Source organism: Candidatus Polarisedimenticolia bacterium (assembly GCA_036004685.1).
Lineage (GTDB): Bacteria > Acidobacteriota > Polarisedimenticolia > Gp22-AA2 > AA152 > DASYRE01.
The window spans coordinates 1-57,671 of the sequence record DASYRE010000051.1; the positions used below are offsets into that span (position 1 = coordinate 1).

48 protein-coding genes and 1 pseudogene (1 of these 49 running past the window's edge) are annotated in these 57,671 nt (G+C 67.4%); 19 read left to right on the forward strand and 30 right to left on the reverse strand.

All coding sequences use genetic code 11. The features are described 5' to 3' along the window. Positions 1–493 precede the first annotated feature (493 nt). A complete protein-coding gene (locus tag VGR67_14015) occupies positions 494–1,693 on the reverse strand; it encodes a 6-phosphofructokinase (protein HEV8337525.1) in 1,200 nt (399 codons plus the stop codon). A gap of 322 nt (positions 1,694–2,015) precedes the next feature. On the opposite strand from VGR67_14015, the gene glgP reads away from it, so the two are divergent. The 4 genes from glgP (at position 2,016) to VGR67_14035 (ending at position 8,173) form a co-directional block, all read left to right on the forward strand. Continuing rightward, positions 2,016–4,529 (forward strand): alpha-glucan family phosphorylase, encoded by a 2,514-nt coding sequence (gene glgP / locus VGR67_14020; protein HEV8337526.1) that lies wholly within the window; start codon positions 2,016–2,018, stop codon positions 4,527–4,529. A 213-nt stretch (positions 4,530–4,742) separates the two neighbouring features. Next, positions 4,743–6,959 carry an MASE1 domain-containing protein gene (locus VGR67_14025; GenBank protein ID HEV8337527.1) on the forward strand — a complete coding sequence of 739 codons (2,217 nt, stop codon included), beginning with the start codon at positions 4,743–4,745 and terminating at the stop codon, positions 6,957–6,959. Further along, positions 6,956–7,609, forward strand: coding sequence for a response regulator transcription factor (locus tag VGR67_14030; GenBank protein ID HEV8337528.1), 654 nt, complete (start codon positions 6,956–6,958; stop codon positions 7,607–7,609). The genes VGR67_14025 and VGR67_14030 overlap by 4 nt, the downstream gene beginning before the upstream one ends. Before the next feature lie 117 nt (positions 7,610–7,726). Beyond that, positions 7,727–8,173, forward strand: a complete 447-nt coding sequence (locus tag VGR67_14035) for a hypothetical protein (GenBank protein ID HEV8337529.1) — start codon at positions 7,727–7,729, stop codon at positions 8,171–8,173. A gap of 25 nt (positions 8,174–8,198) precedes the next feature. Here the strand turns inward: VGR67_14035 and VGR67_14040 are convergent, their stop codons facing one another. Beyond that, positions 8,199–8,924 (reverse strand): YceI family protein, encoded by a 726-nt coding sequence (locus tag VGR67_14040; protein HEV8337530.1) that lies wholly within the window; start codon positions 8,922–8,924, stop codon positions 8,199–8,201. A gap of 327 nt (positions 8,925–9,251) precedes the next feature. Between VGR67_14040 and VGR67_14045 the strand changes: the two genes are divergently transcribed. Beyond that, entirely contained in the window at positions 9,252–9,593 is a 342-nt protein-coding gene (locus tag VGR67_14045; protein ID HEV8337531.1) for a response regulator transcription factor, read from the forward strand. A gap of 6 nt (positions 9,594–9,599) precedes the next feature. Here the strand turns inward: VGR67_14045 and VGR67_14050 are convergent, their stop codons facing one another. Together VGR67_14050 and VGR67_14055 are read right to left on the reverse strand one after the other, a co-directional pair. Then, positions 9,600–12,071: a transglycosylase domain-containing protein gene (locus VGR67_14050; protein HEV8337532.1), complete on the reverse strand. Its 2,472-nt coding sequence runs from the start codon at positions 12,069–12,071 to the stop codon at positions 9,600–9,602. A 236-nt stretch (positions 12,072–12,307) separates the two neighbouring features. Further along, positions 12,308–12,844, reverse strand: coding sequence for an outer membrane beta-barrel protein (locus VGR67_14055; GenBank protein HEV8337533.1), 537 nt, complete (start codon positions 12,842–12,844; stop codon positions 12,308–12,310). A 650-nt stretch (positions 12,845–13,494) separates the two neighbouring features. On the opposite strand from VGR67_14055, the gene VGR67_14060 reads away from it, so the two are divergent. The 3 genes from VGR67_14060 to VGR67_14070 are packed head-to-tail and all read left to right on the forward strand — an operon-like array spanning position 13,495 to position 14,471. Further along, positions 13,495–13,728, forward strand: a complete 234-nt coding sequence (locus VGR67_14060) for a hypothetical protein (protein ID HEV8337534.1) — start codon at positions 13,495–13,497, stop codon at positions 13,726–13,728. Then, on the forward strand, positions 13,728–14,111 hold the full coding sequence (locus tag VGR67_14065; GenBank protein HEV8337535.1) for a phage holin family protein: 384 nt from the start codon (positions 13,728–13,730) through the stop codon (positions 14,109–14,111). The genes VGR67_14060 and VGR67_14065 overlap by 1 nt, the downstream gene beginning before the upstream one ends. A gap of 12 nt (positions 14,112–14,123) precedes the next feature. Beyond that, positions 14,124–14,471 (forward strand): hypothetical protein, encoded by a 348-nt coding sequence (locus VGR67_14070; GenBank protein HEV8337536.1) that lies wholly within the window; start codon positions 14,124–14,126, stop codon positions 14,469–14,471. A gap of 86 nt (positions 14,472–14,557) precedes the next feature. Here VGR67_14070 and VGR67_14075 read toward each other — a convergent pair whose 3' ends face one another. From VGR67_14075 to VGR67_14090, 4 genes are all read right to left on the reverse strand, one after another. Beyond that, positions 14,558–15,259, reverse strand: a complete 702-nt coding sequence (locus tag VGR67_14075; GenBank protein HEV8337537.1) for a class D sortase — start codon at positions 15,257–15,259, stop codon at positions 14,558–14,560. 38 nt (positions 15,260–15,297) lie between these two features. Continuing rightward, a complete protein-coding gene (locus tag VGR67_14080; GenBank protein HEV8337538.1) occupies positions 15,298–15,897 on the reverse strand; it encodes an LPXTG cell wall anchor domain-containing protein in 600 nt (199 codons plus the stop codon). A gap of 200 nt (positions 15,898–16,097) precedes the next feature. After that, positions 16,098–24,650, reverse strand: coding sequence for a glucoamylase family protein (locus tag VGR67_14085; GenBank protein HEV8337539.1), 8,553 nt, complete (start codon positions 24,648–24,650; stop codon positions 16,098–16,100). Positions 24,651–24,786: 136 nt separating this feature from the next. Continuing rightward, the gene (locus VGR67_14090; GenBank protein ID HEV8337540.1) at positions 24,787–25,008 is read right to left on the reverse strand and encodes a hypothetical protein; all 222 of its coding nucleotides are present in this window, start codon (positions 25,006–25,008) and stop codon (positions 24,787–24,789) included. A gap of 206 nt (positions 25,009–25,214) precedes the next feature. On the opposite strand from VGR67_14090, the gene VGR67_14095 reads away from it, so the two are divergent. From VGR67_14095 to VGR67_14105, 3 genes are all read left to right on the forward strand, one after another. After that, entirely contained in the window at positions 25,215–26,375 is a 1,161-nt protein-coding gene (locus tag VGR67_14095) for a PAS domain-containing sensor histidine kinase (GenBank protein HEV8337541.1), read from the forward strand. A 177-nt stretch (positions 26,376–26,552) separates the two neighbouring features. Then, positions 26,553–27,884 (forward strand): sigma-54 dependent transcriptional regulator, encoded by a 1,332-nt coding sequence (locus VGR67_14100; protein ID HEV8337542.1) that lies wholly within the window; start codon positions 26,553–26,555, stop codon positions 27,882–27,884. A 368-nt stretch (positions 27,885–28,252) separates the two neighbouring features. Next, the gene (locus tag VGR67_14105) at positions 28,253–28,984 is read left to right on the forward strand and encodes an HAD family hydrolase (GenBank protein HEV8337543.1); all 732 of its coding nucleotides are present in this window, start codon (positions 28,253–28,255) and stop codon (positions 28,982–28,984) included. Here VGR67_14105 and VGR67_14110 read toward each other — a convergent pair. The 4 genes from VGR67_14110 to VGR67_14125 form a co-directional block, all read right to left on the reverse strand. Beyond that, positions 28,973–32,275, reverse strand: coding sequence for an MASE1 domain-containing protein (locus VGR67_14110; GenBank protein ID HEV8337544.1), 3,303 nt, complete (start codon positions 32,273–32,275; stop codon positions 28,973–28,975). The genes VGR67_14105 and VGR67_14110 overlap by 12 nt on opposite strands. 115 nt (positions 32,276–32,390) lie before the next feature. Further along, positions 32,391–35,054, reverse strand: coding sequence for a DNA ligase D (gene ligD, locus VGR67_14115; GenBank protein HEV8337545.1), 2,664 nt, complete (start codon positions 35,052–35,054; stop codon positions 32,391–32,393). A gap of 2 nt (positions 35,055–35,056) precedes the next feature. Continuing rightward, the gene (locus tag VGR67_14120) at positions 35,057–35,920 is read right to left on the reverse strand and encodes a Ku protein (protein ID HEV8337546.1); all 864 of its coding nucleotides are present in this window, start codon (positions 35,918–35,920) and stop codon (positions 35,057–35,059) included. A gap of 138 nt (positions 35,921–36,058) precedes the next feature. Then, positions 36,059–36,601, reverse strand: a complete 543-nt coding sequence (locus VGR67_14125; protein HEV8337547.1) for a BON domain-containing protein — start codon at positions 36,599–36,601, stop codon at positions 36,059–36,061. Positions 36,602–36,786: 185 nt separating this feature from the next. Here VGR67_14125 and VGR67_14130 point away from each other — a divergent pair, with 185 nt between their 5' ends. From VGR67_14130 to VGR67_14150, 5 genes are all read left to right on the forward strand, one after another. After that, positions 36,787–36,939, forward strand: coding sequence for a lmo0937 family membrane protein (locus VGR67_14130; protein ID HEV8337548.1), 153 nt, complete (start codon positions 36,787–36,789; stop codon positions 36,937–36,939). 31 nt (positions 36,940–36,970) lie between these two features. After that, entirely contained in the window at positions 36,971–37,435 is a 465-nt protein-coding gene (locus tag VGR67_14135) for a CBS domain-containing protein (GenBank protein HEV8337549.1), read from the forward strand. A 287-nt stretch (positions 37,436–37,722) separates the two neighbouring features. Continuing rightward, positions 37,723–38,388: an OmpA family protein gene (locus tag VGR67_14140; protein ID HEV8337550.1), complete on the forward strand. Its 666-nt coding sequence runs from the start codon at positions 37,723–37,725 to the stop codon at positions 38,386–38,388. Between the two features lie 143 nt (positions 38,389–38,531). Then, positions 38,532–38,726 carry a hypothetical protein gene (locus tag VGR67_14145; protein ID HEV8337551.1) on the forward strand — a complete coding sequence of 65 codons (195 nt, stop codon included), beginning with the start codon at positions 38,532–38,534 and terminating at the stop codon, positions 38,724–38,726. 195 nt (positions 38,727–38,921) lie between these two features. After that, complete coding sequence (locus VGR67_14150) at positions 38,922–39,236, forward strand: DUF6496 domain-containing protein (GenBank protein ID HEV8337552.1); 315 nt, start codon at positions 38,922–38,924, stop codon at positions 39,234–39,236. A gap of 60 nt (positions 39,237–39,296) precedes the next feature. On the opposite strand, the gene VGR67_14155 is transcribed toward VGR67_14150, so the two are convergent. Next, positions 39,297–40,016 carry a DUF4383 domain-containing protein gene (locus tag VGR67_14155; GenBank protein ID HEV8337553.1) on the reverse strand — a complete coding sequence of 240 codons (720 nt, stop codon included), beginning with the start codon at positions 40,014–40,016 and terminating at the stop codon, positions 39,297–39,299. A gap of 49 nt (positions 40,017–40,065) precedes the next feature. Here VGR67_14155 and VGR67_14160 point away from each other — a divergent pair, with 49 nt between their 5' ends. Beyond that, positions 40,066–43,035, forward strand: coding sequence for a PAS domain S-box protein (locus tag VGR67_14160; GenBank protein HEV8337554.1), 2,970 nt, complete (start codon positions 40,066–40,068; stop codon positions 43,033–43,035). A gap of 43 nt (positions 43,036–43,078) precedes the next feature. Here VGR67_14160 and VGR67_14165 read toward each other — a convergent pair whose 3' ends face one another. Genes VGR67_14165 through tmk form a run of 7 tightly spaced genes read right to left on the reverse strand, consistent with a single transcriptional unit; the run spans position 43,079 to position 49,475 of the window. After that, the gene (locus VGR67_14165; GenBank protein ID HEV8337555.1) at positions 43,079–43,999 is read right to left on the reverse strand and encodes a phospholipase D-like domain-containing protein; all 921 of its coding nucleotides are present in this window, start codon (positions 43,997–43,999) and stop codon (positions 43,079–43,081) included. A 15-nt stretch (positions 44,000–44,014) separates the two neighbouring features. After that, positions 44,015–44,800, reverse strand: coding sequence for a DUF4956 domain-containing protein (locus VGR67_14170; protein HEV8337556.1), 786 nt, complete (start codon positions 44,798–44,800; stop codon positions 44,015–44,017). Next, on the reverse strand, positions 44,797–45,798 hold the full coding sequence (locus VGR67_14175) for a hypothetical protein (GenBank protein HEV8337557.1): 1,002 nt from the start codon (positions 45,796–45,798) through the stop codon (positions 44,797–44,799). Before VGR67_14175 ends, VGR67_14170 begins: the two co-directional genes overlap by 4 nt. Positions 45,799–45,835: 37 nt before the next feature. Continuing rightward, complete coding sequence (locus VGR67_14180) at positions 45,836–47,389, reverse strand: metallophosphoesterase (GenBank protein ID HEV8337558.1); 1,554 nt, start codon at positions 47,387–47,389, stop codon at positions 45,836–45,838. Positions 47,390–47,434: 45 nt separating this feature from the next. Beyond that, positions 47,435–47,947, reverse strand: a complete 513-nt coding sequence (gene sixA / locus VGR67_14185) for a phosphohistidine phosphatase SixA (GenBank protein HEV8337559.1) — start codon at positions 47,945–47,947, stop codon at positions 47,435–47,437. After that, positions 47,944–48,786 carry a thymidylate kinase gene (locus tag VGR67_14190; protein ID HEV8337560.1) on the reverse strand — a complete coding sequence of 281 codons (843 nt, stop codon included), beginning with the start codon at positions 48,784–48,786 and terminating at the stop codon, positions 47,944–47,946. Before VGR67_14190 ends, sixA begins: the two co-directional genes overlap by 4 nt. After that, positions 48,783–49,475, reverse strand: a complete 693-nt coding sequence (gene tmk, locus VGR67_14195; GenBank protein ID HEV8337561.1) for a dTMP kinase — start codon at positions 49,473–49,475, stop codon at positions 48,783–48,785. Before tmk ends, VGR67_14190 begins: the two co-directional genes overlap by 4 nt. A 433-nt stretch (positions 49,476–49,908) precedes the next feature. Between tmk and VGR67_14200 the strand changes: the two genes are divergently transcribed. Then, positions 49,909–50,124: a CsbD family protein gene (locus tag VGR67_14200; protein ID HEV8337562.1), complete on the forward strand. Its 216-nt coding sequence runs from the start codon at positions 49,909–49,911 to the stop codon at positions 50,122–50,124. Between the two features lie 6 nt (positions 50,125–50,130). Continuing rightward, positions 50,131–51,369: an AI-2E family transporter gene (locus VGR67_14205; GenBank protein ID HEV8337563.1), complete on the forward strand. Its 1,239-nt coding sequence runs from the start codon at positions 50,131–50,133 to the stop codon at positions 51,367–51,369. A gap of 145 nt (positions 51,370–51,514) precedes the next feature. Here VGR67_14205 and VGR67_14210 read toward each other — a convergent pair. From VGR67_14210 to VGR67_14255, 10 genes and pseudogenes are all read right to left on the reverse strand, one after another. Beyond that, positions 51,515–53,056: pseudogene (locus VGR67_14210) on the reverse strand (ATP-binding protein). 190 nt (positions 53,057–53,246) lie between these two features. After that, positions 53,247–53,480: a hypothetical protein gene (locus VGR67_14215; GenBank protein ID HEV8337564.1), complete on the reverse strand. Its 234-nt coding sequence runs from the start codon at positions 53,478–53,480 to the stop codon at positions 53,247–53,249. A gap of 390 nt (positions 53,481–53,870) precedes the next feature. Continuing rightward, positions 53,871–54,740: a hypothetical protein gene (locus tag VGR67_14220; GenBank protein ID HEV8337565.1), complete on the reverse strand. Its 870-nt coding sequence runs from the start codon at positions 54,738–54,740 to the stop codon at positions 53,871–53,873. Next, positions 54,730–55,215 carry a DUF5946 family protein gene (locus VGR67_14225; protein ID HEV8337566.1) on the reverse strand — a complete coding sequence of 162 codons (486 nt, stop codon included), beginning with the start codon at positions 55,213–55,215 and terminating at the stop codon, positions 54,730–54,732. The genes VGR67_14220 and VGR67_14225 overlap by 11 nt, the downstream gene beginning before the upstream one ends. 132 nt (positions 55,216–55,347) lie before the next feature. Continuing rightward, positions 55,348–55,530, reverse strand: coding sequence for a hypothetical protein (locus VGR67_14230; protein ID HEV8337567.1), 183 nt, complete (start codon positions 55,528–55,530; stop codon positions 55,348–55,350). 252 nt (positions 55,531–55,782) lie between these two features. After that, positions 55,783–56,181, reverse strand: coding sequence for a hypothetical protein (locus VGR67_14235; protein HEV8337568.1), 399 nt, complete (start codon positions 56,179–56,181; stop codon positions 55,783–55,785). Between the two features lie 115 nt (positions 56,182–56,296). Beyond that, positions 56,297–56,716 (reverse strand): VOC family protein, encoded by a 420-nt coding sequence (locus VGR67_14240; protein ID HEV8337569.1) that lies wholly within the window; start codon positions 56,714–56,716, stop codon positions 56,297–56,299. A 160-nt stretch (positions 56,717–56,876) separates the two neighbouring features. Further along, positions 56,877–57,119: a hypothetical protein gene (locus VGR67_14245; protein HEV8337570.1), complete on the reverse strand. Its 243-nt coding sequence runs from the start codon at positions 57,117–57,119 to the stop codon at positions 56,877–56,879. Continuing rightward, positions 57,116–57,307, reverse strand: coding sequence for a hypothetical protein (locus tag VGR67_14250; GenBank protein ID HEV8337571.1), 192 nt, complete (start codon positions 57,305–57,307; stop codon positions 57,116–57,118). The genes VGR67_14245 and VGR67_14250 overlap by 4 nt, the downstream gene beginning before the upstream one ends. Positions 57,308–57,330: 23 nt before the next feature. After that, a protein-coding gene (locus tag VGR67_14255) for a hypothetical protein (protein ID HEV8337572.1) crosses the window boundary here: on the reverse strand, positions 57,331–57,671 show its 3' portion. The gene runs 4 nt beyond the window's last position; the window shows 341 of its 345 coding nt (coding positions 5–345); its start codon lies beyond the right edge, outside the window; the stop codon is at positions 57,331–57,333.

Here is a 57,671-nt window from a genome sequence, read left to right on the forward strand (position 1 = left end):
AGTCGTCCGCGACGCCTCGCCCGCTTGGCTCGAAGCGAGATCATCAACACGATCTTGACGGATAGGACTCATCGGAACTCCGAGATCATGCTGGAGAGAAGAAAAACTCTCTCAAATCGCTATTTTTCCGCAGCCTGCTAATGCCTCCGCCTATTAATAAGCAAGGCGAGGACTCCATCCTGATTAGGCTTGACAGAGGACGCTTTTACGGAACCTGGGTCAACCTCCTTGTCAAGGACTTTTTCCCAAAGACTGGGAGGTATTCAATCCGCGTCATATACAAGAGTTGGCTACGGAAAGAATGGTTTGCCCCTGAATTACGGAATCTGCCTGCCGTTTGGGCAGACGAACCGGAGATCGCTTCTGCCCCCGTGTGGATTGAAGTAACTGATTAGACGACCTCATCCCCGCCACGGCGGAACAAGAAGGGCCACATGAGTTCGGGGACAGGTCTCGGCGAGTTTATTAACTATGCGGGGGTCGGCGCAGTGATTCAGAAAAAGATTGGTCTACCCAGGAGGCCGGAGAGCTTGGGGCGGAACTGCTCGGTGTCGTAGAGGGTGGTGACGTCGACCTTGCGGGGGCCGCGGCCGGGATCGGGCAGCGGGACGTGATTGTATCGGCCGTTCTGGATGCAGAGCATCTGTCCCGTCTTGCCCTGGGCGATGAGATCGACGGCCAGGGTGCCGAAGGTGTTGGCCACCATCTTGTCCAGCGCGTCGGGCGGCCCGCTGCGCAGATCGTACGTGATGTCCTGGACCCGGGTCGGCAGCTTCGTCTCCCGGCTGATCGCCTCCGCCAGCGCCTCCCCAACGTTGACTTTCTTCCGGTGGCCGTAGGCATCGGCGGGGCCGTACTCCTCCAGCTTCCCTCCCTGCCAGATCGCCCCCTCGGAGCACAAGACGAGCGCCGTGCGGGAGTCGCCGTCGGCGTAATCCTTCTTCACCAGATCGCACAGCGCCTCCAGATCGAACGGGTGCTCGGGGATGGCGCAGCGGACGTCGGAGATCGCCATGGCGGTCCCGAGCGACGTGAAGCCGGCGTCGCGCCCGAAGATCCGGAAGACCCCGACGAGGTCGTGCGAGCCGAGCGTCGTCCGGTGGCGGTTGATGAAGTCCTCCGCCCGCGTCAGGGCCGTCTTGAAGCCGATGGCGTATTCGCTTCCCTGGACGTCGTTGTCCATCGTCTTCGGGATCCCGACCACCGGAAATCCGCGGGACTGCAGGCGGTAGGCGGAGCCCAGCGTGTCGTCCCCGCCGATCGCCACGAGACAGTCGATCTCGCACTCCTGCATATTTCGGATCACTTCGTCCACGGCGTCGAAGACCTCCTCCTTGCCATCGACCCGGGGCAGATCGTCCTTGCGCTGCTGCAGCCGCGGGGGAAGGTCCTTCAGCTTCATCCGATCGGGACGGACGCGCGAGGAATGGAGGAAGGTGCCGCCGGTCAGGTCGATGTGCCGGACGATGGCGTCGGTCAGGGGCAGGAGATTGGTCGATTCGCCACCGGGGCCGGGATTCTCCATGTGGACCGCCCCGCGCCATCCCCTGAGGATCCCGGTGACGTTGGCGTCGCGGCTTCCGGCCCGGGTCCACCCGTGCCGGCCGGCCGCCCGGTAGACTGCCTGGATGGCGGCATTGAGCCCCGGCACGTCGCCGCCGCCCGTCAGGATCCCCAGGTGTTTGGGCCGCATCGTCTTCTCCTTCGGCAAGAAAACCGGACCGAACTGCTCCTCCATGGCCAACGGATCGGAAGCGCGATCCTTCGAGATCGAGACCCGACTCCCGATCCTGCGCTTAAGGGCGCGGAGCGATTCAGGGAGCCGCCGCTAGTCTACTACGAGCCCGGCCGTCCCGGCGCTCGCGCATCACCCCACTTCCGAAGGCAACAAGGGGGGTGGGCCGAATGAATCCCGGCCCAAAAAGAGATAGACTCTGGCGCTCTCGGTCGCCCGAAAGGAAAGCTGGATGCGCCCCGTCAGGACTTTTCAAGTCCGCCCTCTCATCCCGGAGCCCTTGAAGCCTCTGGAAGAGATCGCCTACAACCTCCGCTGGTCGTGGGACCACGACACGATCGCCCTGTTCCGGCGGCTGGATCGCGACCTCTGGGAGTCGAGCGGCCACAATCCCGTCTTGATGCTGAACACCATCTCCCAGGAGACGCTCCTGCAGGCCGCGGAGGATGAGGCGTTCCTCGTGCAGCTCGACCGCGTCTCTCGGGACCTGGAGAGCTACATGGCGATCCGCGGAGCGCTCCGGGAGAAGATCGGCCCCTCCCCGCGCCCGCTGGTCGCCTATTTCTCCATGGAGTTCGGCCTCACCGAGTGCCTGCCGATCTACTCGGGCGGCCTCGGCGTCCTGGCCGCCGACCACCTCAAGTCGTCGAGCGATCTCGCCCTGCCGCTCATCGGCGTCGGCCTTCTCTATCAGAAGGGCTATTTCCACCAACGGCTGAATCCCGACGGATGGCAGGAGGAGCATTACCCGACCAACGACTTCTCTACGCTTCCCGTGCGCCTCTTCAGAAACGACCAGGGGGAGCCCCTCCGGATTACGGTGGACCTCGCCGGCACGCCCGCGCAGGTCCAGTTCTGGCGGGCCCAGGTGGGGCGGGTCAAGCTGGTCCTGCTCGACACCAACATCCCCGAGAACCCGCAGGAGATCCAGGACGTCACCGACCAGCTCTACGGGGGCGACAGCGAGACGCGGATTCGGCAGGAGATTCTGCTGGGCGTCGGAGGCCGCCGGGTCCTGGAGGCGCTCTCCGAGCGGCCGCGCGTCTACCATCTCAACGAAGGGCACTCCGCCTTCGTCTGTCTGGAGCGGGCCCGCATCCTGATGAAAGAAGCCGGCCTTTCCTTCCGCGAGGCCCGCGAGCTGATCGCCGCCACCACCGCCTTCACCATCCATACTCCCGTGCCCGCCGGGATCGACGTGTTCCCCCAGGGCCTGATGGAAAGGTATTTCGGAGCCTACTGGCCCGAGCTGGGGCTGACGCGCGAGGAATTCCTCGATCTCGGCCGGGTCCACCCGGGGGACGCCAACGAAGGCTTCAACATGGCGGTCCTGGCGATCCGTTCCTCCGGCAAGGTCAACGCCGTGAGCCGGCTGCACGGCTACGTCTCCCGCGAAGTCTGGAAGGATCTCTGGCCGGGCATTCCGTCGTCCGAGATCCCAATCGCGCACGTGACCAACGGCGCTCACCCCCTCTCCTGGATTTCGGAGGAGATGCGCCGGCTCTACGACCGGCACCTCGGCTCGCGCTGGGCCCTGGAGGGGGGCGACACGCGCGACTGGCGGCGCGCCGAGCAGATTCCCGGCGAGGAGCTGTGGAGGGTCCACGAGCTGCGGCGCGAGCGGCTGGTCGCGTTCGTCCGGCAGCGTCTCGCGGAGCAGCTGCGCCGCCAGGGAGCCGGCCGGGGCGAGATCGCGGCCGCGGAGGAGATCCTCGATCCCGAGGTGCTGACGATCGGATTCGCCCGGCGCTTCGCCACCTACAAGCGGGGCACCCTGCTGCTGCACGATCTGGACCGCCTCGTGAAGATCCTCGACGCTCCCAACCGTCCCGTGCAGATCATCTATGCGGGGAAGGCCCACCCCCGGGACGACGCCGGCAAGGCCCTCATCCGCGACATCGTCCACGCGGCGCGGCGCCCGGAGTTCGCGCGGCGCATCGTGTTCCTGGAGGACTACGACTCGGTGGTGGCCCGCTACCTGGTGGAGGGTTGCGACGTCTGGCTCAACACGCCGCGCCGCCCGATGGAGGCGAGCGGCACGAGCGGCATGAAGGCGGCGCTCAACGGCGCGCTGAACCTCAGCATCCGCGACGGCTGGTGGGACGAGGCCTATTCGCCGCGCACCGGCTGGGCGATCGGCCACGGCGACCAGGATCATCTCGATTCCCAGACCTTGAACAGCCAGGAGGCCGGGATGCTTTACACCCTCCTCGAGCAGGAGGTCGTGCCGCTCTTCTATACGAGGGGACCGGACGGCATCCCGCGCGAGTGGATCGCGTTGATGAAGAGCGCGCTGGGCGACCTCTGCCCCGTGTTCAACACGCATCGGATGGTCCGGCAATACGTTCAGGATGCCTACGCGCCCGCCGAAGCGCGGCGCCCGTTGCTCGAGGCCGACGGCTACCGCGGAGCCCGGGAGCTGGCCCAATGGCGGGAGCGGATGCTGGAGGCCTGGCCGGGCGTGAAGGTCTCGAAGATCGACGCCGATCTGCCGACTCAGATGAGCGTGGGCGACGGCTTCGAGGTGAAGGCCTGGGTCCAGCCCGGGCCCCTTTCCGCCGCCGATCTCAACGTTCAGATCGTCCTGGGCCGCGTGGAGGAGAACCGGGAGATCATCCAGCCGCAGATCCTCCCCATGACCGCCGACGGGGCGGGGTCCCCCGAGGGGATCCTGTTCCGCGCCCAGATCCCGCTGCGCCGCAGCGGCAACCAGGGATTCACGATCCGCGTCCTGCCGCGCCACGAGCTTCTCCTCCACCCGCATCACACCGGCCTCATCCTCTGGGCGAGCTAGTGTCGCGTCCCGGAAATCCCGCTGTTTGAGGCGGGTTGACCCGCGGCGGGCTTCCAGCCGTCGGGTCCAAACCGGCCCCCGCTGCACACCCATTCCCCCACTTCTTCCCTGAACGAGACCTCGCGGTAACTCAAAAACCAGCGAATTCCGCCATTGCGCCGGGGGCCGCAACGGTGGTAAAACAGTTTATCCGAGCGTATAAACTCAACTATCATGTCGGCTGAAACTGTCGCGCCCGCGTTCGCCCCACCCCGGGAATCGATTTCCTGGCGATCCTCCGATCTGCTTCGGATCGCGCTTCTGGTCGCCCTCTACTTCGTCACCGCCAAGCTCGGGCTTCTGGCCGACGCGGTGAGCGGCTTCGCCACGACCGTCTGGCCGCCCGCCGGGATTTCCCTCGCGGCGCTCTCGCTGTTCGGCATCCGGCTCTGGCCAGGGGTCGCCCTCGGGGCGTTCCTGGTGAATTTCACGGCCGGGGCCCCCTGGCTCGCGGCCTGCGGCATGGCGGCGGGAAACACTCTGGAGGCGGTCGTGGGAACCCAGCTCCTGCGCCGCTTCGGCCGGTTCGACGGGTCGCTGGATCGCCTCCCCGCGGTCGTCGGATTCGTGATCCTGGGGGCCGGCCTGAGCACGACGATCAGCGCCACGATGGGGGTCGCCAGCGGGTATCTGGGCGGCGTCATCCCGGCCGCCGCGGCCGGCAAGGCTTGGCTGACTTGGTGGCTGGGCGACGCGATGGGAGTCCTGATCCTGGCGCCGCTGTTCTTCTCGTTGGCCGAGAAGCCGCGGATTCTCCTTACCCCGGAGCGCCAGGTCGAGGCGGGACTGCTTCTCGCCTGCCTGACGGCAGCGAGCTTCCTCGTCTTCAGTCCCTGGTTCCGCCCCGCCCAGCCGAGCCTTCTGCAGCCCTACCTCGTCTTCCCCTTCCTGATCTGGGCCGCCCTTCGCTTCCTGCAGCATGGGACCGCCGTCGCCACGCTCCTCGTCACCGGAATCGCCATCGTGAGGACGGCGGCGGGCTACGGCCCTTTCGCGCGCGGCACCGTGAACGAGAGCCTCCTGGCGCTGCAGGCCTTCATGGGGACGGTGGCCGTGACGATGCTGTTCCTTGCCGCCGGGATGTGCGAGCGCCGCCGCTCCGACGTCCGAGCCAGGCTGAACTACTCGGTGGCGCGCGTCCTGGCGGACGCGCCGGCGCTCGAAGCGATGATCGCGGGGATGCTCCGGGCGATCTGTGAAGCCCTCGAGTGGGATTGCGGGAACTTCTGGCGAGTCGACTCGCGGACGGCCACGCTCCGGCACGCCGCCCAATGGTACCGGCCCGACAGCGGCCTGGAAGCCTTCGTCGAGGGGTCCGGGATGACTTTCAGCCCCGGTGTCGGGATGGCCGGCCGGGTCTGGAAGGAGGCCAGGCCGATCTGGGTCCCGAGCATCGCCCGGGAGAGGAACTTCCAGCGGGGGCCCCTGGCCCGCAAGCTGGGATTGAACTCGGCGATAGGCTTCCCGATCCTCCTGGGACAGGAGGTCCACGGAGTCCTGACCTTTCTCAGCCGCGCGCACCGCGAGCCGGACGAGACCCTGCTCCAGACGATGGCGGCGACCGGCAGCCAGATCGGACAGTTCATCCAGCGCCGCCGGGCCGAGGAGGAGCTGCGTGAAGCCCATGCCGAGCTGGAAGCGCGGATCGCGCGGAGGACCGAGCAGCTCTCCGACATGAACCGGGCGCTCCAGGGCGAGATCGGCGAGCGCAAAGAGGCGGAGCAGTCTCTCCGCAAGCTGTCGACGCGGCTCCTGCGGATCCAGGACGAAGAGCGCCAGCGCCTGGCGCGGGAGCTGCACGACAGCACGGCGCAGAGCCTGGCGGCCCTGTCGATGAACCTCGCCGTGGCGAAGTCGTGCCGCACGCTCGACGAGCGGGCGCGCGCCGCCCTCGAGGAGAGCGAAGCGCTCGCCCAGCGCTGCCTGCGCGAGATCCGATCGCTCTCCTACCTGCTGCACCCGCCGCTTCTGGAGGAGATCGGTCTGTCCGCGGCCCTGCGCTGGTGCGTCCAGGGATTCGCGCGGCGCAGCGGCATCGCCGTGGATCTCGAGCTGCCCCCCGACTTCGGACGGCTGCCCACCGAGGTGGAATACGCGTTGTTTCGCATCGTCCAGGAATGCCTGACCAACATCCAGCGCCACTCGGGCAGCTCCAGCGCCCGCGTCCAGCTCGTCCGCCAGCCGAAGCGCATCGCTCTCGAGGTCCGCGATCAGGGCAAGGGGATTCCGCCCGGGATTCTCGACCGCCACGACGGCGTCGAGCTGCTGGGCGTGGGGCTGCTGGGAATGCGCGAGCGGGTCCGGCAGCTCGGAGGGCAGATCCGCATCGACTCGGGCAGCGGCGGATCGGCGGTCCAGGTGGAATTCGCGATCCAGCAGGAGGCTTCATGAAGACGGTCCGCATCCTGGTCGCCGACGACCACGAGATTGTCCGCCGGGGCGTCAAGGCTCTCCTGGAGGCTCGCTCGGGCTGGGAGGTCTGCGACGAGGCGGTCGATGGAAGAGAGGCGGTGGAGAAGACCGTCCGGTCGCGCCCCGACGTGGTGATCCTCGACATCGGCATGCCGGGGCTCAACGGGCTCGAAGCGGCGCGCCGGATCCGCAAGGAGGCGCCCGCAAGCCAGATCCTCATCCTCACGATGCACGATTCGGAGCAGGTGGTCCAGGAGGTGCTCGCGGCGGGGGCGCGCGGCTACGTCTTGAAATCGGACGCCGGCCGGGACCTCGTCCAGGCGGTGGAGGCGCTCTCGAACCACAAGACCTTCTTCACCCCCAGCGTGACGGAGATGGTCCTGCAGACCTATCTCGGCGGCGGGACCGGGGCCGTGGAGCCCGGAGAAAGCGCCCTGCTGACGCCCCGGGAGCGCGAAGTCATCCAGCTGCTGGCCGAAGGGCGCAGCAACAAGGAGGTCGCCGACCTCCTGCGGATCAGCGTCCGGACCGCGGAGACGCACCGGACCAACATCATGCGCAAGCTCGACTGCCACTCGCTGAGCGATCTGACGCGCTACGCCATCCGCAACAACATTATCAATCCCTAGACACTACCTGCGATTTTTCCTACAGAGCATCCTTCCGGCGAATACCGGATTTCACGGATTGGCAGCGACTCCCGGAGCGATTTCAATAGCGCCCCTGTTTCACCTTGGGAGACGACGATGACCATCCAATCCGATCGATCAAACGCCTACCTCCTCGTTCCGGTGCCGGAGGCCGCTCCCCTGCCTCCCTTCGTCCGCGATCTGCGAAGCAAGACGGAGGGGCGCGGCGAGCTGCGACTGGCGCTCGCGGTCCTCGAAGACGCCCTGGACTGCCTGGAGCGGCACAAGGACTCGCGGGAGTTTCTGGCTCGCCTTTTCCGGTGGGAAGCCCTGCAGTGGGTCGAGAGCCGGGATCGATTGCCGGTCTTCTCGTTCGAGAACGTCTGCTTCCTTCTCGATATCGACCCCGAAAAGACGCGGCGCAGCGTGGAGCGCTGGCTCCGCCGCCGGCCGGACGGCTTTTCCTTGATTGCCCGCAGCCGATTCAGCCGATCTCATGCCCCGGCGCGCCCGCCGCGCCAAGGCCTGACCGTGTCGTGGATGCGCCAGTCCCAGAGCGCCTGAAACGCCTGTCGGAGCGCGCGGGGAGCTACTCCTTTTCCGCCACGACGTCGCAGGTGATGCGGATCGGATTCTTCGCCTTGATCGTCCCGCCCACCGCCGAGAGCCGCTTGATCCCATAGGCGGTGTGGAAGATCACGAAATCGGCGTGGGCCTGGAGGCGGTTGCCGCTCACCCTCACCTGGGCCGGTATCTCCACCCGGTTGGTCACGCCGTGAAGCGTCAGCTCGCCGGTGATCCGGTATCGCTGGCTCTTCGCGCCGCCCCCCTCCGCGACGATCCGCGTGCTCTTGAACGCGATCTGCGGATACTTTCCCGTCTCCAAAGCCTCTTCCCGGACTGCTTGATTGACCTTGGCGCGGTCCTTCTCATCGAACTCCTTGCCCGTTTCGGCGGCCGTGCCCGCCTCGATCGTCAGCCGGAGCGACGACTTTTCGTCGCCGGGCGCCAGCTCGACTTCGCCCGTCAAGCCCCCCAGGGCAATGGCATGGTCGTGCCCGAGCTTCGAGAACATCCCGCCCGACGCGACCGCGGCGACCATCCGGCTGTTTGCGGCGATGACCTTGTAGCGTCCGGCGGGGGCCGCGCTTCCGGCGGGATTCTGCCGGGCTCCCGAGGAGGGATTGGAAGCCTGCACTACGCCGGCCCCGTTATCGTGGCGGAATTCACTCTTCTCGGAAACAGGGGGCCCGCAGGCCCCCGACAGGATGGCCGCCGTCAAGACGGCAAGCCGGATCGACAGGGAGATTCTCATTTTTGCCTCCTATCGGGCCTTCTCGGCTCCCCGATGCTTTCTCTTTCTTACAAGGGGCATGCCAGAATCGGGGACCGGAGCGTGGGGAATTTACAAAAAGCAGCCCCATCCCCGGCGCTTCCCGTCGCGACGGAGGCTCGTGGACGGCGCGGAAGCAGGTCGCAGCAGGGCATTTGAGCCGCGCAAGGGCCGAAGCATCGGGCGGACGATGGCCGCCGGAGACTCGGCTGGCCCGCGATTTGCTCCGAGCTTGAGGTGATCGATGTTTTCTGACGGGCGGTAGCGCTCGGAAGAGAAGAGGAACATGGCCGGAAAGAGAAAAGGAACATGACGATCCTGATTGCCGATCAGGACAAGCGATTTCGGACCGTCGTCAAGAGGCTTCTTCAGATGGGCGGGAACGTCGAGAGAGTGTGGGAGGCGTCCGACGGCGAGGAGGCGGTCAAGCTGGCGCGGGAGCTCGAGCCCGATCTCGTGCTCATGGAGATCTCGCTTCCCAAGCTCAACGGCCTGGAAGCCACCGAAATGATCAAAAAGGTGTTTCCCAGCGCCCAGGTCATCATCTTCACGCCTCACGCCAACCAGGAATACCGGAACGCCGCGCTCCGCAGCGGCGCCAATGCCGTCTTCCCGAAGTCCGCCAGCTGGACGGGGGTCGAAGTCCACTGATCCGCTTCATCGTATCCGCCCGTTCCGGGTGATCTTTCCCTCCACGAACTTCGCTACCGGGCGGGGGCGATCCGGCTCCCGCTGATCCGCGATCCGCGGCGCCAAGTCGCCCGGCTCCTTCTCCGGCGCCGGAGCCCGCGCCAGATACTGGTCGATGTGGTCCTCCACCTCCTGCGGGAACTGCGGGACCGGCCCGGCGATGCCGTCCCGGTAGATCCGGAGCATGATCTCCTTGAAGATGGGCAGCGCCGTGCGCCCGCCCGTCTCCTTTTCCCCCAGCTCGCGGTTGTCGTCGAAGCCCACGCGGACGGCGACCGTGATTCCCTTCCGGCCGAAAGTGGATCCGACGATCATCGCGTCGCGGAAATCGCTCGACGTGCCGGTCTTGGCCATGACCGGGATGGGAAAGTCGGCCGCGCTCAGGTTGTGCGCCGTTCCATCGGGCAGGCGCACGACTCCGCGGAGCCCTTCCTGGATCTGGCGCAGATCCTCGGCCTCGACTCCCACCGAGGCTATCGGCCGCGCCGTCCGGGGGGCCTGGTAGAGGAGGCCGCAGGAGTTGTCGGTCACCTGGTCGACGATGTGCGGCTCCGCCAGGATCCCGGAGGCCATCGCGCGGTAGGCCCCGGCCAGCTCCAGGAGGCGGACCTCGGACGCGCCCAGCGCCGTGCTGATGTAGGGTTGAAGCTCGGTTCGGATCCCGAGCTGCCGCGCCGTCTTCAGGACGCTCTCCATGCCGATCTGGCGCGCCAGCCAGATGGCCACCGTGTTGCGGGATTCCGCCAGAGCCTGGCGGGCCGGTATCCGCCCCTTGAACTTCTTGTCGTAATTGGCGATCCACTTCACGCCGCGGTCCCGGCCCATATTGATCTTGATCGGCTTGTCGGGGACCTTGCTGTCGAGATCCAGGCCCTCGTGGAAGGCGGCCAGATAGACCAGGGGCTTCATCGCCGAGCCCGGCTGGCGGAGCGACCCGGTGACCCGGTTGTAATCGGAATAGGCGGTCGGGTGATCCTGATAGACCTGCCGCCCGCCGGCTTCGGCGAGGATCGCCGCATCCGAGTTGCGCAGGACGACGACCGAGCCCTGGATCACGCCTTTCGCCCGCGGGTGCCGCTTCTCGTAGAGGGCGAGCCCGCTCTCCAGGGCGTCGTTCACGATCGTTTGCGCGCGCTGGTCCACGGTGCTGCGCACCGCGATCCGGCCTTCGAACAGATCCTCGATCCCGAACCGGTCCTTGCCGTGCCGCTTCAGCTCGTCGAAGACGCTTTCGATGGCGGCGGGGGCGTACGTCTTCACGCCGCTGCGCGAGGCGAGCCCGATGGGCTCCGCCCGCCAGCGCTTGGCCGCCTCGGGGGTGATGGCGCCGTTGCGCGCCATGAGAGCGAGGATCTCGTTGCGGCGCCCCAGGGACCGCGGATCGCCGGGAGCCGGGGCATAGTCGCGGGGGCATTTGCAGATCCCCGCGAGCGAGGCCGCGATCGCGCCGTCTTCCGAGGTGAAGGCCGAGAGGGGCTTGCCGAAGTAGTATTCCGCACCGGCGGCGAAGCCGTACCGGCCGTGGCCCAGATAGATGAAGCTGGCGTACCGGGCGAAGATCTCCCGCTTGGCGATCTCCTGCGAGCCGTATCGCCGGCGCATCTCTTCTTCCAGCCAGAGCGAGAGGCGGACCTCTTCCACCTTGCGCAAGAGCTTGTTCACGGCGGGCACGCCGATCACGGCCGCGACGACCCCCGGCGCGATCCCGCCGCGGATCAGGTCGCTGCCATTCTCGCGGCTGGTCAGATCCTGCAGGAAATAGCCGCGCACCAGCTGCTGCGTGAGCGTCGAGCCTCCCTGAGGAAAGACCAGGCGGAACCCCTTCCCGCTCCGCAGCGCCCCGAGGGATCGGACCGCCGTCTTCTCGACGACGCGAGGCCAGGCGGCGAAGTCCACCCCGGGGTGGGTGAAGAAGTTCTTGTCCTCCGCCGAGAGGATCGCCTCCCGGAGGATGAGGGGCACCTGATCGTAGGTGACGACGCGCCGGTATTCCTTGGCCAGCTGGATCAGCGTCTTGCCGCGAGCGTCGAACACCTCGCCGATGGTGGGCGCCTCGAATCGAATGAACGATTTGATGTCGGGAAGGTCGCTCCGGTCGAAATAGACGTGATAGACGAGGGCGATCAGCGCCACGAGAAAGCCGGCGGCGAGCGCCGCCGCGGCGCGGCCCAGGAGACCGCCCGGGCGCCGCGCTTCCAAGGCAGTCCGGCGGGCGCCCGCCGGCGAGTCCGGGCGGATATCGCGGCGCGGCAGGACGGGGGCCGGCATCGGCGCGGCCCGGCCGCGCGGCCGGACGAGCGGCAATCCCGCTTCACTCCAAGCCCTCCGGACCAGCGGGCGCCGGATCCGGGGAGCGGGGTCCCGTCCCAGACACTCCTGGATCATCGCCCCAGGCCATTGCCAAGCCCAGGCGACCCATCGATAGGTTCTCGTATTCATCGCGGTTGGCTCATTCTATCTCTAAACGGCAGAGGCCCGGGAAACATTCCCGGGCCCCCTATCGAATCGCCCCAGCCGGTTCCTTGCCGGAGCGTTTGTGCGGAGTCCGTTGCGTCGCAGCGCCGTCAAACGAACGGCCACGGTTTGGAACTCCCGAAAGCTCAACCGGTCAGACGCAAGGCGGGGACTTTGTTGCGCTCCCGGCTCCCCGCCGGGCCGGTGGACTGCCTTGAGGGCTACTTGCCCCAGCGAAATACCGCGCCGGCGTGCCAGTCGATTCCCCCGAAGTCGATGTTGTCGTCGAACGAGCCGAAGGAGATCGGGGTCTCAAGCTGACGCCACAACGCCTCGGCGAAGAAGCGGGTGTTGTCCTTCCCGATGTCGACGCCTACCTCGCCATAGATTCCGGTGTCGTTGTCTATGTTACCGACATCGCTGTTGAGAAAGTAATAGCTGACACCGCCCCCGACGTAGGGGTTCACAAACTTGTCGGAGAGGAGGTTGAACTTTATGCCTCCGTCGACCGGAATCGCGCGGACGTCGGTATCGGGAATGGTGTTTCCCCGCGCGTGGAAATCGGGAAAGTAGGTGCCGTGGAATTCCAGCTCGACCCAGGGCGCGAAGTTGAACCCTACGCGCGCCCCGGCTCCCCAACTGTTGGCCGCGTCCTCGGCGCCCCAATAGGCGCCATAGACTCCGAAGCTTCCGGCCCACGTCGGTGCGGAAAAGAGGGCCAATGTCGCCAGAACCATCAAGCACTTCTTCCAGGTCATGCTTTATCTCCTCTGTGATGAAACATGCTGCCCAACTGTGTGAGAAGGAGCCGAGTCCCTCTTCACGCGAAGCCTGCCCAGAACCCTCGGTCGAAGTCGGTCACCGGCGTCGGCGCTCCCGGCTTCCACTGCGGGCGGAACAGGGTAAAACCGCCTCTCGGCTCTCCCGAAAGATCGCGCGGGCGCCCGAAGGGACAAACGAGCGATACGCTTCCAAGTCTTCATGAACCATCTCTCCCGTCGTGCCTCCTCGTGTTTCCGAGCAGGCCGTGTGCCCGGCCGTCTTCCTACAAAGGGCGTGCCAAGGCCCCCTCGCTCGACGGTCCAGCGGCGGTCCCGATCGGCAACAAGGTGAGGGCTCGACGTTTTCAGCTTCGCCCCTCCGGAAAAACCTTAGGGTCCTCCTGTTGGGAGGCCAGGCCGCCGATGGGAAAATGGCATCAACGTCGGGACCGAATGTACAAAGTACACGGCCTGAGACCCCGCTCCGGCGGCGGAGCCCGGGCGCCACTCATTCGTCACTTGAAGCTCCACTCTGGCTTGCGATTTGCAGAGACTCTGCTTGGCGCACGGATTCCGGCCGTGCTGTCAGGAGAAATCGGACTCCGGCAGGACCCTACACGCAGGACCTTATGAAACAGGAGGCTTCGATGGAACCACGGACCACAACGAGCACGCGAATGGGCGATTTCGCCAGCGATACCATCCGGGATGTGAAGGACGAAGCGGCCCGGCTCAAGGACGAAGCGGTGAAGCTCAAGGAGAAGTACGTCGACGACACCTGGGACAAGACCCGCCAGTACGTCAGCGACAATCCCGCCAAGACGATCCTGATCGCCGCGGCGGTCGGTCTCGTCCTCGGCACGTTCATGAGGCGGCGCTAGTGAATACCGTCCGGGAAGTGACGCCTCCTCCGTTCCGGACCGTGACGCCCGACAAGCCGGCGCTTGAGGCCGAGGTCACTCTAACGGACGTCGCCGGCGAGGCCGTCGGAGCGCTTCACGCCTTCATGGAGTACGTGAACAGCTTCCTCAAGCTTCAAGGCTTTCGGCTGGAAGGAGAGCTCAGGTCGGTCCTGGTCCGTGTCGGCATGTACGTGATTGCCGGAATCGCGGCCCTGTCGGGCTTCATCCTTCTTTCAGCCGGTCTGGTCGACTGGCTTTCGATCCTCACGAGCTCCCGGGCGGCGGGCTTCGCGATCGTCGGCGCGGGCTATCTGATCGTGGCGGCCATCGTCGCCATGGTGGCCCGCAGCCGCGCGTCCTGAAGGAGACACCTCATGAAAACCCCACCGCATCGGCTTTCCACGGAAGAGCGGGAGATCGAGCTCGAGCGGGAGGTGGAGAGAAGGCGGGAACTGCTGATCGAGAAGTTTCGCTCGCTCGGCACCTCGGTGAAGACGACGTTCGATCCCTTCAGCTCGGTGCGGCGCCACCCCGTCGGCGGCTTTGCCGCGGGCGTCGCGGCCGGCGTCCTTCTCAGCAGCGCCTCATCGGCGCTCAAGCTGGGCCGGAACCGGGACAAGCCCGAGCCGTCACGCTCCCCCATCGCTGCGGTGGTGGGAAGCCTCCTTCCGGCGATCGGGCCGCTTGTCCTGCGATTCTTCCGGCGAAGAGCCGAGCGCTGACCCTTTCTGAAACATCAAGCATGGGCCTTTCCCGGGGGGAAGGCCCTTTTTTTTGCTTCCAGCGTGCCCGCGCCCCCGACCTCTCGTCAGGAGGGCAGCGCCGTGACGATGAAGCGCTTGGGGGACGGGCCCATGTAGTAGAAGGGGTAGCAGGTGACCAGGGTGAGCCGCGGCGAAAGCCGGCTCGACAGGACCTGGGAGTCCTTGGGACCGACGATCGAGATGTCTCCGACGCGATAGTTGATCGTCCCATGAAGCGTCGTCAGGACAATCCGCTGGCCCGGCTTGATGTCGCGCAACGAGCGGAAAAAGCCGTCCCGGTGGCCCGCGATTCCGACGTTGCCCAGCTCTCCCGGAAACGCGGTCCCCGGGATGTGCCCGGCCCCGCGATTGAGCGTCCATCCATCCGTTCCCTCGAACACCATGACCGAAAGACCGAGGTCGGGAACCTGCAACCGGGCGATCGCCTTCGACGTATCGGGGAAGGAGCGAAAAGCACGGATGCGCTCGCGCGACCAACCGGACTTGTCGGGAACGGGGTCGTCGTCCGGCGAGGGGGGGAGGAGCCTGCGATCCGCAAAAAGCGCCAAGGGCTCCGCCTGAGCCGGGGAGGGGTGGTCCGCGGCGGGGCCCTTTTCGCTGAGCAATCTATCGAACTCTGCCGTCGCGGCCGCTTGGGAGAGTCGTCCATGAAGGAGGATGGCTCCGTAAAACCCCACCCCAAGCAGGCCCGCGACCAGAAAACCCTTTTCAAGTCCGCGCAGCGGTAATCTGCGCTTTTCGCTCATGGACATTCCGGACGGAACGCTTCGCTAACGGGTCCGTGTCAGTGCGCAATCTTGCGTGCCGCCCGAATCGCCAGGGAGAAGCCGATCAGCAGGAGACCGGCGAAGCCGATCAGCGGAGCGGGGCTTCCCGTCTTCGGCAGCGTGCCGTTCGCGCTGGTGTCGTTGGTGTTCGCCGTCCCGGTGTCGGACTGGTAGGTCGTGGTCGTGGTCGCGCCCGAGGTGCCGGTCGTGCCCGTGGTGTCGTTGTAGTTGCTCGTGCCGCTGTAATTGCTGCCCGAGGTCGTCGTGGTTCCCGTCGCCGAGCTGCCCGAGGAGCCGTACGACGTGCCGCTCGGATTCTCGGCGGCGGTGGTCACGGTCACTTCGGTGGCGGTGCGGCTCATGCCCGTGCCGGTGCCCCGGATGCTCACCTGGTCCCCGACTTTCAGATCGGCGAGATTGAGGTGCTGGCCGCCCGACATGAACATCGTCGTCGTATTGGTCGTAACCGTATATCTGTCCGTTCCGCTCTCCACCACGAAGCTGTTCCCGGTCGCGTCTACCGAGACGACCTTCCCGGTGATCATCGTGCTCTCCTGCGCCAGGACAGCCGTCAGCGCGAGAACCAGCATCGCAGCTGCCAGCAAGCTCTTTCTCATGAATTCTCCTCCTTCGTGAAATGTTCGCCAGGTGCCCGGTGTTGAGCACATTTCAGACACCAGCACGATCCGTGCCGGACCCTCGCGAAATCGAGCCGGGCTTGAATCCCTTGAAAAATTGGGTCTTTCGCACGCCGATCGCGCGCGGGAGGCCGGCCGGGAGACGGCCTGCTGTAATTTTTGCACGCCGAAACTACACGCTATCGGCGCCGGGAGCCCCGGGCGGGGAAGAGGGCGGGGTCGCTCGTCCGTTGGGAGAGGCGGCCGGTCACCGCGCGGACTTGGTGGATCCCCCCGTCCTGCAACAGAGGAATCCGATCGGGATCGACGGGGACGCCGTCGAGCGTCGCTTCGACGATGGCGTGGTATTCAGGATCGGAATTTTTCACGTCGATCTCATAACACGCGCTCCCGGCGCGCCACCGGATGGAATAGCCGTTCCAGGATCCGGGGAACGAAGGCCGCAGCGCGAAGGTGGAGCCCTGAAGCCGCAGGCCGAGAATCTCCTCCAGGCCGAACCGGTAGAGCCATCCGGCGGAGCCGGTGTACCAGGTCCACCCTCCTTGCCCCGCCATCTGCGGATGGAGGTGGATATCGGCCGCCACGACGTAGGGCTCCACTTTGTAGCGCGCCACCTCGGCCTCGGAGCGCGCGCGGTTGATCGGATTCATGGCGTGGAACAGCTCCGCCGCCTCCCGGCGGAGTCCCAGGCGGCCCATCGCCATCGCCGCCCAGATCGCGGCGTGCGTGTAATGACCGCCATTCTCCCGGGCGCCCGGAACGTACCCTTTGATGTATCCCGGCTCCAGCGACGAGCGGTCGAAGGGCGGCGCCAGCAACGCCAGGAGCCCCTGGTCCCGGCGCAGCAGGCGCGCCTGGACCGAGTCGATCGCTTGGGCGGCGCGCTCCGGTTTCGCCGCGCCCGACAGCACGGCCCAGGATTGGGCGACGGAGTCGATCCGGCACTCCTCGCTTTCGGCGGAGCCGATCACCGTCCCGTCGTCGCTGACGGCGCGCCGGTACCACTCCCCGTCCCAGGCTGATTCGAGGCTTTTCGCCAGCCGCTCCGCTTCGTGGCGGTAGCGCGCGGCGGCCACGTCATCGCCGCGCGCTCGGACGATCGGCTCGAAGGCGCGGAGCACGTCGATGAGGAACCAGCCGAGCCACACGCTCTCCCCCCGGCCCCCCGCGCCGAGCCCGCTCATGGCGTCGTTCCAATCGCCCGAGCCGATCAGGGGGAGGCCGTGCTCGCCGAAGGCGAACCCGCGCTCGAGGGCACGCGTGCAGTGCTCGTAGACGCTCGCCGAGCGAGCCGAGACCTCTGGCAGGCTATACGATTCGCGGCGCGCAGGCTCAAGCGCCGGCGCGCTGAGGTAGGCGGTCTCTTGATCGAGAAGCTCCCGATCGCCCGTCGCCCGCACGTACTGCGCCACCGCGTAAGGGAGCCACAGGAAATCGTCCGAGCACCGGGTCCGGACGCCGCGGCCCGTCTCCGGATCCCACCAGTGCTGCACGTCGCCTTCGAGGAATTGGCGGGACGCGGCCCGGAGGAGGTGCTCGCGGCACAAGTCGGGACGGGTCGCCAGAAGCGCGAGCGCATCCTGGATCTGGTCGCGGTAGCCGAAGGCGCCTCCCGGCTGGTAGTAGCCCGTGCGAGCCCAGAGTCGGCAGCTCAGGACCTGGTAGAGCAGCCACCGGTTCATGATGAAGTCGAAGGAGCGATCGCCCGTTTGCACCTGCAGGGCGCCGAGGATCGCCTCCCAGCGATCCCGGACTTCGGCCTCGGCCTGGCGCGCCGCCGCGACGCTGCCGTGCCGCTCCCGCAGCTCGGCGGCATGGCGCGCGTCCCGTCCTTCCCCCAGGAGCACGACGACCGTCCCCGCCTCCCCGGGCGCAAGCGACACGATCGCCTGAAGCGCGGCGCAGGGATCGTGCCCCGCGCCGAAGCGTCCGGCGAGCTGGCGGCGACCAAGCGCCGCCGGCCGGGCGGGGCTGCCGTTGCGGCCGATGAACTCGAGACGATCGGCGGTCGCGGAAAAGGGCTTCTCGGAGATCGAGACGAACGCGACCCGCCCGGGGACGTCCCGGTTGAAGGGATTCCGCGCGAAGATGACGTGATGATCCAAGTCCGGCTCCGTGACGACGTGGAGATGCTCTCCCCGGCGCGGCGGACCCAGGGCCCATTCGTTGTAGGCGAAGAGGCTGAGCCGGCGGCGGGTGGGCGAGGCGTTCTCGAGCGTGAGGACGGAGAACTTCACCGGGTCCTCCGGATGGACGAAGATCCGCAGCTCCTGGGAAATCCCGTGCGCCGCGCAGGCGAACCGGCTGATTCCCGCGCCGTGACGGACCACCCACCGGCGGCGCGGCGCGCCGCCGGGAACGGCGGTCCAGATCTCGCCCGAGTCCTCGTCGCGCAGGTAGATCGTCTCGGAAGTCGGATCGGTGACCGGGTCGTTCGCGAAAGGCGTCAGCCGGTTCTCGCGGCTGTTTCCGGCCCACGTCCAGGACGAGCCCGACGCCGTCACCATGGTGCCGAAGGCCGGGTTGGCCATGACGTTGGCCCAGGGCAGGGGCGTCTGGCGGTCCGGCTCCAGGACGATGGCGTACTCCTTCCCGCCGTCGGCGAAGCCGCCCAGGCCGTGGCCGAATTCGAGGGGCGGCGCCTCGATCGGAGGAGTCGCGTCGCGCGAGGCAATCGCCGAGGGGAAGCGCGGCACAAACGGAGGAGGCCAGCGCGGCTCGGGCCGCGGCGCGTCGAGCTGCTCCGCGAGCTCGCCTCGCTCGCCATGGAGAATGGTCCCGGCGACGGCGGAGAGCAGGGCTTGCTCGTCCTCCGACAGGACGTCGCCGCGCAACAGGAACACTCCACCCGGGCGTTCCTTCCAGCCGGCCCAGGGACCGCTTTCGACCGCCGTCTCGAGCTGCTTTTGCACCTCGTCCCGGTAGCCGACCGGATGCTCGTTCACGATCGCCACGTCCGCGATCAACCCTTTGAGCCGCCAGAACTCCTGCGCCCGCAGGATCTGCCGCACCAGCTCCAGGTCGTTTTCCTCCGTCACCCGGACCAGCAGGAGAGGGAAATCGCCCGAGATGCCGAAGCGCCACAAGGCGGACTGGCCCAGGACGTTGCCCGCGCGGACGTGCGGCTCGGCGCCGAGCGAGGGGTCGGTGAACAGCGTCGCGGAGGCGAGTCGCAGGAAGAGCTGCGCCTCTTCCGCGCTGATCCCCAGGTGGGTGCACTCGATCTGGCACTGGCTCCGGGCCAGGGTGAACGCGCGGGCCGCGATCGCGAAGTCGTGATATTTGGCGCACAGCGCCGCGGCGGCCTCGCGGCTGGCGGCGACGCCGGTCGTGAAGGCCATGCGGGCCCGGCCGGCGGGCGGAATCCGGACACGGAGCCTGAGGCTGGCCATCCTGTCCATCACCGAGGCGCTCCGTCCTCTTAGCGGCCGCCCGTCGAGGGCGATCGGATCGTCGGGCTCGCGCCCGCGGCCGAGGAACCTCGCCCGATCGGTCTCCCACTGGACTTCCGCTTCCCCCGGCGCTTCGGCGCCGAGCACGTGCAGCGCCCAGGCTTCGGGCTCGGACGCCTCCCGCCGTCGCCGGCGGAACAGGAGCGCCGAGCTCGCGGGGAGGCAGGCCGCCTCCATGAACAGCTTCCCGAACGCCGGATGGGCCAGATCCTCCTCGAAGGAGGCGAGCGCCAGCTCCACGTAGCTCGTCGCCTCGATCTCGAGCGCCTCCTGGGTGTGATTGATCAGCGTGAGCCGGCGCACCTCGACGTCGTCTTCGGGAGACACGGCGACCTCCAGCCGCGTCTCGACCTCCCCGTCGATCCGGCGGAAGTCGGCCTTGTCCAGGAGGAACCTCACCTGGTATTCGTCCGCCTCGCGCCGCGTCGGCTGGTAGGCGGCCGACCAGACGAGGCCGCTCGTCTGATCCCGCAGATAGAGGTACTGGCTCCCCAGGTCTCTCGTCCGGTCCTCCCGCCAGCGGGTGACGGGACAGCCCCCGCACATCGACGCTCCTCCCCCCGCGTTCGTCAACACCACGGTGTAGCGGCCGTTCGACAGGAAATGCGCCTGAGGATGAGCCGTGTGCGGAGTCCGGTACCGGCGGACCGGAGCAGGGGCCGCCGAAAAATCGAACGACGGCCTCGCCGCGGGGGTCTGTCTCGAGATCGGCGCGTCCCGCGAGGGGCGCTCCTGGAGGAGGAGGTCCGTCACCCGGATCCTCGGATCGGCGTGAAACCGCTCCCGCATCGCGTCGCCGCACAGGAAGTTGTCCAAGGCGATCAGGGACATCCCCTGATGGTGCGCCAGGAACGACTTGAGGACGACGCCGGGCTTGCGAATCCTGGTCCGGGCGCGGGGCCCCGTCTCCGCGCCGTCCCGGGGGGTGTAGTCGATCGCCTCGTAGAAGCCGTAACGCCCCTCCAGCCCCTCCGCGAGCAGACGCCGGATGTTGAGCAGCGCCGCGTCGGCGTCCACCAGCAGGGCGAGGAGGGTCGAATAGGGCGAGATCACGAGATCGTCCGCCAGGCCGCGCTTCAGGCCCACCGCGGGGATCCCGGAAGCCTTGTACTGATAATGGCCGCGCCGGTCGACGAGGTTGAACGCCGACTCGGAAATCCCCCACGGGACGCCGCGGCTCCGCGCATAGGACTTCTGCAGCCGCACCGCGTTCCGGCTGCTTCGATCGAGGAGCGTGCCGGGATAGCTCTTCATCAAGAGCAGCGGCATCAGGTATTCGAACATCGAGCCGCTCCAGGAGACCAGCGTCGGGGCCCCTCGGGCGCTGACCAGCCCGCGCCCCAGCTGGAACCAATGGCTCTGGGGCACTTCTCCTTTGGCGATGGCGATGAAGCTCGCGAGACGGGCCTCCGAGGCGAGCAGATCGTAGAAGGAGGGATCGTTGCGTCCCGCGCCGCCGTCGGCGAGACGGTGGCCGATGGCGAAGAGCCGGCGCTCCGGATCGTAGAGGAACCGGAAGTCCATCCCTTCGAACATCGCCAGGGCCTTGTCCGCCAGAGCGTCCAGGCGGCGCGCCAGGGTCGCGTCGGGATCGCCGGCGCCCGCGGCGCGCAGCTCCGCCGCGAGCCGGCTCGCCCACAAGAGCGCTTCCTGCGCCTGGGGCGCGCCGTTCACCCGCTCCTCGAAAGCCGCGATCTCTTCCAGGAGTCGCCGGCTCTTTTCCGGAGCCAGGAGGTCGGGCGGCCCGACCGCCGCCGGATCGGAGCCCGGAGCCGGAGCCCCTTCGCTCAGCGCCTCCCGCAGGGGAGCGGCCAGAAACCGGTTGCCGGGGGCCGAGACCGAGAACGCGTCGACCGCGTCGCGCAGAAGGGCGAGGGTGTCGGCCGCCCCCTCTCGCCCGGAGCGGGAATCGACCGGGGCGCGGGCGATCTCCCGCAATCCTTGAGCCAGCGTGATCAGGCACCCCGCCAGGTTGCCGCTGTCGACGGTCGAGACGTAGCGCGGCATCAGGGGGGCCAGGCTGCGCGTGTCGTACCAGTTCAGCCAATGTCCCTGGAAACGCTCGAGGCGCTCCAGGGTGGCGAGCGTCCGCTCGATCCGCTCGGCGAGCTCCCGCGCCGTCAGGAAGCCGAGATCGCGAGCCGCGAGCGCCGACAGAAGTCCCAGTCCGATGTTGGTCGGCGACGTGCGATGCACCGGCTGCTCCACTGCCCCTTCCTGGAAGTTGTCGGGAGGAAGGTCGTGATCCTCCGCCGACGCGAGCGTCTCGAAGTATCCCCACGTCCTCCGGGCGAGGCGCCGCAGCAGGCGGAGATCCTCCGGCCCGAGGTCCGGCCGCCGCACCCTCGCGGGCCGGCTGAGCGCGTAGGCGACGAAGGGAGCCGCCAGCCAAAGGAGGAGGAAAGGCAGCGCCACCGGCAGCGCCGACGGGCGGAAAGCCGCCAGTCCCGCCGCCAGTCCCGCCGCGAGCAGCGGGCTGGCCGCCATCTCGGTCAGGAACCGGGACCAGCCGTAGTCGCGCACCACGCGGGCCATTCCCGCCATCGTCACCCATTCCAACAGGCGCTTCTGGGTGAACAGCAGGCGCACCAGCGCGATGCCGGCGGCATGCACCATCCGGTAGGCGTGATACAGGAGAAACGTCACGGTCACGAGAAGCTGGGCGACCGCGACGGCGAGCGCCTCGCCGCTCAGCTTCAGGAACGCCAGCGGCGGTTGGACCGCCGGGCCGCGCAGCAGATGGAGCAAGGGCGGGAGCATCGGGAAGGCCATCACCCCCAGGACCGCGGCCGTCCAGGCGAGCGGGCTCCCCGGAAGCACGGCCCATCCCGCCGCCAGGAACAGCGCCAGCGCCGCGGGCGTGAGGCTGCGGCGCAGATTGTCGAGGATCTTCCAGCGGCTGATGATCGGCAGGCGATTGCGCACCAGGCGGCCGCGCGCCGGGATCCAAGGAAGCAGCCACAGGAGAATCTGCCAGTCTCCGCGGACCCAGCGGTGCTGGCGCTGCGCGTGGGACACCACGCTCGCCGGATAGTCGTCCACCACTTCCACGTCGGTGACCAGCGCGGTGCGGGCGTACAGGCCTTCGAGAAGATCGTGCGACAGGATGACGTTGTCGGGGACCTTTCCGCCCAGCGCGGCCGCGAAGGCCCGGACGTCGTAAAGCCCCTTGCCGGTGAAGATCCCTTCGCCGAACAGGTCCTGGTAGGTGTCGGACACGGCGGTCGTGTAAGGATCGACCCCGAGGTTGCTCGCGTGGATGCGCGAGAAGAGCGATCCCGCCACGCTCGACATCGTGACGCTCACCCGCGGCTGGAGGATCGCGTAGCCTTGCGTCACCCGCCCCAGCGGGCGGTCGAAGACGGCGTGGTGCAGCGGGTGGAGGATGATGCCGATCAGCTGCCGGGCCGCGTCGCGCGGCAGGATCGTGTCGCTGTCCAGCGTGATGCAGTAGCGGACGCCGGGCAGCACGGAGAGGTCCCCCGCCTGCACGACGTAGCTCGTGTCGCGGTCTCCCCGCAGGAGCCGGTTGAACTCCTCGATCTTCCCGCGCTTCCGCTCCCAGCCCATCCAGCACCCTTCCTTCGGATTCCAGCGGCGCTCCCGGTGGAAGAGAAAGAAGCGGCCCCCTCCTGCGTCCCCGGCGCGGGCGTTCAGCTCCTCGATCCCCTGCCGCGCGGCGCGCAGCAGATCTTCGTCCCCCGGCATCGTGGCCGCGGGCGCGTCGGCGAAATCGCTGAGGATCGCGAAGTGGATGCGCGGATCCTGGTTTCCGAGCGCCTGGATTTCGACGTGGTCGAGCAGCTCGCGGACGCCGCTCAAACGGGTGATCAGCGTCGGCACGATGACCATCGTCCGACCCTCCTCCGGCACGGCCCCTTTCAGCTCGAGGCGCGGAAGCCGGCGGGGAGGCGCGATCGACGCCGCGAGCCAGTGCATCACCCCCGTCGCGAGCTCGGCGGCCGGCAGGAGCGCCAGCAGCAGGACCCACTCGTCGTATTCGTCTCCGGGCGCGAGCGCCATCGCGCCCGCCACCCCGAGGGCGGTGAGCAGGCCGATCCCCCCGAGGTAGAAGAGCGCCGCGTGGCGGAAGAAGAACCGCCGTCCCCGCTGGCGCAGCCCCGGCCGGTGATTCAGCTCTCGCTCGAGCTCGCTCCGTCCCTTGCCGATCAGGTAGTAGCCGATGTGATGGGTGCGGTAGTCGCCCGGATCCCGCCGGGCCGCCTGCCCGGCGCACTCGACAACGCGACGCGCCGCGCTTCTCTGCGATTCTCCCGTCGGCTCCGCCAGATCCTCGATCGCCTTGCGGTAGCGATCGCGCCCGGCGAAGTCCATCCTTCCGTACACTCCCCCCGGATCGCGCCGGAGGATCTGCTCGACCAGGCTGACCTCCTCGAAGAACTCGTTCCAGTCGAGCGTCGAGCACAGCCTCAGCGTGGTGATCGAATTCGCGGTCGACGCCAGCTCGCGGGCCTGCTCCTGGTGCTCGGAGCGCATCACGTCTTCGGGGGTCCGGTTGGTCGCGGCGAGACGGTCCTCCAGCCTCGAGCGCAGCGGCGCGGCCTCCGATCCGTACTCGCGCAGCCTCTGCAGCAGCCGGACGACGAAGGCCGTGCCCGGCTCGTCGGGAAGCTCGAGGGCCGCTCCGGGCGCGCCGATCTCGGGCTCCCCCAGGAAGCGGTCGGCCTCGGCTCGCGCCTGGCGCTTCTCCAGGATTCCTTCGGCCAGACCGCGCAGGTTCTCGACCAGCGCCGCTTTGATCATGATGGGCCAGGCCCATAGCTCGCCGATGCTCAGGGGCGCGACCTCCTGGTAGGAAGACACGAAGCCGACGAGCCTCTGCCGATCGAGGCGGGCGTCGCTGTGCCGAATCAGGTCGAGCGCCATGGCGTAGACCCGCGCTCCGCCGGGCGCCCCGGGAGACGCCAGCTTGGGGAGGTCGAGGTAGTAGCGGCGCGGCAGGCTGCGCCGGACGTCGAGGACTTCGGTTCCGATGATGTGGAAGTTATCGAGCAGCCATTCGGCGGCGGGAACGAGGGGCTCGGAGCTCTTCGCGTCGCGGGCCAGCAAGCGATAGGCGCGCTGGAGCAGCGCGAGGTTCTCGTCCAGCCTGCGGAAGAACCGGCCGGCGCCTTCCCGAGCGCTGGCCGACGGGATGAAGCGCGTGGCGAGGATCCGGGCGCGCGCCTCCAAATCGGCCAAGCCCAGGATGGTGTCGCCCTCTTCGGCGGGGCCGGCGTAGGTTCCGGCTACTTCGTCCCGGCGGGTTGTCGGGTTCATCGGGTTCGTTCCTCGTCGATGGGTCGGGCAGGCGGTTCCCGCCGCGCAACTCCCGGCGGGACCCAGCCGTTCGCGCATGCCGGTGGGTAGTTTTTTCAGAGGGTTGCAAAGTTTTCAATCCGCCGGTCCGACGGCTTCAGGCCGCCCCCGCGAGAGGACTGCGCCGCAGGGAACGGATCAGCAGCAGGATCCTCGGATCGCCGGCCCCGGGATTGCCCCGCTCGAGACGGCGATCGGGCGACCGTTCCACCGCGTGGATGGCGCATTCGAAGCAGTCGAATTGATGAGGCGGCTCGTTCCCGAGCCTCGTCTCGACGCCTTTCACGACTCGCTTGCCGCACAGCTCGCAGATTGGCATGAGCGTCCTCCCGCTCGCGTCTACCGTCCCGCGTCCATCCGGTGCGGACGGGGACGAGCGCGACGGGGGGTTTGGCAGCAAGCCCCATGCCATTCGAGCCGGGAAGCGCGCGGCGCTCTTGGCAGGCGCCGGGGGGGCGTGATAGAGTAACACTCTCAAACGTCGAGAGTAGGCGGCTTTTCATGTCGTCAGAAGAGCGAGAGTCCGTGTCGCAGCCCCGTTCCGGCTCCGCCGCGCTCGGCGCGGAGGAATCGGCCGTCGCCTCGACCCTGGGCACGGTCCTCTACCATCGCGACCTGCGCCGCCATTCGATGTGGTGGGCCAACGGCCTTCAGGACCTCCTCGGCTGCTCCGCGCCCGACGCCGCGGCCGCCGGCGAATGGTGGGCCTCCCGGATCCATCCCAAAGATCGAAAAGGCTATCACGTGGCCCTCGCCCGGGCCCTCGAAAGCGGTGCGCCGCTGGGTCTGGAGTACCGCGTGCGAAGCGCGGAGGGAGGCTGGGTCGAGGTCCGGGACGAGGCGGTCCTGGTCCGCGAGCGGTCGGGGGAGCCGGCGCTGATGCTGGGCGCGATTCACGATCTCAGCCGCCTGAAGAACTGGCAGAAGGCTTCCGAGGTCATGGACGAGTTCCTGGCGCGGGCGTTCCACGACATCCGCACCCCGATCAGCTCGATCCTGATCTGGTTGCGCGTCTTCCAGAGCAGCGAGGACGCGGAGAAGAAAGCGCGGGCCCTGGGGGCCATCGAGAACAGCGCGACCACCCTCGCCGAGCTGGTCGACGAGCTTTTCGATCTGTCGCTGATGATCACCGGAAAGCTGCGCCTGCAGCTGCAGCCGGTCCAGCTGGCTCCCTTAATCGACACCGCTCTAGGTGTCGCGGCCCGGCTCGCTTCCCCGAAGGGGATCCGCCTGGAAAAGAAGCTTGACCCGCGGGCGGGGCTCGTCAACGGCGACCCGGGCCGGATCGAGCAGCTCGTCCGCGGCCTGGTGGCGAGCGCCATCTCGCTGTCGCCCGAGCGCGGCACGGTCGAGGTCGTGCAGGACCATGATCCTCCCCACGCCCGCCTCACGGTGCGCTACGAGGCGCCCGCGAGCGGGGGGGGCGACGAGGCCGATCTCTTCGAGTGGCGGATCGCCTCCAAACGCCGCGGAGGAGTCAATCTCGCGTCGGCGTACCATCTCGCCCTTCTCCACGGCGGGTCGATCAGCGCCCAGATCGATGACGCGACCAGAAAAAGCCGGTTCATCGTCCTGATTCCGCTGCTGGCCGAAGAAGCGCAGCCTGCCCCGCCCGAAGGACCGCGGAAGAACGACTCTCCCCGGAAGGAGACCCCATCCTCTCCTCCGGAATTCTCCAACCGCTGACCGGGGCCGGGCCGCTTCCCCGGGATTCCGCGCCGATCCAGCCGTTCCGCCGCTTCCGCCCGGATTTTGATATTCGCGAGGCGCTTGTACTATAGTTTTCGGCCCGACGGTCAGACGGAAGCCGGCGTCCGCCGGGCGTGATGGCCCCCATCGCGCGCGGGAGGGTCCGCAGATCCAATGCTCGACGTGCTGGTGGTCGACGACGATCCCAACTTCCTGAGCGGCCTCACCGAGATGGTGAGCAAGGAAGGCTTCGCCACGACGACGGCCGGGTCGCTCCAGGAGGCGCGGCAGAAGCTCAAGGAGTCGACCCCCGACATGGTCCTGCTGGACGTCGACCTCCCCGACGGCAGCGGCATGGAGCTCCTCAAGGAGATCGGCGCCAACCCCCTCACCAACGTCGTGATCATCACGGGGCACGCCACCATCGACGCCGCGGTGGAGGCGATGCAGATGGGCGCCTCCAATTACCTCACCAAGCCGATCGATTTCGCGCGCGTCAAGGCGCTGCTCGTCGGCGTCGCGCAGACCCGGGAGCTGAAGCAGCAGATCGGCAACCTCCGGAAGGAGCTCCGGCAGCTCGGAAAATTCGGCCCGCTGATCGGCGTCTCCGCGGCGATGCAGAACGTCTACGACATGGTCTCGAAGGTCGCGCCGACCGAGGCGACGGTGATGCTGCTGGGCGAGACGGGCACCGGCAAGGAGCTGGTGGCCGAGACCGTGCACGATCTGAGCCGGCGCCGGAAGCAGGCGTTCCTGGCGATCAACTGCGGCGCGGTCTCCCCTTCCCTCATCGGTAGCGAGCTGTTCGGCCACGAGAAAGGAAGCTTCACCGGCGCCGAGCGGCAGCAGCGGGGCTACTTCGAGCAGGCCAACGGCGGAACCCTGTTCCTGGACGAGATCACGGAGATGCCGCTCGACCTCCAGGTCGACTTGCTGCGGGTCCTGGAGACGGGAAGCTTCCGGCGCGTGGGCGGGCAGCAGCTGATCACCGTCGACGTCCGGGTGATCGCCGCCACCAACGTCGATCCTGCGAACGCCACCTTCAAGCAGAAGCTCCGGGAGGATCTCCTCTACCGTCTCAACGTGTTTCCCATCCTCCTCCCGCCCCTGCGCGAGCGGCTCGATGACGTGGAGCTGCTGGCGGAGCATTTCCTCGCCTCTCTCAACCGGGACGCGGGCACGTCGAAGCGCTTCACGGGGGTGGCGGTGGAGCGGCTCCGGGCCCACCCCTGGCCGGGGAACGTCCGCGAGCTGAAGAACATCATCCAGCGCGCTTTCATCATGGCCGAGAACGACATCGGCCTCGACTCCCTCGTCCTGGGAGTGACGGAAGTCTCGGGCTCGAGCTTGAACATGAAGGTCGGCACCTCCCTGGCCGAGGCCGAGCGGCGCCTGATCCTCGCGACCCTCGAGCATTGCGCGGGCGACAAGAAAGCCTCGGCCGCCATCCTCGGGATCAGCCTCAAGACGCTCTACAACCGGCTCAGCGAGTACAAGCCGCAATAATCTCGCTGCCCAAGCCGCCCCCCCGGCTCCTAACCCTCCACGGCGAAGGTCCACCTTTTCATCGGACTTCTCCGCTCGGCGCGCGGGCTCCCGGAGCCCGGCCGGCGAGGCGGCGGCCACACGACCCGCCGGGGTTGCCGCGAAGAGCGTCGGAATCCGAAGGACCTTTCGATCGATTCGACCTTTGCGGCTGGCACATTTGTTGCTGTTTTTGCCAGCCGTTGCTGAGAACCACCATCAGGATGTCCCGGCGGTAAGGCCTTTATCCAACGAACCGATCGGTGCCCGGGGCGCCGCGACAGCGGGGAGACCTTCAAAGGGGAGCGCGCCCGCGCCGGCCAAAGAGCAGGAAGGACGGAGGTAGGAGCATGTCATCCAAGGGGATACGAGCGGTCATTTTCGACATCGACGGGACGCTTGTCGATTCCGTCGATCTGCACGCCCGATCGTGGAAGGAGATCTTCGCGGCCTACGGAAAGCAGGTCCCTTTTGAAGAAGCGCGTCGCCAAATCGGCAAAGGAGCGGATCAGCTGATGCCGGTCTTTTTCAGTGCCGAGGAGATCCGCCGGTTCGGCGAGGAGATGGAGGAGGCGCGCGGACGCCTGTTCCGGAGCCGCTACCTGCCGCTCGTCCGGCCCTTTCCGAAGACCCGCGAGCTCTTCCAGCGCCTCAAGGACGACGGGGTGCGGATTGCTCTGGCTTCCTCGGCGTCCCGTGAGGACCTGGACGAGTACACCCGGTTGGCGAGAATCCAGGACCTGGTCGACGAGCAGATCACCGCCGACGACGTCAGCCAGTCGAAGCCGCACCCGGAGGTCTTCGAGGTGGCCCTGGAGGCGCTCGGGAACCCCGACCCGGCGAACGTGACGGTCGTGGGAGACACCCCCTACGACGTCCAGGCGGCCCGGAAGGCGGGGCTGGACACCGTCGGCGTTCTCTCTGGGGGGTTCTCCGAGGACGATCTGCGCGGCGCGGGGGCGGTCGCGATCTACCGCGACATCGAGGATCTCCTGGCTCATTACGAGGAGTCGCCTCTCGGCGCACGGGCGGACGAGGTGTTCCTCGGCCGGCTGGCCCAGCATTCTCACTCAAGACTCTGAGCGGCCCCGGCTCACCAATTCCCGCAGCCGCTCGGGCTGGACCGGCTTGGTCAGATGCAGGTCGAAACCCGCCGCTTCGGCGCGGCGCCGGTCCTCTTCCTGCCCGTAGCCGGTCACGGCGACCAGCAAGGCCCCGTCGAGCCGGCCGTTCTTCTTGAGCCGGCGCGCGATCTCGTAGCCGTCCATCCCCGGGAGTCCGATGTCCAGGAGAATGACGTCGGGGCGGAACGCGCCGGCGGCTTCCAGCGCCCCCGGACCGTCGTAGGCGGTGCGGACCTCGTGGCCGTCGAGGGAAAGCATCATGCTGATGCTCTCAGCGGCGTCCTCGTTGTCGTCGACGATCAGGATCCGCCGGCTGGTCGCCGGGATGCTTCTCGGCTTCGCCGCGGCCGGCTTGGTCTGCGGCCGCGTTTCCTCCGCCCGCGGCAGGGTGACGACGAACTCGCTCCCCAGCCCCGGCCCGGCGCTGAACGCCTCCAGCGTTCCCCCGTGCATCTCCACCAGCCGGCGGGCCAGGGTCAGTCCGATCCCCAGCCCCCCCGCCGCGCGGTCCAGCGAGTGATCGCCCTGGGAGAAGAGCTCGAAAATCGTCTCCAGGACCTCCGGGGTCATGCCGATGCCGGTGTCCCGGACGCGCACCAGGACCTTCTTCTCCGTGTCGAGCCGCTCGACGACGAGCCCGATCTTCCCGCCTTCCGGCGTGTACTTGGCGGCGTTGTCGAGGAGGTTCGTCAAGACCTGGGAGAGGCGGTCGAGATCGGCCTCGACGACGATCTCCCCCTCGGGCGTCTCGATCGACAGGCTCTGCCTCCGCGTCTCCATCAGCGGCCGCACCGATTCCACCGCCCGCGTCACGACGACCGCGAGATCGGTCGGTTCGCGCCGGATCCTCACCTTTTCCGTCGTGATCCGGGCGACGTCGAGCAGCTCGTCTACCAGCCGGGCGAGGTGGGAGACCTGGCGATCGATCACGGCGCGGGCCCACTCGAGCCTCGACTCGGGCGGGCCCATCAGCCGCAGGATCTCCGTCGCGTTGAGCACCGCCGCGAGCGGGTTGCGCAGCTCGTGCGCCAGCATGGCGAGGAACCGGTCCTTGCGCTGATCGGACTGCTTCAGCTTCTCCTCGATCTCGCGGCGGCTCGTGATGTCGGTGGAGACGGAGCAGATGGCGTAGGGATTCCCCGCCGCGTCCACCAGGGGGAACTTGCTGGTCAGCCAGTAGCCGGGCTTCGCGTCGGACGAATCGGAAGGCGAAACCTCTTCGAGCTGCAGGGGACTCTTCGCCTTTTGGACGCGCCGATCCTCCGCGCTCGCGCCCTCGGCCTCTCCGGGAGGCAGGAGATCGTGATCGCTCTTCCCGAGCACCTCCTGCCCGGGCGCCCGCTGGGCCCAGAGCGAGGCGGCGGTGCGGTTCAGGAAAAGGTAGCGGCCCTCGACGTCCTTGATCGAGACGGCGAGCGGCGCGTTGTCGAGGATCGAGCGCAGGCGCTCCTCGCTCTGCCGCAGCGCCTCCTCGGCGCGCTTCCGCTCCGTGATGTCCCGCAGATAGGCGGTGAACAGAGGCCGGCTCTGGCGGTGGACCACCGTGACCGTCAGCTCAACGGGAAACTCGGCGCCGTCCCGGCGCATGGCGGTCATCTGGACTCGCTTGCCCAGCATCCGCGCCTCGGCGGAGGTCAGGTAGCGCATCAGGCCGGCGCGGTACGCGGCGCGATGCCGCTCCGGAATCATGATTTCCGCCAGGTTCTTTCCAAGGACCTCGGCGCGCCGGTAGCCGAAGGTCGCCTCCGCCGCCGGGTTGAATTCGCAGATCAGCCCTTCCTCGTCCATGCTCACGATGCAATCGAGGGCCGAATTGAGCATGGCGCGCAGCCGCGCCTCCCCCTCCCGCAGCGCGCTCTCCGTCCGCTTCCGCCCGATGTACTGTCCCAGCTCGTTGCCGATGCTGACGAAGGAGCGGACCACCTCGTCATCCGGCTGCCGGATCTCGCGGCTGAAGAACTCGACGACCGCCAGGACCTCGCCGTCGAGCACGATCGGGAACGCGAAGGCGCCATGCAGGCCGTCGCGCGCGGCCATCCCGGCCCGCGGGAAGTTGGGATCCCGCGTCACGTCCGCGATCCACGCGGGGCAGCCGCTGGCCCACACCCTTCCCGGCAGGCCGACGCCCTCCTCGAACAGCAGCTCGCGGCTGCGGGCCGCGAACGCCGGAGTGTGGACCTCCGGCTGGTTCCATATCTGGAGGAACACCAGTCGCCGGGCGGCCGGATCGACGCGCCAGAAGATCCCGAGGTCCCAATCGAGCGTGGAGCAGATCGCTTCGAGGACGGGCAGCGCGGTCTCGTCGAGCGACTTGGCGTGCGCGATCGCCTGGGAGACTCGGTATTCCGCCGAGCGCCGGGCGATCGCGATCCTCCGCTCGGAGATCGCGGCGCTCAGGATGAGCGTCGTCACCGTCACGACGCTGAGGAAGATCTGGACGAGCATCAGGCTCTCGTCGACCGTCTTCCCGAGGAAAGGCCCCCTGCCCTCCAGCGCGCTGCCGATGGCGATGATCGAAGCCACCAGGGTCGCCGTCGTCGTGCCGAGCTGCCCGAAACGAACCGCCGCCCAGATCAGCAGCGGAAAGACGATGTACACCAGGGGGTAATGGGTCCGAAACTCTGAGAAGGGGAAACGGAACGCGAAGTGGCAGACGGTGATCAACCCGGCCAGGAGGACCAGGCTCTCGGCGATCCTCCGGAAGCGCCATTCCGGCCTCATGAGGGTCTTGAACCAGCTGAGCACCACCGGCGCGACGACGAGATCCCCCATCGCGTCCCCCAGCCACCAGGTCTTCCAGATCGACCCGTAGAGGCTCCACGGCTGCAGCCCGGCGGCGCAGAGAGTGGTCGTCCCGATCAGCGCGCTGACGGTGGTGCTCACTCCTGCCGCCAGGACGACGAGGCCGAAGATGTCCCGCAAGTGCTCCAGCCGCGGATCGAATCGCCCGACGCGCTCCAGGAGCCAGGCCCCGGTCAGGGCCTCGAGCATGTTCCCCGTGGCGATCGCCGCCGCCACGACGACCGGCTCGTGGCTCGTGGCGTTCGCCACGAAGGCGCCGAGCCAGACGGCCGGCCAGATCCGGCGGCCGAAGAGGATGCAGGCGGCGAGCGCGATCCCGCTGGGAGGCCAGACCGCGGTGACCTGCTCCGCGACCCCGGCCATCGTGAAGCCCAGCTTCGCGGCGAACAGGTAGGAGGTGCCGATTGCGGCAAGGAGCGGGATGTACGTCCGGTCGCGCAGGCTCATGCCGGGTCCCGGAGGAAGGTTCGCGGCGAAGCCAGGGCGGCCGGCCGGGGGCCGGCCTCCGTGGCCCTTGGCGAGATCTTATCAGGATCCCGGAAACCGAGGCGCCTCGCAGCGCTCAGAGACCGCGCCGCGCGGCGGCGGTGATCGCGCCGCGGGAGGCTTCGTAGTCCTTCCAGGGGTCGGTGCGGATCTTCCGCAGCCGGCCGGGGAGGTTCCGGAGGGTGAAGGAGTCGGAGCGCAGCGCCGGAGTCAGCTCCTCCCATCGCACCGGCGCCGACACGGGAGCCCCGGGGCGCGCGCGCGTCGAATAGGCGGCGATCGCCGAGGCGCCGCGGACGTTGCGCAGGTAGTCGAGGAATATCTTCCCCGCCCGTTTCGCCTTCGACATCGTGGCGGTGAAGCGCGCCGGCTGCTCGCGCACCACGGCCTCGGCGAGGGCCCGCGAGAACTCGTGGACTTCGTCCCAATCGTTGCGGCCGCGAAGCGGGACGACGATGTGCAGCCCCTTCCCCCCGGTCGTCTTCGGGAAGCTCGCGAGCCCGCGGTCGGACAGGCGCCGCCGGACCAGACGGGCGGCGTCGAGAACGGCGTCCCAGTCGACTCCCGGGCCGGGATCGAGATCGAAGGTGATCCGATCGGGGTTCTCGAGCCGATCGGCCCTCGACCCCCAGGTGTGGAACTCGAGAACGCCACGCTGGACCAGGCCGATCAAGCCCTCCAGCGTATCGATCACCAGGTAGGCTCCCCGCCCCTTCTTTTCCTGGATCATCACGCGGCGGACGGCGGCAGGCAGCGTCTCCCCCGCCGCATGCTTCTGGTAGAAGCATGGCTTGAGGGTCCCTTCCGGACACCGCACCAGCGTCAGGGGCCTCCCCGTCACGTGAGGCAGCACGTGGCCGGCGATCGCTTCATAGTATTCCGCCAGCTCCTGCTTGCTGATCCCCGCATCGGGATAGAGGACCTTTTCCGGGTGAGTCAGCGTCACACCCGCGACCTCGACTCGCGCGCCGCCGGCGGTCGCGGCCCGCCCGGCCCTCGACGCGCCCGAGATCTTCATCTTCGCGGCGCGGCTCGCCGCCGGGCTCGCGGCTCTCTCTTTCGCCGAAGCGTTCGCCGCCCGGCCCGCGGAGGGTTCCGTTCGTTTCTCGGATGCCGGAATCGCCGAGACGGGGAGGGCCCGCTCCCGGACGATCTCCTCCGTCTTCTTGTCCTCGCGCAGCCCCTGGAACGACGGCTGGCGGAGGAGGCCGTCCTTCGTCCACTCGGAGAACTTCACTTCGGCCGCCAGGACCGGCTTCACCCAGTGGACGCCGCGCGCCCGGCTCCCGCGCGGCGGGCGCGCGAACGGCGGCTCCTTCCGCTCCAGCCGCGCCAGCCGACTCTGGAGATCCCGGAGGACCGCACCGGTGAAGCCCGTGCCGACCCGGCCGCAATAGACGAGGCGCCCCCCGGAGTCGTGAACCCCGAGCAGGAGCGCGCCGATTCCCTCACGGGAGCCCTCCGGCTCCGTGAAGCCGCCGATGATGAACTCCTGCCTCTGGAAGCACTTGATCTTCAGCCAGTCCCGCCCGCGTCCCGGCCGGTAGGCAGAGTCCTGGCGTTTGCTGACGATTCCCTCGAGGCCGCGGCGGCAGGCTTCCGCGAAGAACTCCGGTCCCCGGCCGACCACGTGATCGCTGTAACCGATTCTCTCGGATTCCGCGCCGGCGGCCTCGAGGAGCTGCCGCAGAGCCTGCTTCCGCGCCGCGAGCGGCAAGGGGGCCAGCGCGCGGCCGTCGAGATGCATCAGGTCGAACGCGAAGTAGCTGACGCCGCCGGCGTCCTCCCCGGCGAAGGAATTCTGCAGGGCCTGAAAGCTGGTCCGGCCCTCCGGCGTGACCTTGACGATCTCGCCGTCCAGCAGCGCCTCCTCCACCGGAAGCGCCGCCGCGGACGCCGCCAGGGTCCGGAGGCGGCCGCTCCAATCGTGGCCGCGGCGCGTCAGGAATTCCGCGCGGCCGTCCCGGATCCGGCAGATCGCGCGGTATCCGTCGAACTTGATCTCGTGAAGCCACTCGTCGCCTGCCGGGGCCTCTTCCACCGGCGTCGCCAGCTCCACGGCCACCGCGCGTGGGAGCTTCTGCTTCGGCGCCTCCGGGGGAGGCGCAATCTTCCGGCCGCCGCCCTTCGGCTTCCCCGCTTTGCGGCCGGCCTGGGCGCGCGCGCTTCGGGCGGCCTGGGGGGACATCTCCTCCACCGTGCGGCCGCTGAGCACGCTCTCCGGCCTCTCCTGGAGAAGCGCGTCGCCGGAGCCGGGCTTCGCCTCGGCGTCTCTTTCCTTGATGAGCAGCCAGTTCTTGCCGTCTTCTCCCGCTTTCCCTCCCATCCGGACGAGGTTGAAGCCGCCGCGCAGCTTCTCGCCTTCCAGGGTGAACTTCATCCGTCCTTTCCGGTAGTCGGCCGCAGGGTCGCCTTTCGGCCGCCAGCGGCCGCGATCCCACAGGATCACGCTGCCGGCGCCGTACTCCCCTTTGGGGATGGTGCCCTCGAATTTCCCGTATGCGAGGGGGTGATCCTCGACGTGCACCGCCAGGCGCTTTTCGGACGGATCGAGGCTCGGGCCCTTCGGGACCGCCCAGCTTTTCAGAGTGTGCTCGAGCTGCAGGCGGAGGTCGTAATGCAGGCGCGAGGCGGCGTGCTTGTGGATGACGTAGAGGTTGCCCTGCTTGCGCCCCGCCGAGCCTTTCGGCTCCGGAGTGCGATCGAAGTGGCGCTTGGTCCGATACGGGCGGAGACCCATTCTCACGCGCTCCTGGAGCGCCGGGCTTTCGCCGGGGTCCGTCCCGCGCCGCGTGATCGCTGGCTCCTTGCCTGCGTCTTCTCGATGCTCTTCTTGAGCAGCGGCATCAGGTCGACCACTTCGGCCATGCGCGGCTTCTTTTCGTGGGGCTCTTCGATCTCCTCGGTCTTGCCTGATTTCACCTTCCGGCGCACCAAGGCCAGGATGTCGTCGTGGTAGTCGTCCCGATACTCCTCCGGGCGCCAGGACGACGCCATGCTCTCGACGATCTGCTCCGCCATGGCGATCTCCTTGGGGGTGACGCCCAGCTTCTTGAGATCGCCGGCGGGCGCCTCGATCGCGCCCGGCTCGCGGAGCTCGTGCGGGTAGCGGAGGATCTCCAGGGTCAGGACCGCGTCACGGACGAAGAGCGCCGCGAGGCGCTGGCGCGTGCGGATCACCACCTTGGCCAAGCCGACCTTGGCGCTCCGGCGGAGCGTCTCGCGCAACAGCGCGTAGGCCTTGCTGTTCTTCTTGGCGGGTTCCAGATAATAGGGTTTCTCGAAGTAGACGGGCTCGATCTCCGCCGCGTCCACGAATGCGAAGATGTCGATCGACTGCGACGCTTTCGGGTTCGCCCCCTTGATCTCCCGATCGGTGAGGACGACGTGCTGCCCTTCCTTGTATTCGTATCCCCGGACGACCTGATCCCACGGGACCTCTTTCCCGGTGGCCTTGCTGACGCGCTCGTAGCCGACGGGAGAGAGGTCCCGGCGATCGACGTAGCTGAACTTCAGCTCTTCTTTCGACTCTTCCGCGGGCTGGAGGCTCACGGGGATCGTGACTAGCCCGAAGTTGATGCTTCCGGTCCAGATGGCTCGCGCCATGGCGGACTCCGCATCATCGTCAATATCACAGTCAATTTCACTCGATCATTATCACTATCACTATCACTCGTCCCCCCATGACGGCGGGTTCTTCCGGCCCGATGCCGGCGCCCCGCCGTGATGAGGGCGAACCATCCGTTAGCTCGACGAGATCGAGAGGTTCGCCTGCACGTCGCGCACTCCCTCGGTCTGCTTCGCGAGGTTGATCGCCTTCTCCTTCTCCGCCTCGCTGCGCACCTTGCCGGTCAGGAACACGACGCCTTCGCGCGTGTCGACGTCGATCTGGAGCCCCTTCACGTCGGGATCCTCGAGCAGCCGGCTCTTCACCTTCAGCGTGATCCCGGCATCGTCGATGTGCTCGCCGAGGCTGCGCTCCGGGCTCGGAGCGTTCCCTTCCGCGGCGGCGGTCTTCACGGAAATCATGTCGACGACGCTGGTCACACCCTTGGTGTCGCGGGCGATTTCGAGCGCGCGGTTCTTGGCCTCCTGGCTGTCGATGTTCCCCGTGAGCGTCACGACGCCGTTCTGGGTGGCGACATCGATCTGATACGCCTTGACGTTGTCATCGGTGGCCATCTTCGCCTTGATCTTGGTCGTGACTCCCGCGTCCGACGTGCAGGCGACCGCGACGAAGATCAACGCGACCAGAGCGATCAGGGGAAAAGATCTGCGTGCTTGCATCGTTTTCTCCTCAAAGAATGCCGGAGCAACCGGCGTTGCGATCGGGATCCTGGGAGAGCAAGAAGTGTGCCGCGATCGCTCCCGCCGATCCCCTGGCACGACCCTTGCTGAATAGCCCCTCGAACCAGGACGTGAGGTGTCACGGGTGAGATAAACAGGGACGAACGGACTTCAAGGAGGCGCACATGTTGTGGACAATCTTCGTGGTTCTTTTGGTTCTCTGGCTGATCGGCGTGGTTTCCTCCTACACCATGGGAGGGTTCATCCACCTTCTCCTGCTCATCGCGCTGGCCGTGGTGCTCATCCAGCTGATTCAGGGAAGGAGGCCCGCGATCTAGCTTCACGATACGTCGCCCTGGGAGAAGCGCCATGAACATCATGAACCTGAAGAAAAAGATCGCGTGTGCGGAGATCATGACCCCCGATCCGGTCCGGTGCCTTCCCTCCGACACGGCGTATTGGGCGGCCTATCTGATGAAGACGAAAGACATCGGTCCCATCCCGGTCGTGCAGACCGAGGAAGACAACCTGCTGATCGGGATCGTGACCGATCGGGATCTCGCGCTGAAGGTCGTTGGCGAGGCGCGCGACCCGAGGAGTACGAGGATTGCCGACGTGATGACCCGCGATCCCGTCACGTGCCGGCGCGCCGATACCGTCGAGGAAGCCCTTCGTGCGATGTCGCACAATCACGTACGGCGGATTCCTGTCGTCGACCGCCGAGACCGCCTCATCGGCATGATCGCTCAAGCGGACGTGGCGACGAGGCTTGCAGAGCCCGCCAAGACCGCGGGGCTGGTGCGGGAGATCTCGAAATCGAAGGAGGCGGCCTGAAATGCAGACCGCCTCCTTCCTTCTGCCTCACCTCCCGGCGGCCGGCGGAAGTCTCTGCGATCTGCAACTTCTTCTTGTAAGGGTTACAAAATGGCCCCCCTGGCGGGACCGGCACGACAAGCTTGGCGAGCCTCCGACGCGATTTTTTGGGCCGGCCGAAGCCGACTCGACGCTTGGCTTCCGAGCCTGACGGCGACGAGGAAGCCAGGGACGCCGATGAGCCGGCGAGGATGAGCGAACGAGCTGCTGAAAACAAAACGACGAAAGGAGTTGACTCGATGTCAGGTGTGAAGCGATCGAATGGGTTGGCCGTCACCATGGCCTCGGCCTTGCTCGCGATACTGGTTGGCTGCGCAACGACGGGGACGAGCACGACGACCCGAACGACGAAGCGCGACAAGACGGCGAAGGGCGCGGCCATCGGCGCCGCCGCGGGCGCGGCGATCGGCATCCTGCGCGGCGAGCGCGAAGCCGACGAGATCCTTGCCCACACGGCGGCCGGCGCGGCCATCGGCGCCGGCGTGGGAGCTTACATGGACGCCCAGGAGGAGAAGCTCGGACACATCCCGGGCACGACCGTCGAGCGCGTTTCCGACGACGTCCTGTTGATCCACTTCGACTCCGACATTCTTTTCCCGATCGACTCCGCCCAGCTGGCGCCCGGCGCCCGGGACAGCCTCGACGAGATGGCCAGCGTCCTGAACGAGTATCCCAAGTCGGCCGTCGTCATCCAGGGATACACCGACTCGACCGGCACCGAGGAGCACAACCAGAGTCTTTCGGAGCGCCGCGCGCAGGCGGTGAAGAATTACCTCGTGCTGCGCGGCGTGGACGAGGAGCGCATGACGGCGCTCGGCTTCGGCGAATCCGCTCCGATCGCCAGCAACTCTTCGGAGAGCGGCAGGCAGAGAAACCGGCGCGTCGACATTCTGGTGAAGGCAAAGGCCCGATAATCGCTCCACCCACCGGAGGACAAGCCCTTCTGCCCGAGGGCTTGAATAAAAACCAACGCCACGCTCCCCGCCGGGACGCCTCGGGACGGCGGGGCGCTGAACGGATCCGAGACCAGCCACACTCACTCGTCTAGGAGACGACCATGACCGAGCCGAACAACGACCCCGATCGTTCGAATCGCGACCCGAATCAGAATCGCAGAGAAGACCCCTCCGGCGGCGACCAGGGCCGCCGGCCCTCGAACCCTCCGGGCGGCCAGGATCAACGGCAGGGCCCCGGGCGCGGCCAGGGTAACCAGGATCGCGATCGGGACCGGGACAAGGATCGCCGCAGCTAGAGTGGCGCGTCTCCGAAATTACCTTAGCTTCGGGACCGTCGAGGCTGCCCGGATCGCAAGGCACGCCGGAGCACCGCGGGTCCAACGCGAGACGGGATGGATTGACGCCCGGCGGCTTGAATCCGCCGTGGGTCGGCCCGCCTCCTGGAACAGGATTTCGGAGACGCGACACGATACGCGGGAAAGGAGGGCGTGATGCCCCAGAAAAGCAAATCGGGATCCACCCGCAGCCGATCCGGATCGAGCCGCAGCGGCAGCTCCGGATCGAGCCGCAAGCGAGGCGGGAAGAAGCGCTACGGCGATCTCGCTTCGCAGAAGGTCGAGAGAGCGATGCACGAGTACAAGCGAGGCCAGCTGAAGTCGGGGCGCTCGGGCAAGAGAGTCAAGAGCCGCGACCAGGCTATCGCCATCGGTCTCTCCGAAGCCCGGCGCAAGGGCGGGAAAGTTCCCTCCCGGAGCCGCAGCCGATCGTCGCGCAGCGGAAGCCGCAGCCACCATCGCGCCGCCTGATTCTCCAACCCTCCCCCCGGGCGGAGCCATTCCACTCCCGCCCGGGTGATTCCTTCCATCCTACCGGGACGATCGCGAAGCGACTTGCGCCGGAAGCGCCGCGGCCTGCATCAGGCCGAAGATCAGGAACGCCGCGCCGAGGACGAGATGCACGACGTTGTCGGGCCCGAGTCCGCCGGCGCGCGCCTGGAGGAGGCGCGCCACCACCTGGGGGGCGGCGAATCCCAGGATTCCCAGGAGCAAATAGATCGCGCCGAACGTCAGGCAGAAGGCCCGCGCCGCGCTGAAGCTCCCAGCGAATCCGACCGCCACCGCGATGAGGCCGCCGGGCAGGTGAACCGCGTTGTGAATCGGCGTGAGGTGCATGCCGAGAAGGTCCGGTCGGGCGAACCCGGCAATCCCCACCAGGATCAGGACGATTCCGGAGATCTTGTACCAGGTTCTTGCGATAATTCCTCCTTGCTTGCGTTCTGGAAAGGAAGGGCGGCGAGCCGTCGAAGGAGCTTCTCTGGCTCGGCTCCATCGAGCCGGCATCCCAGAAAGCCAGCAAGGACTGTGCCACCGGCGTGCCTGAAAATCGAAGCGTGACGCTTTGAAAACGATCGAGTCTGTCCCTTTTGGCTTGTTTCGAGGTGAAATTCGGGGCATTACTGACATAGAATTGGGAAGGATCAGCCGGGAACCGGTTCGCTGGAATAAGCGCCAGGCAGGCTGTTCGCGGGACTTGCCAAGGAGACCGCCATGAATCCACTCGACTCGGAGGCTCCCGACCGGCGACATGACTCCTCCCCGTAAAGGCAAGAACTTGCGTCATCCTGGCGAGGAGCCGGTGCCAGCGGCCGGTGGCTCGCCGGCAACTCCCAATCCCGCCCCCGAAGCGATCCAAAGAAAAGCCGATCAGATCGTCCTCGACGGTCATTCCCCCGGCGGCGTCCTGATCGACGGCGACCTGAACGTCGTGCAGTTCTGCGGCCTTACCGGCCCCTATCTGGAGCAGCCGCCCGGGCCGACGACTTTTAATCTGCTGCGCCTGGCGCGCGGGCGCCTCGCTTCCGAGCTGCGCGATCTCGTACGCCGCGCGAAAAAGACCGGCGCGGCGCAGCGCCGGGTGGGCGCGCGACTCGAAGACGACCTCGGCGCTCGCGCCATCGATCTCGACGTGGTGCCGATGCGGGCCGCGGGCGCGACGGGAATGTGGTTCCTGGTTCTTTTCGGGCCCGATTCGCCCGCCGCGAAGCGTGACGAATCTCCGCCCTCCCCCGATCCCGGCGACGAGCGCGTGTTCGCGGCCTCCCGGGACATGAACCTGAAGCTCGACAAGACGGAACGGGAGATGCATGCGGCCCAGGAGAAGCTGCAGGGGACCGATGAAGAGCTTTCGAGGCGCAACGAAGAGCAGCAGAGGCGCAACGAAGAGCTTCAACGGGTGATCGTCGAGCGGGAGCGGATCGAGCGGGACCTGCGGGCCAGCGAGGAGCGCCACCGCCTGATCGCCGAGATGACCTCGCACTTCACCGCCTCGAGCCGGGTGAACCGCGACGGGACGATTACCGTCGAGAGCATCACCGAAGGATTCACCGCGCTGACCGGGTACGCGCTGGAGGAGATCAAAGGACCGAGCGGCTGGCTGGCGCTCGTCCATCCCGACGACCACGCGGAAGTCCGCGAGCGGCTCCGGCGCGTCCTGTCGAACGAGCCCCAGACGAACGAGTTCCGGATTCTCACGAAGCATTGCGAGATCCGCTGGATCCGCCATCTGGCGCATCCGATCTGGGACTCGGGCGAATCGCGGGTGGTCCGCCTCTACAGCGCGGCGGAGGACATCACTGCGCGCCGGCGCGAGGAAGAGACGAAGACGTTGCTCGCGGCGGTCGTCGAATCGACGGAGGACGCCATCCTCAGCAAGACGCTCGACGGGACGATCCTGAGCTGGAACGCAGCGGCCGAGCGCATGTACGGTTACCGGGCCAAAGAGGTGCTCGGGAAATCGGTCGCCCTGCTGCTTCCCTCAGCGCGGGCCCACGAGTTCTCGGACGTCCTTGCCCAAATCCGGGAAGGCAAGCAGATCCGGCGGCTCGAGACGGTGCGCGTCCGCAAGGACGGCCGCGCCATCGAGGTCTCCCTCAGCATCGCGCCGCTGCGAAGCTCCACCGGCCAGATCCTCGGCGCGTCGGTGATCGCGCGCGACATCAGCGAGCGCAAAAGGGTCGAGCGGGCCCTGCGGCTGAGCGAGGAGCGGTTCCGCCAGCTGGCGGGAAACCTCGATTCCGTCTTCTGGATAACCGAGCGGTCCCCTTTCCGGATGCTCTACGTGAGCCCCGCCTACCGCGAGATCTGGGGACGGCCGCTGCGCAGCCTCTACGAGGAGCCCATGAGCTACCTGGAGGCGATCCACCCGGAGGATCGCGACAAGGTGATCGCCGCCCTGGAACGCCAAAACCAGGGCGAGGCGACCGTCCTGGAGTATCGCGTCCTGCGGCCCGACGGCTCGATGCGATGGGTGCTGAGCCGCGAGTTCCCGATTCCGGGCCCGGCGGGGGAGATCCGGCGCGTGGCGGGCCTGGCGCTCGACATCACCGATCGCCGGCATGCCGAAGAAGCTCTCCGCGAAGCCGACCGCCGCAAGGACGAATTCCTGGGGGTCCTGGCCCACGAGCTGCGCAACCCTCTTTCGGTGATCTCCGGGGCGAGCCAGGTCCTGGACCGGATCGGCGAGGGCGATCCGCAGGCCGCGAAGATGCGCGGCATGATCGCCCACCAGTCCGCCGTCCTGGCGCGCATGGTCGACGACCTTCTGAACGTCTCCCGCCTGTCCCGCGGGAGCATCGCCCTGAAGAAGGAGTCCCTCGACTTGGCGGCGGTGATCGACGCCGTCGTCGCCGGCACGCGGGCGCTCCTGAAGGAGCGCGGCCACGAGCTGAGTGTCGATATCCCCGCGCCGATCCGGCTCGAGGCGGACCCGGTGCGCCTCGAGCAGATCCTGGTGAACCTCCTGACGAATGCCGCGAAGTACACGCAGCCCGGAGGGCGCATCTGGCTGAGGGCGACGACGGAGCCGGCCTGGGGAAAGCCCGAACGGGTCGTCCTGAGCGTCCGCGACACCGGCATCGGGATTTCTCCCGAGATGCTGCCTCGGGTCTTCGACGTGTTCACGCAGGTCGATACAGCCATCGGCCGCGCGCAGGGGGGACTGGGAATCGGGTTGTATCTGGTCCAGAAGCTCGCGGAGTCCCACGGCGGAGAGGTGTCGGCGCACAGCGAGGGGACGGGCCGGGGAAGCGAGTTCACCGTGCGCCTGCCGATTGGCGCCCCGCGGCCCGCCGCATCGCTGCCGCCCGGCGAGGTCCGCGGAGGGCGGCGCGAAGAGGCCGGGGCTTGGATCGTGCCGGAGGCTCCCGGAAAGGCGCCGGCGCCCTTGCGACGCGTGCGGGTCCTCGTCGTGGACGACGTCGTCGACCTGGCCGAGAGCACCATCATGCTTCTCGGCGTCCTGGGTTACGAAGCCCACATGGTCCACGACGGCCGCTCCGCCATCGAGGCGGCGCGCCGGATCCGTCCGGACGTCCTGATCCTCGACATCGGGATGCCTTCGATGAACGGCTACGAGGTGGCCGAGCGGCTGCGCAGCGAGCAGGACTTGAAAGGAATGCTGATGGTGGCCATGACCGGGTACGCGACCGAGGAGCATCGCCAGCGCGCGCGCGCCGCCGGCTTCGATCACCACCTCGTCAAGCCGGTGACCGCCGAAAGGCTCCAGGCGGTGTTGCAAAGCGCCAGCATTCTGCGCGGCCCCGGGTGACCTGAGAGACGCGCGCCGCCGACTGCCTCGGCAGCCCCCCGCCCTAGGCCCTGGCCCCGGGGGGCCCCTCCTCCTTCGCCTCCACCTCCTTGGCCGACTCCTTTTCTTTCTCCTTCTCCTTCCCCCTGGCCGACACCGACCAGTCGGTTTCGAAGACCTGCTTCAAGGCGCGCGTGATCCCGGGGTTGCCGATGATCAACCCCACTTCCCGCCGCTTGTCGAGGTCCTGCTTCCGCAGGCTCTGGCTCCCCACGAAGGCCCGGGTCCCGTCGCGCACGATCGCCCGCACGTGCAGCCGCAATCCCTTGAGCGGATGGACTTCGATCTCCCCGCTGGCCGCGCGCATGCCACCGAGGACGCGGACCTGAACCCCCTTCCGCGCCCTCTCCTCCAGCAGGCTGATGATCACGGGATCCTGGATCCGCGCGTCGTAGATCGCCAGGTCGCGGCGGGCTTCCCGGATGAACCTCTCGAGCACGATCCGCGCCCCGTCGGGACTGATCACCAGGTTGGACTTCGCCGAGGGCGTGTAGGTCTGCCGCGTGCAGTCGGCTTCGAACAGCCGGAGGGCTTCCTGGACACTCTTCCGATCCTTCGTGGCGATGCCGAAGCTGCGGCAGCGCTTGATGTCGTTCTTCGTGAAGTTGAATCCGAGCAGGTGAAGCGTGTCGTCGACCACCATGAACTTGCTGTGATAGCGGAGAAGATCGTCCAGGGTCCGGGCGACCATGACGCCCGAGGCGAGCAGCCGCTCCTCCAGCTTCCGCAGGCCCTCCGCCCGGTCTCCCTTGGCGTGTGCGATGAGCGCGCGGACGCGCACGCCGCGGTGCACGGAGGCCGCCAGCGCCCGCTCGATCGCCTTGCGATCGAACCGGAAGATGCAGACGTCGATCGAGACGCGCGCGCTCCTGATGATCTGGACGATCGGGACGACGCCGGCCTCCGGCTGAACGATCAGCTTCACTCTGGTCCCCCCGGGCTACTTGTTCTTGGCCTTCGACTTCTCTTTCCACTCCACGCCGCCCTTCCCTTCCGGGACCAGCGACATCAAGGCGTTTGAGACGCGATCGGTTTGCACTTCGATCGGCGCCGTGACGAAGTAGGAGACCTCCTCCTCCGACGACCCGCGCAGCTCGAAGTCGGTCTTGAACCGGCGCAGGATCGCCTCCATCTTGGGCCGCAGCTCCGCGCTCTTCTCCCCGAACTTCACCGCCAGCTCGAAGCTCCGCGTCTGCAGCTCGAAGCTTTCGATCACCCAGAGCGTGACGGTCAGGAACAGGGTCCCGAAGCCGCCCAGCACCAGGAGGCCGCAGCCCGCGGCGAGTCCGACCGCCAGGGCGCCGAGCATCACCACGGCATCCTTGGGATCGTCGATCTTGGAGCGATACCGGATCAGGCTGGCGACGCCGACGATGCCGAACGCCCGCGCCAGGCTCGCGCCGACCACCAGCATGATGACGGCGCCGACGATCGCCAGGACGATCTGCGTCTGGATCACGGCCGGATGGCGCGGGGGCGTCCCTCGCCGGCGCGGCCGCAGCGCCAGCAGCGTTCCGAGAATGGCGGCGATCGGCAGGCGGATGGCTGCGGATTTCAGCTCCTCCTTGACCCCGCCCGGCGTGTTCTCGGCCCCGCCCAGAAAGCCGAAATTCTCCGGTGAGGAGTCCCGGTCCGGCTGGTCCCCGGCGGCGAGGACGCCGAAGGCGATCGCCAGGAGGAGGCAGAAGACCGCCGCCCCCCGCGCCGCTCGAAGCGGCCGTCTCACGAGCTCCGCCCTTCCCCGAGCGCCAGCCCTTCCTGGATCTTCGAGCGAATCTTCCGGACGTAGCGCGCCCGGATGGGCGGGGGATAGCCGGCGGCGCGGAACGCGTCGTCGAGCTGGGAGGCGCTCAGGCGATCGAGAAGGCGGCAGGCCCAGACGACGTCGGCGACCTCGAAGTCCTTCACCAGCAGGCGGTGCCGCGCCTTGTACGCGAAATCGACGCGCCCGTCCCGTACGCCCCGGATCAGCCTCTCGCTTTCGAAGTCATCCACGTTGTTCCGCGTCCCGATGGGCCATTTCGTCCTCCCGAGCGATCCGCCGACGTCCTGGACGACGTACCGCCGCGCCGGGAACCCGCCCGATTTCTTCTTCACCTTGTAGATCCGGGTGTTGCTCTTCGTGAAGTCCCAGTTGTTCAGGACCAGGTTCGCGACGACGAGCCCCCGGAAGGGGCGGGTGTCTTCGAAAGGATTGTCCGTCCAGGACCATTCGCCGATCACCTTGTGGTCCGAGGAGAGCCGGAAGCGCCCCGGCGGCGGCTTCTCCATCCCCCGGCCGCTCACGTTCCACTCCGGCACGAAGTAGGTGGCGGGCTGATGATAGCCGATCGCCCACAGGATCCGGGAGACGACGACGTCCGACTGGGCCTCCTCGCCCACTTTCACGGCCCATTCTTTACCCTGGGCATCGACCACGTCGTAGCCGCTGCTGTGGCCTGTCTTGTCGAGTCCGATCACGCGGTAGGTCGCGCCGGACCGGGGAGCAAGGTCCGGTCCTCCCGGGCCGAAGTAGAGGTCCCGCGCCCGGATGTCGGCGGGCTCCTGCCAGAGCTCCGCCAGCCGCTTTCCTCCTTCGGCGGGGCGCGGCGCCGCGTCGCGCCGGCCTCCGGCGCCGACGTAGACCACCAGCAGGACCGGAAGCGCCGCCGACAGGAACGCGCGCCGGGCCGCCGCCGGCCGGCTCATCGTCCGCGCGGAGAATCGCGAGAAGCGCGGCATCATCGTCATCTCCGGAACCTGGCCGCTTCTCCCGGCGCCGTCAAGGTCCCGCCGCCAGAGGCGCCGGGCCGCGCATCCAGGCGCGCGCCGCATCGCATCCCCGCAGCCACTCCCGCGTCTGGTTGTCTTTCGAATCCTTCGCTTCCGCTTCCGGGGTTCGATAGATGACCCCGCAGTCGATCGTCCTGCCCGAGGCGGCCAGCGTCTGGAAGAACAGATCGTCCCCGGCGATCTCGACGATCATGAGCGAGTTGTCGGCATCGTAGCCGAAGGCGGTGAAGTCGTGCGGGCGGAGATCGCCGCGGCGCACCTTGGCCGAGGCCCCGGCGACGAAGTAGTGGATCCCCCTCTGGGGCTTCGGGCGCTCGTAGAAGTGCTCGTGACCGTTGAAGACGACGTTGACCTTGTTGTTCACGAGCGGCTCTTCGAGCAGCGCCCGGATCCCCACCGATTCCTTCGCGTGGTAGCCCGAGGAATAGAGGGGATGGTGGAAGAAGCAGATGCGCCAGCCGTTCTCGCCCGAGAACTCCTTCTCCATCCAGGCGAGCTGCTCCGGATCGCTCGGCTGGTTGCTGTTCAAGGAGACGAATTTCATGTTCCCTTCCTTGAACGAGTAATAGGGGTGGCCTCCCATGCTGAACGGCTTGAAATCAGCCTGGCCCGCGAGATCGTGGTTCCCGAGCGTGGCGTGGAACTGGATCCGGGCGTCGAGGAACCTTTTGTAAGGCGTCGTGAACTGCCGGTTGTAGTCGGCTGCCGACTCCAGCCCCGCGTAGAGGTTGTCGCCCAGCATCAGGATGAACTTGAAGTGGTGGCCCATCGAGTAGAAGCTCCAGAGCATGTCCGCGACCTTCCGCTGGTTCGCGTCGCCCGTGCCGGTGTCGCCGAGGACCGCGAAGCGCACGGAGCGGAGCCTCTCGGGCATGGCGAAATAAGCGAAGGTCCTGGGGGCGGAGGCGGGAGCGGCCGTCGTCGGCGGGGACTTCGCCGGCGGTTCCGGGAAGGCGCCCGGGAGGTAGTCGAGCACGACGCCCGCCTCCTTGTCCGCGAGCACCAGCGTCCGGCCGGCGAAGCGGTACTCGAGCTGATCCGGGACGGCCGGGAGGTCTTCGAGAAGGACCCCGGGGACGGAAGGAATCGACAGTCGGCGGTTCAGCGCGATCTGGGAGGGCGTCGTCTTGTAGATCGAGGGATCGTTCTGCTCCTCCATCCCGTCGCGGATCGCCCCCGAGGCGGGCCCGCTGAATGCCGCCGCGAGCTGCTTCTTGATGTAATCGCTACCGGGGACGGTGAAGAGATCGCCCAGCTTCGCCCGGGCACGCATGGACCTGATGCTGACGGCGAGCAGTCCGCGCCGCCGCTCCACCGCCTTCGCCTGCTCCTCAGGGGTCTTGCCCGCGGGGTACTTCTTCTCCGCCTCCTGGCGCAGCGGGCCGGTCGCCTCCACGTACCTCTGGAGGCCCGCCTGGAACTCCGCCGCGGCCGGATGGACTTCAGCCGGAGGGGGCGGCGCCTTGGTCGGGCAGCCGTGCCCGAACTGCACGAAGATCAGAAGCGAAAATGCCAGCGTCCGTGCTTCTCGACCGTATCTCATGGAACCATCCCGAAGCTTTTCCTCGCATCGCGGGAAAGGCTTTCTCTAGGGCTTTCGTGAGCCGAGCATGCGGAGCATGCGCGGCGTGGCTTGGAACAGGAGCCGGCCTCCTCCCGGGGCCGGACTGTCCGGCAACTCGATGCAGCACAATCCCCCCTTCTTCCACTTCATCATGACGGCGGGGGCGCCGCTGAGCAGGAGGCCGGCGAACTTCGAGAGATCCGGCTCGTGGCCCACGAGGACGATTTCGTCCCGGCCGTTCTTGTTCTTCAGGGATCGGATGATGCGGAACGGATCCCGTCCCGGCGCGAGCGCCTGCTCGACGCGGACCTTGGCCTTCGGTTTCATCGCGGCAGCGACGATATCGGCCGTCTGCTTGGCGCGGACCAAGGGGCTGGAATGAATCACCTTCGGCTCGATCCCGAGCTTGCGCAGCCCTCCCGCCGCGGCGCGCATGCGCAGCCGCCCGCGCCGCGTCAGCGGCCGGGCATCGTCGTCCGGAAAGCGGTGCGGATCCCGGGCGCAGGCGATGGCGTGGCGGAGGAGGTAGAGTTTCATGGAAGTTCTCCTTCAGGGCTTCCGTCGGCCGCTTGGCGGTCCGGAGGGGGTGTTCCCCTCCCCGCTTTTCTCATCGCCGGTTCCGGCTCGAAGAGCAAGGGGCGCAGGGCCGCGAGGCTCTCCGTCAGCGTGGTCACCCTTCTCCTCTCCAGCAGCGACTGCACGCGCCGGCGGATCCTCGCCTGAATCTCCGCCTCGCTCCGGGTGGCGTCGACCGTCACGAAGCCGAATTCCCGGGACATCCGGTTGTACTCGCGGATGAGCCGCCATTGATATTTGCGGAACGACTCGAAGAGATCCATGCCTAGGTGCAGGTCCATCCCCGCCTCCCAGTAATCGATTCCGCGAGCCCGCAGGACCCGGGGGAGCAGGGTGTCGACGTCGATCTTGAGGTAAAGGACGAGCTCGGGGACGAGCGCGAAGCCGAAGACGTTCCGGATCCAGGCCGGATCCGCCCCGCGCACCACGCTGCGGGCGAAAGCGGTGTACATGTACCGGTCGGCCAGGACGACGAATCCCGAGCGCAGCGCCGGGATGATGATCTTCTCCATCCGGTCGGCGAAATCGGTCGCGTACAGCAGGCTGAAGGTGAGCTGGTTCAGCCGGTGTCCGGCCTTGGCGGCGCCGATCGTCTCGGACATCAGCTCCGAGCGCGTCCACCCCGTCTCGATCACGCCGTAGCCCTGGACTTCGAGCCACTCCTTCAGCAGGCTCACCTGGACGGAGCGTCCGACCCCGTCGGTTCCCTCGATCGTGATCAGCGTGCCGTTGAGATTCGCCAGATCGAGGTACGGCAGGCCGTAGCCGAACTGGGGCCGGCTGGATGGATTTCCGCTCATGCCCACGCCTCCCTCTCCTCGCCCAGCGACAGCAGCCGGTTCACGTGCAGTCTCACCCGCTGCTGCTGGCTGTCGATGCTCCGGGTTCCGTCGACGACTTGGAACCGGTACTGCGGCGCCATGCGATCGTATTCCTTCAGGACTCTTCCCTGGAAGAGGCGAAAGCTCTCGACCGGATTCTCGCTCAGCCCGAGGTCCATCCCGGCCTCATAGAACTTGATCTTGTCCCGGCTCCCGAGGATCCTCTCCACCGCCACGTCGAGAGGAACGCGGAAATAGAGGATGAGATCGGGCTCCACGGCGAAGGAGTACAGGTCACGCACCCATTGCGGATGAACGCCGCGCGCCAAGTCGCGAGCGAGCGCCGTGTAGACGTAACGGTCGGCGAGAACGGTCATTCCCGCTTTTAGATAGGGGGTGATGTGGTACGTCAGGCGGTCGGCGAAGTCGGTGGCGTGCAACAGGCTGAAGGTGCTCGGCGTCAGGAGGTTCTTCTTCTTGCCTCGCTTGGTCGCCTGCCGGACGAGGCTGGAGGAGTTCCATTCGGTGAAGGAGACCTCGACGCCGAGCGACAGGAGCCACTTCTGCAGGAGCTGGATCTGAGTGCTCTTTCCGGACCCGTCGATCCCCTCCACCACGATGAGCCTGCCGCGGGGAGCCTCGCGCCTTTGTGCCCGAACCCGCACCATGATCGGCCCCTTTTCGAAAATGCAACGTCCGCTTCGGGATCACCGAACGACTTTCATCATGCAAGCGCTGCGCCGTTCATCCTCCCGGAGACCCAGAGCGATTCCCCGCCCGCGCGCCCCTCGCAAACCGTGCCCCGGCAATTCCCTGGCAATTTCTTGGCGCCCTCCCGCCCAGCCCGCGCCACGTCACGGGCAGCTTCGGCGCCTGCGATTTGTAGAAAATACAGCGCCTTCGGGCGTCCGGAAAGGCCCTGGATCGCGGGAAAAGGGTGCCCAAGGCGCTGGAGCGGGCCCGCTCAGCCCTTTCAGCGAGTGGCATGCCCCTTGCGAAATACGCCGACGTTGGCCTCGCTCGAACGCATCGATCGGAGGCCATGGGGAGCAAGCGCCCAGGCACCCGGGGTTTCAGCAGCCCGGGAGAAGGAGAAATCCGATGAACAGCGACATTCTCGAGGGCAAGTGGACGCAGCTCCGGGGCAAGGTGAAGGAATGGTGGGGAAAGCTCACCGACGACGATCTCGACAAGATCGCGGGCAAGCGAGACCGGCTTCTCGGCTACCTGCAGACTCGATATGGGTACGCGAAAGATCGGGCCGAGGATGAGCTGGATCGCCGCCTGAGCAACTACACATCCGATTCGGATGCGTAGAACGACATGGGGTCGAAAGCCGACGTTTGGCGTCGGCTAGTCCCGCAAGGAGAGCGACAAGCGTCTTCCGGTGAAGAGCCAGGCTCTCTGACCGAGGCGCGAGACACTCTTCAGACGGATACGGGGACCGGCGCTTCTCCCGGCCAGGAGAAAGCGACCGGTCCCCTGAGACCCCGGCTCCGGTGGCCCCTCACGCTGCTGACAATCCTCCTGCTGGTCTTCACGCTCCAAACTGCCAAGGCCTTCCTGATTCCCCTCGTCCTCGGAACCTTCATCTCCTACACCCTCGAGCCGGTGGTGCGTCTCCTCGTGCGGCTGCGGATCCCCCGGTCGCTCGCGGTGACCGTTTTGATGCTGGGTCTCCTGGTCCTCGGCGGCGTCACCGTCTACAACCTGCGCGATGAGGCGATGCAGGCCGTCGACGTCCTTCCCGAGGCGGCTCGCAGGCTGCGCCTCGTCCTGAGAGCGCAGACCGGAATCAGTCCCATCGAGAAAGTCCAAGAGGCCGCGACCCAGATCGAGAAGGCGGCGACCGAAACCACCGCCGCCGAGCCGCCGCCGCAGGGAGTGATGCGGGTCCAGGTCGAGCAGCCCCCGTTCCGCGCCGCCGACCATCTCCTTTGGGGCGGCACGCAGATGCTCGGTCTGACCCTCCAGGCCGTGATCGTCTTCTTCTTCGTCTTCTTCCTCCTGCTCTCGGGAGACCTGTTCCGGCGGAAAATGGTGAAGATCGTGGGACCGGCCTTGTCGAAGAAGAAGATGAGCCTTCTCATCCTCGAGGACATCGACCGCCAGATCACCCGGTATCTGCTCGTCACGTTCTTCAAGAGCGCGACCGTGGGGCTGGCGACCTGGGGCGCCCTGACGTGGCTCGGCGTCCAGCAGGCCGCTTTCTGGGGCCTGATCGCGGCCGTCTTCAACACCATCCCCTACTTCGGACCCCTCGCCGTGAACGTGGCGGTGGGCATCGTCGCCTTCCTGCAATTCGGGACGCTGTCGATGACGGCGGCCGTCGCGGGGGTCGTCCTGCTGATTGCGACGCTGGAAGGGTGGCTGCTGGCGCCCTGGCTGACGGGGTTGGCGGTGCGGATGAATCAGGTGGCCGTGTTCATCGGCCTGTTCTTTTGGTCCTGGATCTGGGGAGTCGCGGGGATGCTACTGGCCGTGCCGATGATGACGGCCATGAAGGCGGTGTGCGACCGGGTTGACGCGCTTCATCCCATCGGCGAGCTGCTGGGCGAATGATCGTCGGGCCTTCGGAACGGGAATCGCCCGCGGTTGCGTTCGACGCCGCGAGCCGGCGGCGTCGGTGGACCCGCGGCGCCTTCGGAGCCGGGACCGATGGCGGAGAGGAGGCGGACTGCTTGACGGAGGCGAGGATCCGCGTCAGGACTGCCGGATCGGCGGGCTTGACCAGGTGGTGGTCGAAACCCGCCTCCTGCGCGAGGCGGACGTCCTTTTCCTCGCCCCACCCCGTCAGGGCGATCAAGACGATGTCCTTCCCCCAGGGCTGGCGGCGGATCTCTCGGGCCGCGTCGTAGCCGCTCATCTTGGGCAGGCCGATGTCGAGGAGAACGACGTCGGGGCGGTACTCCTCCGCCGCGGCGATCGCCGCCAGGCCATCGTGAGTCGTGCGCACGTCGTTGCCGAGGTTCCCCAGGAGCAGCCCCAGGCTGGTGGCGCAGTCCGGGATGTCGTCCACGACCAGGATGCGCAGGGAGGACTCGGGAAGGACCGCCCGCTCCTCGCCCAGGGCCGCCTTCTGTCGTATCTCCACCGGCTGGGTGGCGACCGGGAGGTGGACGACGAACTCGCTCCCCTTCCCTTCCCCCTCGCTGTGGACGTCGATCGTTCCACCGTGCAGGTCGACCAGCCTCCGCACCAGGGTCAGGCCGATTCCCAGCCCGCCCCGGGAGCGGTTCAGGGAACGGTCCACCTGGGTGAACATCTCGAAGATGTGGGGCATCATCGCGGCAGGGATGCCGATCCCGTTGTCCCGCACCTTGACGACCGCGTCGTTTCCTTCCCGATCGGCGGTCAGCCAAATCCTTCCGCCCCTCTCCGTGTACTTGGCGGCATTGCCGAGCAGGTTCGAGATCACCTGCGCCAGCCGGGTGAGGTCGCCGTCCAGGAAGATCGGGCGCGACGCGGCGGTCACGATGAATTCATGCCCGCAGGCGTCGATGACCGGCCGGCTCGTCTCGACCGCCTCCTCGATCACTTCGGCCAGCTCGACCCGCTCCCGGCGCAGCTCCAGCTTGTCCCCGCTGATGCGCGCCACGTCGAGCAGGTCCTCGATGAGCCGGGCCATCTGCTGGACTTGCCGGTCGATGACGCCCAGGGCCCATTGCAGCTCCGGAATCAGCCCGCCCTTGAGATGGAGCACCTGGACGGCGTTGCGGATCGGCGCGAGCGGGTTCCGCAGCTCGTGCGCCAGGGTGGCCAGGAACTCGTTCTTGGCGCGATCCGCCTTCTTCAGCTTCTCTTCGGCTTGCTTCAGCTCGCTCACGTCCACCAGAACGTTGACGGCGCCGAGAAGCGTGCCCGAGTCGTCCCGGAACGGATAGGCATGGGCGAGAGCGGTGAACCGCTTTCCGTCGGGCCGCTCGATGACGATTTCCTCGCCCAGGAATTCGCGATTGTTCTGCAAGGCGAGCGCCATCCAGCATTGATCGTGAGTGATCGGATCGCCATCGCTGGAAAAAAGCCGGAACGAGCCGCAGAAGCGGCTTTGGGGATCTCCGAGCTTCGGAGTGTGTCCCCACAGGTCGGCCGCGTGCTGGTTGAAATAAGTGATGAGGCCGTCAGGATCGCAGGTGTAGGCTGCCGCGGGGAGGTTGTCCAGCAGGCGCTGAAACTGATCTCCCCCCCGGGCATGCAATGCATCGATTTGTCTTCTCGCGAGCCCTTCCTCGTTTTGCTCTTTTGTCATTTCTTCGCTCCTCGCCGTTGCCGTGAAGCAATAATGAAAATGTAATTTCTTCAAATTACCAAGGTCGTCCCCCACGCGCAGACACCATTCCCCGCTCCGGAGTCTTGCGGGACCGGAGCACGACGAGGCCTTCTTCTCCGCTTTGGGTCGGCCGGCTCACTCCGCTCGGAATTGAAGCCGGCCGAGCCGCTTACGCGTGATCCACCGCCGCGGTCACTCCCGCCTCACGGGCGCAATGGGCGCAGCAGAAGAAGACTCCATCGGACTCGATGCCGTGCCCGATGATCTTGCATCCGCAGTGATCGCAGACAGGGGCAAGCATTTGAATGGCGCACTCGAAGCTGTCGAAAACGTGGCGATCGTTGGCGACCACCACCTCGAAAGCACGCTCGTAATTGTTGCCGCAAAGCTCGCACTTGGCCATGGGGCTCCTCTCTTCTCGAACGCCGGCGGCCCAAGCTTGAAGCTCGTCGGCCGCGCTCCTTGACAGGCAGGCGCCTTGCGACCAAGCAAAAGGGAGGCCACCGGTTCCCTTTTCCAACCGGCGCCGCGAGTTTCGCCGCGGCCTCGACCGGACCTCCTCCAGCGCCGGCGAAAGGAACCTCGAGACTCGTCGGCCGCGCGCCTTGGATGGGGCAGGCCCTCTCGGACCAGACAAAAGGGAGGCTACAAGTTGGCTTCCCGGCTGGCGAGCGTCGGGCCTCGAAATCCTCTGCGGGTTCCAGCCATCGGATCCAAACCTCTTCTGAATTGCGCGGGTTGACCCGCGGCGGGCTCCACCCGTCGGGTCCAATCCGCTCCGAATTCGGCGCGTTCACTCAGAGGGCGGCCCGGCGTCTCGTCTGGAAAACGAGATGGCGCGATATCGGTGCTCCGAGTCGATCCGGAGCAGCACGTCAGGGACGATCTTCTCGTAGCACAGGCGCGTGAACGGCAGATAGTGACGCACCAGCGCGCGGACCTCCGCCTCGCGCAGCCCCGAACCGGTCCGGCCGATCAGCTCCTTCTCCTGGTCGAGCCTCCAGCGCTCGTGCAGGCGGTCGGCATCGGGACGGAGCATCACGAAGAGATCGATCCTCTTCCAGATCGGCAGGTAGGGCGGGAGGTGGGCGAGGACCGCCTGATAGTCCTCCGGCGTGGCGCGCGGCAGGCGGGGAAGCGGCGCGCGGCGGCAGATCTCCAGGAGCTCCGGCGCCGTGACGCGGGGCATTCCGAGGCACCATCCTTCGAAGAGCACGAGATCCTGCCGGCCGCGGACCGTGACGGCGCGGGAAGCGATCTCCCCCGCTCCATCGTGGGCCCCCTTGTCGAAGACGGGAAGGTCGACAGCCTCCCCGCGCTTCAGCCGGACGAGATGGCCGTCGAGCAATGACGTGCGGTGCGTGCCGGGCATGCCGCGCGGCAGGGCGTAGAAGGGATTCCCGGGGAATTCCGCGGCGAGCTGCCGCCGCTCGTCAAGGCTTCGATAGAAATCATCGAGGGAGAAGGTCGCGACGCGGAGCCCTTCGCCGGTGAAGAGCGCCACGAGGTAGCGTGACAGGGTGGTCTTGCCGGTCCCCTGGCCGCCCTGCAAGCCGATGACGACGGTCGCGCCGTTCTTTCTCGCCCGGCGGATCCTCGAGGCGAGCGGATCGAGACAGCTTTTCCGCTCTCCGGCCGAATAGGGAACCCGATCAGCCGCCATGCAAGGCCGACCTGACCCAGCCCCGGACCGTCGCGTGCAGCCCGGCGTGCGCTTCCCAGACCGACCGGGCCCAGCGCTCCACCGCCCGATGGTGCTCCGCCGGCCCGGGCGCCGCGGTCACGTCGGCGATCGTCAGCGCGCCGCGAAACTCGGGAAGGGGAGGCTTTTCGAGATGCGGGTGGCGCTCCACCCACCGCCGGATCGCTTCGCTCGGAACGGCTTGGCTGCCGCCCTGCTCGAGCGACCAGCAGAGATGCGCCAGATGGGCCGCCAGCGACTTGAAGGAGACGCAATACCGCTCCGGGTGCTGCGCCGCGTAGGCGTCCACGAACAGCCGGTGGACGCCGAAGTAGGTGGCATTGCCGAAGTGCAGCGCCAGAATCTCGTCCATCGTCGCCTGGCATCCTTCGGTCCCACCCGCCGCGACGAGGCCGCAGCCTTCGCAGCGGCGATCCGATCTTTCCGGCGAATCCATCGCCGCATCCCACCCCTTTCTGCGTGGCTGCAGAGCTTCGCGGGGCTCCGCGTGGAGCGAGCCCCGGCGGCGGCGCGTCTCGAGGGCTCCGACCCGATTTCCGCCGGCCGGCGCGGCAACCCTAACGGCCTTTCAGGACTCCAGGGCCTGGCCGAACCCCAGAACGTAGCCTTCGCGATCGCGGACGGCGAACTCCTCCATCCGATAGGCCGGCTGGATGACCGGTCCGTAGACGACGTCGGCGCCTCTGCCCCCGCAGCTCCGCGTGAAGCTCCGGCGCGTCACGAACCCGGAAGAAGGCGTCCCAGGTTCCACCCTGCTTCTCGTTCGGACTGATGCGCTCCGGAGTGGCGACGAGCCGCAGCATGACTGCCAGCCCGTCCCGGCTCAGGATCGCGAACTCGGGGGGAGACCCGGCGACGGGCTCGCGGCGAAACCCGAGGACGCGCTCGTAATGGGAGGCCGCCTTCTCGACGTCGGCGACCGGAAAGTAAGGGGCGCTTCGGAGCAGCTGGCGCGCGGGCTCAGGCGGCACGGAACACCTCGAGGAGAATGGGGGGCGCCGACTCAGCCTGGACGGTGCCCGTTGAAGAACCCCGAAGACATGAAATGCGTCAGGACCGCGGCAAAGGAGAATCCGACGATCAGGAGGATCCATCTCCAGCGGGCCCGGGAGGCGCGAAAGCCGGAGACCTGGATGAAGACGTCGGCCACGTACACGGCGGAATAGGCGACGTTGGCCAGGACGGAGAGCAGGAACAGCCCCAGGATCCCATCGAGCGTGAGCGACGAACGGGAGGCCGGCCAAGCGGCGAAGAAATGCCCCGCGACGATGATCGCCAGGAGCAGGTTGTAGAAGAGGCGCCGCAGCTCCCAATAGCGCAGCGCGTCAGTGGCGAACTCGCGAATCTCCCCAAGTCCCTGCAACGTGGGCGGCGATGCGCCCTGAGCCCCTTCCCCGCTCATGACCCCTCCCGCCTCCCACGCCCGATGGGACCCGGCCGACCCTGCGCCCGATCTTTCCGCCCGATCGTCAAGCGACGTCCTTCCGGATGGATCGCGGATTCGTGGAGCGTCCGCGTCAAGATGCGTCGCTCCAATGTGCCCCCGGTTGATAGGTCCCAAAGTACCACACGTGCCCTTCCGGATCGGCGGCCATGTAGCCTCGGGAGCCGTACTCCTCATCGCGCAGCTCGCGCAGGATCCGCGCCCCGGCTGCCTGCGCTTCGCGATAATGGGAATCGGGATCGGTGACGCGGACGGAAAGGGCCTGCGACACGCCGGGCAGGCTCCGGGGGCCGACGCGCCCCGTCTCCGGCTTCGGAGAAGAGACCATAATGACCGCCGCTCCGAGGCTGAGCTCCGAGTGCTCGATCCTTCCGTTGGCGCCCGGCACGACCAGCCGGCGCGTGAAGCCGAAGGCCCGGCAGAGCCAATCGATCGCCGCCGCGGCGTCGTCATACGTCAAGCTGGGATAGACGTCTCCGACCATGCGTTCCATGAGCACCTCCTCCGGCATGAGCCGCCGGCGCCGTGCCAGGATGCGCGACGGCGCGCGGGGCCCGATTGGATACCCTGACGAGCGCGCGGCCGCTTCAACCGGCCCCTTTGGGGCCGCTGCGGGGCGTCGCGGGCGCGGACGGGAACCGGACCACCGATCTTCAGCAGAACGGCCTGCCAATGGGGACGATCCCCCCTTCCATGACGCCGAGCGGCAGGTCGGCGAGGCACGAAATCACCACGCCGCCGGCCACCCAGAAAGCCGACTTCGCCCAAAGCGTCTCGCGGGCCACCCCCAGCGGATTGCGGGTTATGAAGACGCGCAGAATCATCCATTCGACGATCCGGACCGGGACGTAGATCGCGACATAGGTCAGGGGCGCGTTGCGGGTGGCGTTGTTCATCGACCGGGCGGCCAGGAAGATGAACAGGCCCAGGACGATGCCGAGCCCGAGGCGGCCAGCCCCAGGCCGACGGCGCGGCGAAATGGAGCCGGCCGTCCGGGATCCAGCAGGCGCACGCCGGCGTAGCACCACCCCACGTAGGCGATCGCCTTGACCGCCAGGTAGATTGCAAAGCCGAGAATCTCCACGAGACTTCAAGATCCTCTCGCGTCTATCTCATGAATTTCACGGTGGCCCAGAGCAACAGACAGATCAGGATGCAGGCCGCCGCCAGATACCGGAATTTGCGAAGCAGATAGGCGGCCTTGTCATCGGCGGGCATCCAGGGGGGCGCCCAGAAGAGCCAGATCGAGAAGCAGCGGTTCAGCGCCAGCCAGCCGGCGAAGCTCATGCTGCCCTCGGGGGACCAGAAGACTCCGTGCGGACCCCCGTCCTTCCTCCAGGCGTCGGGATGGCGCTCGTACTGGCGCTGGACCAGCTCGTCGAACGTGGCGAACGTCGACAGGAGGGCGACGACGAGCATCACCGCCGCGGCCAGAAAGATGATTGCCA

Bases quoted from the DNA above. Each gene is read 5' to 3' on its own strand.
- VGR67_14015 (HEV8337525.1), bottom strand. From the start codon at position 1,693: ATGCGGCCCAAACACCTGGGGATCCTGACGGGCGGCGGCGACGTGCCG.
- VGR67_14025 (HEV8337527.1), top strand. From the start codon at position 4,743: ATGTCGGCTGAAACTGTCGCGCCCGCGTTCGCCCCACCCCGGGAATCG.
- VGR67_14030 (HEV8337528.1), top strand. From the start codon at position 6,956: ATGAAGACGGTCCGCATCCTGGTCGCCGACGACCACGAGATTGTCCGC.
- VGR67_14035 (HEV8337529.1), top strand. From the start codon at position 7,727: ATGACCATCCAATCCGATCGATCAAACGCCTACCTCCTCGTTCCGGTG.
- VGR67_14040 (HEV8337530.1), bottom strand. From the start codon at position 8,924: ATGAGAATCTCCCTGTCGATCCGGCTTGCCGTCTTGACGGCGGCCATC.
- VGR67_14045 (HEV8337531.1), top strand. From the start codon at position 9,252: ATGACGATCCTGATTGCCGATCAGGACAAGCGATTTCGGACCGTCGTC.
- VGR67_14050 (HEV8337532.1), bottom strand. From the start codon at position 12,071: ATGAATACGAGAACCTATCGATGGGTCGCCTGGGCTTGGCAATGGCCT.
- VGR67_14055 (HEV8337533.1), bottom strand. From the start codon at position 12,844: ATGACCTGGAAGAAGTGCTTGATGGTTCTGGCGACATTGGCCCTCTTT.
- VGR67_14060 (HEV8337534.1), top strand. From the start codon at position 13,495: ATGGAACCACGGACCACAACGAGCACGCGAATGGGCGATTTCGCCAGC.
- VGR67_14070 (HEV8337536.1), top strand. From the start codon at position 14,124: ATGAAAACCCCACCGCATCGGCTTTCCACGGAAGAGCGGGAGATCGAG.
- VGR67_14075 (HEV8337537.1), bottom strand. From the start codon at position 15,259: ATGAGCGAAAAGCGCAGATTACCGCTGCGCGGACTTGAAAAGGGTTTT.
- VGR67_14080 (HEV8337538.1), bottom strand. From the start codon at position 15,897: ATGAGAAAGAGCTTGCTGGCAGCTGCGATGCTGGTTCTCGCGCTGACG.
- VGR67_14085 (HEV8337539.1), bottom strand. From the start codon at position 24,650: ATGAACCCGACAACCCGCCGGGACGAAGTAGCCGGAACCTACGCCGGC.
- VGR67_14090 (HEV8337540.1), bottom strand. From the start codon at position 25,008: ATGCCAATCTGCGAGCTGTGCGGCAAGCGAGTCGTGAAAGGCGTCGAG.
- VGR67_14100 (HEV8337542.1), top strand. From the start codon at position 26,553: ATGCTCGACGTGCTGGTGGTCGACGACGATCCCAACTTCCTGAGCGGC.
- VGR67_14105 (HEV8337543.1), top strand. From the start codon at position 28,253: ATGTCATCCAAGGGGATACGAGCGGTCATTTTCGACATCGACGGGACG.
- VGR67_14110 (HEV8337544.1), bottom strand. From the start codon at position 32,275: ATGAGCCTGCGCGACCGGACGTACATCCCGCTCCTTGCCGCAATCGGC.
- ligD (HEV8337545.1), bottom strand. From the start codon at position 35,054: ATGGGTCTCCGCCCGTATCGGACCAAGCGCCACTTCGATCGCACTCCG.
- VGR67_14120 (HEV8337546.1), bottom strand. From the start codon at position 35,920: ATGGCGCGAGCCATCTGGACCGGAAGCATCAACTTCGGGCTAGTCACG.
- VGR67_14125 (HEV8337547.1), bottom strand. From the start codon at position 36,601: ATGCAAGCACGCAGATCTTTTCCCCTGATCGCTCTGGTCGCGTTGATC.
- VGR67_14130 (HEV8337548.1), top strand. From the start codon at position 36,787: ATGTTGTGGACAATCTTCGTGGTTCTTTTGGTTCTCTGGCTGATCGGC.
- VGR67_14135 (HEV8337549.1), top strand. From the start codon at position 36,971: ATGAACATCATGAACCTGAAGAAAAAGATCGCGTGTGCGGAGATCATG.
- VGR67_14145 (HEV8337551.1), top strand. From the start codon at position 38,532: ATGACCGAGCCGAACAACGACCCCGATCGTTCGAATCGCGACCCGAAT.
- VGR67_14150 (HEV8337552.1), top strand. From the start codon at position 38,922: ATGCCCCAGAAAAGCAAATCGGGATCCACCCGCAGCCGATCCGGATCG.
- VGR67_14155 (HEV8337553.1), bottom strand. From the start codon at position 40,016: ATGTCGCCGGTCGGGAGCCTCCGAGTCGAGTGGATTCATGGCGGTCTC.
- VGR67_14175 (HEV8337557.1), bottom strand. From the start codon at position 45,798: ATGATGCCGCGCTTCTCGCGATTCTCCGCGCGGACGATGAGCCGGCCG.
- VGR67_14180 (HEV8337558.1), bottom strand. From the start codon at position 47,389: ATGAGATACGGTCGAGAAGCACGGACGCTGGCATTTTCGCTTCTGATC.
- sixA (HEV8337559.1), bottom strand. From the start codon at position 47,947: ATGAAACTCTACCTCCTCCGCCACGCCATCGCCTGCGCCCGGGATCCG.
- VGR67_14190 (HEV8337560.1), bottom strand. From the start codon at position 48,786: ATGAGCGGAAATCCATCCAGCCGGCCCCAGTTCGGCTACGGCCTGCCG.
- tmk (HEV8337561.1), bottom strand. From the start codon at position 49,475: ATGGTGCGGGTTCGGGCACAAAGGCGCGAGGCTCCCCGCGGCAGGCTC.
- VGR67_14200 (HEV8337562.1), top strand. From the start codon at position 49,909: ATGAACAGCGACATTCTCGAGGGCAAGTGGACGCAGCTCCGGGGCAAG.
- VGR67_14205 (HEV8337563.1), top strand. From the start codon at position 50,131: ATGGGGTCGAAAGCCGACGTTTGGCGTCGGCTAGTCCCGCAAGGAGAG.
- VGR67_14215 (HEV8337564.1), bottom strand. From the start codon at position 53,480: ATGGCCAAGTGCGAGCTTTGCGGCAACAATTACGAGCGTGCTTTCGAG.
- VGR67_14220 (HEV8337565.1), bottom strand. From the start codon at position 54,740: ATGGCGGCTGATCGGGTTCCCTATTCGGCCGGAGAGCGGAAAAGCTGT.
- VGR67_14225 (HEV8337566.1), bottom strand. From the start codon at position 55,215: ATGGATTCGCCGGAAAGATCGGATCGCCGCTGCGAAGGCTGCGGCCTC.
- VGR67_14235 (HEV8337568.1), bottom strand. From the start codon at position 56,181: ATGAGCGGGGAAGGGGCTCAGGGCGCATCGCCGCCCACGTTGCAGGGA.
- VGR67_14240 (HEV8337569.1), bottom strand. From the start codon at position 56,716: ATGGAACGCATGGTCGGAGACGTCTATCCCAGCTTGACGTATGACGAC.
- VGR67_14245 (HEV8337570.1), bottom strand. From the start codon at position 57,119: ATGAACAACGCCACCCGCAACGCGCCCCTGACCTATGTCGCGATCTAC.